This is a genomic window from Bacillus sp. GW821-FHT11D08, assembly GCF_058808515.1.
The window spans coordinates 170,562-226,526 of the sequence record NZ_JBXARS010000002.1 but is presented as its reverse complement, the minus strand read 5'-3'; the positions used below and the strand labels follow the sequence as shown (position 1 = coordinate 226,526).

The 55,965-nt window shown below is 46.7% G+C and carries 61 protein-coding genes, 1 riboswitch and 1 other annotated feature (1 of these 63 cut by a window edge); of the genes, 15 read left to right on the top strand and 46 right to left on the bottom strand.

From position 1 onward, the window contains the following. Positions 1-150 precede the first annotated feature (150 nt). Complete coding sequence (locus AC1RRX_RS04740) at positions 151-507, bottom strand: DUF1360 domain-containing protein (protein ID WP_047936403.1); 357 nt, start codon at positions 505-507, stop codon at positions 151-153. A 170-nt stretch (positions 508-677) separates the two neighbouring features. Here AC1RRX_RS04740 and AC1RRX_RS04735 point away from each other — a divergent pair, with 170 nt between their 5' ends. The 5 genes from AC1RRX_RS04735 (at position 678) to cotZ (ending at position 3,234) form a co-directional block, all read left to right on the top strand. After that, entirely contained in the window at positions 678-1,064 is a 387-nt protein-coding gene (locus tag AC1RRX_RS04735) for a spore coat protein (protein WP_003154992.1), read from the top strand. Positions 1,065-1,101: 37 nt separating this feature from the next. Continuing rightward, positions 1,102-1,416 carry a hypothetical protein gene (locus AC1RRX_RS04730; protein WP_015239584.1) on the top strand — a complete coding sequence of 105 codons (315 nt, stop codon included), beginning with the start codon at positions 1,102-1,104 and terminating at the stop codon, positions 1,414-1,416. Between the two features lie 92 nt (positions 1,417-1,508). Beyond that, complete coding sequence (locus tag AC1RRX_RS04725; protein WP_017417463.1) at positions 1,509-2,009, top strand: spore coat protein; 501 nt, start codon at positions 1,509-1,511, stop codon at positions 2,007-2,009. Between the two features lie 150 nt (positions 2,010-2,159). Then, positions 2,160-2,642, top strand: a complete 483-nt coding sequence (gene cotY, locus AC1RRX_RS04720; protein ID WP_007409090.1) for a spore coat protein CotY — start codon at positions 2,160-2,162, stop codon at positions 2,640-2,642. 148 nt (positions 2,643-2,790) lie between these two features. Then, positions 2,791-3,234 (top strand): spore coat protein CotZ, encoded by a 444-nt coding sequence (gene cotZ, locus AC1RRX_RS04715; RefSeq protein ID WP_015417224.1) that lies wholly within the window; start codon positions 2,791-2,793, stop codon positions 3,232-3,234. Between the two features lie 58 nt (positions 3,235-3,292). Here cotZ and AC1RRX_RS04710 read toward each other — a convergent pair whose 3' ends face one another. The 10 genes from AC1RRX_RS04710 to AC1RRX_RS04665 form a co-directional block, all read right to left on the bottom strand. Beyond that, entirely contained in the window at positions 3,293-3,880 is a 588-nt protein-coding gene (locus AC1RRX_RS04710; protein WP_094032349.1) for a CotO family spore coat protein, read from the bottom strand. A gap of 97 nt (positions 3,881-3,977) precedes the next feature. Further along, entirely contained in the window at positions 3,978-4,754 is a 777-nt protein-coding gene (fabI, locus tag AC1RRX_RS04705; RefSeq protein WP_003155001.1) for an enoyl-ACP reductase FabI, read from the bottom strand. A gap of 130 nt (positions 4,755-4,884) precedes the next feature. Then, the gene (thiD, locus tag AC1RRX_RS04700) at positions 4,885-5,697 is read right to left on the bottom strand and encodes a bifunctional hydroxymethylpyrimidine kinase/phosphomethylpyrimidine kinase (RefSeq protein WP_015417222.1); all 813 of its coding nucleotides are present in this window, start codon (positions 5,695-5,697) and stop codon (positions 4,885-4,887) included. A gap of 22 nt (positions 5,698-5,719) precedes the next feature. Next, positions 5,720-6,730 carry a thiazole biosynthesis adenylyltransferase ThiF gene (gene thiF, locus AC1RRX_RS04695; protein WP_039251967.1) on the bottom strand — a complete coding sequence of 337 codons (1,011 nt, stop codon included), beginning with the start codon at positions 6,728-6,730 and terminating at the stop codon, positions 5,720-5,722. Then, positions 6,727-7,497, bottom strand: a complete 771-nt coding sequence (gene thiG, locus AC1RRX_RS04690) for a thiazole synthase (protein WP_007610655.1) — start codon at positions 7,495-7,497, stop codon at positions 6,727-6,729. Before thiG ends, thiF begins: the two co-directional genes overlap by 4 nt. Further along, positions 7,494-7,697 carry a sulfur carrier protein ThiS gene (gene thiS / locus AC1RRX_RS04685; RefSeq protein WP_039251972.1) on the bottom strand — a complete coding sequence of 68 codons (204 nt, stop codon included), beginning with the start codon at positions 7,695-7,697 and terminating at the stop codon, positions 7,494-7,496. The genes thiG and thiS overlap by 4 nt, the downstream gene beginning before the upstream one ends. After that, positions 7,694-8,803, bottom strand: coding sequence for a glycine oxidase ThiO (thiO, locus tag AC1RRX_RS04680; protein ID WP_061862072.1), 1,110 nt, complete (start codon positions 8,801-8,803; stop codon positions 7,694-7,696). The genes thiS and thiO overlap by 4 nt, the downstream gene beginning before the upstream one ends. Beyond that, positions 8,787-9,404 (bottom strand): thiazole tautomerase TenI, encoded by a 618-nt coding sequence (tenI, locus tag AC1RRX_RS04675; RefSeq protein WP_122503865.1) that lies wholly within the window; start codon positions 9,402-9,404, stop codon positions 8,787-8,789. The genes thiO and tenI overlap by 17 nt, the downstream gene beginning before the upstream one ends. Beyond that, complete coding sequence (tenA, locus tag AC1RRX_RS04670; protein WP_015417218.1) at positions 9,382-10,089, bottom strand: thiaminase II; 708 nt, start codon at positions 10,087-10,089, stop codon at positions 9,382-9,384. The genes tenI and tenA overlap by 23 nt, the downstream gene beginning before the upstream one ends. A gap of 88 nt (positions 10,090-10,177) precedes the next feature. Then, a riboswitch (TPP riboswitch) is annotated at positions 10,178-10,286 on the bottom strand. Between the two features lie 53 nt (positions 10,287-10,339). Continuing rightward, complete coding sequence (locus tag AC1RRX_RS04665; protein ID WP_025284561.1) at positions 10,340-12,184, bottom strand: monovalent cation:proton antiporter family protein; 1,845 nt, start codon at positions 12,182-12,184, stop codon at positions 10,340-10,342. Between the two features lie 228 nt (positions 12,185-12,412). Between AC1RRX_RS04665 and prpE the strand changes: the two genes are divergently transcribed. Beyond that, complete coding sequence (gene prpE / locus AC1RRX_RS04660) at positions 12,413-13,162, top strand: bis(5'-nucleosyl)-tetraphosphatase PrpE (protein WP_064115911.1); 750 nt, start codon at positions 12,413-12,415, stop codon at positions 13,160-13,162. A gap of 33 nt (positions 13,163-13,195) precedes the next feature. Here the strand turns inward: prpE and AC1RRX_RS04655 are convergent, their stop codons facing one another. Genes AC1RRX_RS04655 through AC1RRX_RS04640 form a run of 4 tightly spaced genes read right to left on the bottom strand, consistent with a single transcriptional unit; the run spans position 13,196 to position 15,950 of the window. After that, complete coding sequence (locus AC1RRX_RS04655; protein ID WP_094032346.1) at positions 13,196-14,089, bottom strand: RluA family pseudouridine synthase; 894 nt, start codon at positions 14,087-14,089, stop codon at positions 13,196-13,198. A gap of 14 nt (positions 14,090-14,103) precedes the next feature. Further along, on the bottom strand, positions 14,104-14,904 hold the full coding sequence (locus AC1RRX_RS04650) for an NAD kinase (protein ID WP_003155018.1): 801 nt from the start codon (positions 14,902-14,904) through the stop codon (positions 14,104-14,106). A gap of 17 nt (positions 14,905-14,921) precedes the next feature. Then, entirely contained in the window at positions 14,922-15,557 is a 636-nt protein-coding gene (yjbM, locus tag AC1RRX_RS04645) for a GTP diphosphokinase (RefSeq protein WP_003155019.1), read from the bottom strand. Positions 15,558-15,584: 27 nt separating this feature from the next. Continuing rightward, positions 15,585-15,950 (bottom strand): UPF0738 family protein, encoded by a 366-nt coding sequence (locus AC1RRX_RS04640; protein ID WP_003155020.1) that lies wholly within the window; start codon positions 15,948-15,950, stop codon positions 15,585-15,587. Between the two features lie 124 nt (positions 15,951-16,074). On the opposite strand from AC1RRX_RS04640, the gene AC1RRX_RS04635 reads away from it, so the two are divergent. The 5 genes from AC1RRX_RS04635 (at position 16,075) to AC1RRX_RS04615 (ending at position 19,324) form a co-directional block, all read left to right on the top strand. Beyond that, positions 16,075-16,647, top strand: a complete 573-nt coding sequence (locus AC1RRX_RS04635; protein WP_007409104.1) for a CYTH domain-containing protein — start codon at positions 16,075-16,077, stop codon at positions 16,645-16,647. Between the two features lie 4 nt (positions 16,648-16,651). Continuing rightward, the gene (locus AC1RRX_RS04630) at positions 16,652-17,344 is read left to right on the top strand and encodes a lytic transglycosylase domain-containing protein (RefSeq protein ID WP_039251987.1); all 693 of its coding nucleotides are present in this window, start codon (positions 16,652-16,654) and stop codon (positions 17,342-17,344) included. A 228-nt stretch (positions 17,345-17,572) separates the two neighbouring features. After that, on the top strand, positions 17,573-17,971 hold the full coding sequence (locus AC1RRX_RS04625) for a globin domain-containing protein (protein WP_003155023.1): 399 nt from the start codon (positions 17,573-17,575) through the stop codon (positions 17,969-17,971). Continuing rightward, positions 17,968-18,870, top strand: a complete 903-nt coding sequence (spxH, locus tag AC1RRX_RS04620) for a protease adaptor protein SpxH (protein ID WP_039251990.1) — start codon at positions 17,968-17,970, stop codon at positions 18,868-18,870. The genes AC1RRX_RS04625 and spxH overlap by 4 nt, the downstream gene beginning before the upstream one ends. Positions 18,871-19,156: 286 nt before the next feature. Beyond that, positions 19,157-19,324, top strand: a complete 168-nt coding sequence (locus AC1RRX_RS04615; RefSeq protein ID WP_003155026.1) for a hypothetical protein — start codon at positions 19,157-19,159, stop codon at positions 19,322-19,324. Positions 19,325-19,361: 37 nt separating this feature from the next. On the opposite strand, the gene pepF is transcribed toward AC1RRX_RS04615, so the two are convergent. The 3 genes from pepF to mecA all read right to left on the bottom strand — a co-directional run bounded on the left by pepF (position 19,362) and on the right by mecA (position 23,386). Next, positions 19,362-21,191, bottom strand: a complete 1,830-nt coding sequence (gene pepF, locus AC1RRX_RS04610; protein WP_007409107.1) for an oligoendopeptidase F — start codon at positions 21,189-21,191, stop codon at positions 19,362-19,364. 227 nt (positions 21,192-21,418) lie between these two features. Continuing rightward, on the bottom strand, positions 21,419-22,579 hold the full coding sequence (locus tag AC1RRX_RS04605; protein WP_144464041.1) for a competence protein CoiA family protein: 1,161 nt from the start codon (positions 22,577-22,579) through the stop codon (positions 21,419-21,421). Positions 22,580-22,729: 150 nt separating this feature from the next. Continuing rightward, a complete protein-coding gene (gene mecA / locus AC1RRX_RS04600; protein WP_003155032.1) occupies positions 22,730-23,386 on the bottom strand; it encodes an adaptor protein MecA in 657 nt (218 codons plus the stop codon). A gap of 275 nt (positions 23,387-23,661) precedes the next feature. Here mecA and AC1RRX_RS04595 point away from each other — a divergent pair, with 275 nt between their 5' ends. Further along, a complete protein-coding gene (locus tag AC1RRX_RS04595) occupies positions 23,662-24,318 on the top strand; it encodes a TerC family protein (protein WP_007409109.1) in 657 nt (218 codons plus the stop codon). Between the two features lie 57 nt (positions 24,319-24,375). On the opposite strand, the gene spx is transcribed toward AC1RRX_RS04595, so the two are convergent. The 8 genes from spx to AC1RRX_RS04555 all read right to left on the bottom strand — a co-directional run bounded on the left by spx (position 24,376) and on the right by AC1RRX_RS04555 (position 32,535). Continuing rightward, positions 24,376-24,771 (bottom strand): transcriptional regulator Spx, encoded by a 396-nt coding sequence (gene spx / locus AC1RRX_RS04590; protein WP_003155034.1) that lies wholly within the window; start codon positions 24,769-24,771, stop codon positions 24,376-24,378. A 177-nt stretch (positions 24,772-24,948) separates the two neighbouring features. After that, positions 24,949-25,527 (bottom strand): GNAT family N-acetyltransferase, encoded by a 579-nt coding sequence (locus AC1RRX_RS04585; RefSeq protein ID WP_007409110.1) that lies wholly within the window; start codon positions 25,525-25,527, stop codon positions 24,949-24,951. A 117-nt stretch (positions 25,528-25,644) separates the two neighbouring features. Next, entirely contained in the window at positions 25,645-26,832 is a 1,188-nt protein-coding gene (locus AC1RRX_RS04580; protein ID WP_015239569.1) for a putative glycoside hydrolase, read from the bottom strand. Between the two features lie 106 nt (positions 26,833-26,938). Beyond that, on the bottom strand, positions 26,939-27,856 hold the full coding sequence (oppF, locus tag AC1RRX_RS04575) for an oligopeptide ABC transporter ATP-binding protein OppF (protein ID WP_020955632.1): 918 nt from the start codon (positions 27,854-27,856) through the stop codon (positions 26,939-26,941). Further along, the gene (locus AC1RRX_RS04570; RefSeq protein ID WP_003155039.1) at positions 27,849-28,925 is read right to left on the bottom strand and encodes an ABC transporter ATP-binding protein; all 1,077 of its coding nucleotides are present in this window, start codon (positions 28,923-28,925) and stop codon (positions 27,849-27,851) included. Before AC1RRX_RS04570 ends, oppF begins: the two co-directional genes overlap by 8 nt. A 12-nt stretch (positions 28,926-28,937) precedes the next feature. Continuing rightward, positions 28,938-29,855, bottom strand: a complete 918-nt coding sequence (gene oppC, locus AC1RRX_RS04565) for an oligopeptide ABC transporter permease OppC (RefSeq protein WP_007409113.1) — start codon at positions 29,853-29,855, stop codon at positions 28,938-28,940. Positions 29,856-29,858: 3 nt separating this feature from the next. Next, on the bottom strand, positions 29,859-30,794 hold the full coding sequence (locus AC1RRX_RS04560) for an ABC transporter permease (protein WP_003155043.1): 936 nt from the start codon (positions 30,792-30,794) through the stop codon (positions 29,859-29,861). A 106-nt stretch (positions 30,795-30,900) separates the two neighbouring features. Further along, positions 30,901-32,535 carry a peptide ABC transporter substrate-binding protein gene (locus AC1RRX_RS04555; protein ID WP_012117282.1) on the bottom strand — a complete coding sequence of 545 codons (1,635 nt, stop codon included), beginning with the start codon at positions 32,533-32,535 and terminating at the stop codon, positions 30,901-30,903. A 476-nt stretch (positions 32,536-33,011) separates the two neighbouring features. Beyond that, positions 33,012-33,223: a binding site (T-box leader), on the top strand. Positions 33,224-33,278: 55 nt separating this feature from the next. Here AC1RRX_RS04555 and trpS point away from each other — a divergent pair. Beyond that, positions 33,279-34,271, top strand: a complete 993-nt coding sequence (gene trpS, locus AC1RRX_RS04550) for a tryptophan--tRNA ligase (RefSeq protein WP_014304785.1) — start codon at positions 33,279-33,281, stop codon at positions 34,269-34,271. A gap of 32 nt (positions 34,272-34,303) precedes the next feature. Here the strand turns inward: trpS and AC1RRX_RS04545 are convergent, their stop codons facing one another. From AC1RRX_RS04545 to AC1RRX_RS04505, 9 genes are all read right to left on the bottom strand, one after another. Then, the gene (locus AC1RRX_RS04545; RefSeq protein WP_014304784.1) at positions 34,304-35,056 is read right to left on the bottom strand and encodes a YjbA family protein; all 753 of its coding nucleotides are present in this window, start codon (positions 35,054-35,056) and stop codon (positions 34,304-34,306) included. 147 nt (positions 35,057-35,203) lie between these two features. Then, positions 35,204-36,118: an oligopeptide ABC transporter permease gene (gene opp4C, locus AC1RRX_RS04540; protein WP_007409117.1), complete on the bottom strand. Its 915-nt coding sequence runs from the start codon at positions 36,116-36,118 to the stop codon at positions 35,204-35,206. A gap of 21 nt (positions 36,119-36,139) precedes the next feature. Continuing rightward, complete coding sequence (locus AC1RRX_RS04535; RefSeq protein ID WP_003155051.1) at positions 36,140-37,090, bottom strand: ABC transporter permease; 951 nt, start codon at positions 37,088-37,090, stop codon at positions 36,140-36,142. Positions 37,091-37,156: 66 nt separating this feature from the next. After that, positions 37,157-38,785 carry a peptide-binding protein gene (locus AC1RRX_RS04530; RefSeq protein ID WP_015417208.1) on the bottom strand — a complete coding sequence of 543 codons (1,629 nt, stop codon included), beginning with the start codon at positions 38,783-38,785 and terminating at the stop codon, positions 37,157-37,159. A gap of 77 nt (positions 38,786-38,862) precedes the next feature. Then, positions 38,863-39,852 (bottom strand): ABC transporter ATP-binding protein, encoded by a 990-nt coding sequence (locus AC1RRX_RS04525; protein WP_060675046.1) that lies wholly within the window; start codon positions 39,850-39,852, stop codon positions 38,863-38,865. Continuing rightward, positions 39,849-40,835, bottom strand: a complete 987-nt coding sequence (locus tag AC1RRX_RS04520) for an ABC transporter ATP-binding protein (protein WP_025284553.1) — start codon at positions 40,833-40,835, stop codon at positions 39,849-39,851. The genes AC1RRX_RS04525 and AC1RRX_RS04520 overlap by 4 nt, the downstream gene beginning before the upstream one ends. Before the next feature lie 173 nt (positions 40,836-41,008). Then, complete coding sequence (locus AC1RRX_RS04515) at positions 41,009-41,794, bottom strand: DUF2268 domain-containing putative Zn-dependent protease (protein WP_061046904.1); 786 nt, start codon at positions 41,792-41,794, stop codon at positions 41,009-41,011. Positions 41,795-41,876: 82 nt separating this feature from the next. Next, positions 41,877-43,115, bottom strand: coding sequence for a beta-ketoacyl-ACP synthase II (fabF, locus tag AC1RRX_RS04510; protein ID WP_015417206.1), 1,239 nt, complete (start codon positions 43,113-43,115; stop codon positions 41,877-41,879). 22 nt (positions 43,116-43,137) lie between these two features. Beyond that, positions 43,138-44,076: a beta-ketoacyl-ACP synthase III gene (locus AC1RRX_RS04505; protein WP_007409122.1), complete on the bottom strand. Its 939-nt coding sequence runs from the start codon at positions 44,074-44,076 to the stop codon at positions 43,138-43,140. 167 nt (positions 44,077-44,243) lie between these two features. On the opposite strand from AC1RRX_RS04505, the gene AC1RRX_RS04500 reads away from it, so the two are divergent. After that, entirely contained in the window at positions 44,244-44,462 is a 219-nt protein-coding gene (locus AC1RRX_RS04500; RefSeq protein WP_007409123.1) for a hypothetical protein, read from the top strand. Positions 44,463-44,490: 28 nt separating this feature from the next. Here the strand turns inward: AC1RRX_RS04500 and AC1RRX_RS04495 are convergent, their stop codons facing one another. From AC1RRX_RS04495 to AC1RRX_RS04480, 4 genes are all read right to left on the bottom strand, one after another. Continuing rightward, positions 44,491-44,682: a ComZ family protein gene (locus tag AC1RRX_RS04495; RefSeq protein ID WP_003155061.1), complete on the bottom strand. Its 192-nt coding sequence runs from the start codon at positions 44,680-44,682 to the stop codon at positions 44,491-44,493. Positions 44,683-44,694: 12 nt separating this feature from the next. Further along, on the bottom strand, positions 44,695-45,648 hold the full coding sequence (locus tag AC1RRX_RS04490; protein WP_007409125.1) for a BMP family ABC transporter substrate-binding protein: 954 nt from the start codon (positions 45,646-45,648) through the stop codon (positions 44,695-44,697). An 89-nt stretch (positions 45,649-45,737) separates the two neighbouring features. Next, complete coding sequence (locus AC1RRX_RS04485) at positions 45,738-46,304, bottom strand: Rossmann-fold NAD(P)-binding domain-containing protein (RefSeq protein WP_017417444.1); 567 nt, start codon at positions 46,302-46,304, stop codon at positions 45,738-45,740. Positions 46,305-46,386: 82 nt separating this feature from the next. Then, on the bottom strand, positions 46,387-47,121 hold the full coding sequence (locus AC1RRX_RS04480) for a hypothetical protein (RefSeq protein ID WP_007409127.1): 735 nt from the start codon (positions 47,119-47,121) through the stop codon (positions 46,387-46,389). 260 nt (positions 47,122-47,381) lie between these two features. On the opposite strand from AC1RRX_RS04480, the gene AC1RRX_RS04475 reads away from it, so the two are divergent. Next, the gene (locus AC1RRX_RS04475; RefSeq protein WP_007409129.1) at positions 47,382-47,567 is read left to right on the top strand and encodes a YjzD family protein; all 186 of its coding nucleotides are present in this window, start codon (positions 47,382-47,384) and stop codon (positions 47,565-47,567) included. Positions 47,568-47,603: 36 nt separating this feature from the next. Here AC1RRX_RS04475 and AC1RRX_RS04470 read toward each other — a convergent pair whose 3' ends face one another. The 7 genes from AC1RRX_RS04470 to argJ all read right to left on the bottom strand — a co-directional run. Continuing rightward, complete coding sequence (locus tag AC1RRX_RS04470; protein WP_003155070.1) at positions 47,604-47,783, bottom strand: YjzC family protein; 180 nt, start codon at positions 47,781-47,783, stop codon at positions 47,604-47,606. 75 nt (positions 47,784-47,858) lie between these two features. After that, entirely contained in the window at positions 47,859-48,830 is a 972-nt protein-coding gene (gene argF, locus AC1RRX_RS04465) for an ornithine carbamoyltransferase (protein WP_007409130.1), read from the bottom strand. Further along, positions 48,818-51,913 (bottom strand): carbamoyl-phosphate synthase (glutamine-hydrolyzing) large subunit, encoded by a 3,096-nt coding sequence (gene carB, locus AC1RRX_RS04460; RefSeq protein WP_144464042.1) that lies wholly within the window; start codon positions 51,911-51,913, stop codon positions 48,818-48,820. Before carB ends, argF begins: the two co-directional genes overlap by 13 nt. Next, on the bottom strand, positions 51,906-52,964 hold the full coding sequence (locus tag AC1RRX_RS04455) for a carbamoyl phosphate synthase small subunit (protein WP_144464044.1): 1,059 nt from the start codon (positions 52,962-52,964) through the stop codon (positions 51,906-51,908). The genes carB and AC1RRX_RS04455 overlap by 8 nt, the downstream gene beginning before the upstream one ends. A gap of 69 nt (positions 52,965-53,033) precedes the next feature. Beyond that, entirely contained in the window at positions 53,034-54,191 is a 1,158-nt protein-coding gene (gene argD, locus AC1RRX_RS04450) for an acetylornithine transaminase (protein ID WP_007409133.1), read from the bottom strand. Next, a complete protein-coding gene (gene argB, locus AC1RRX_RS04445) occupies positions 54,188-54,964 on the bottom strand; it encodes an acetylglutamate kinase (RefSeq protein WP_007409134.1) in 777 nt (258 codons plus the stop codon). The genes argD and argB overlap by 4 nt, the downstream gene beginning before the upstream one ends. Before the next feature lie 14 nt (positions 54,965-54,978). Beyond that, positions 54,979-55,965: the 3' portion of a bifunctional ornithine acetyltransferase/N-acetylglutamate synthase gene (gene argJ, locus AC1RRX_RS04440; RefSeq protein WP_053104213.1), read on the bottom strand. 231 nt of this gene lie beyond the right edge of the window; 987 of the gene's 1,218 nt are visible here — the last part of the coding sequence; the start codon falls outside the window, past its right edge; the stop codon is at positions 54,979-54,981.

Here is a 55,965-nt window from a genome sequence, read left to right as displayed (position 1 = left end):
AATTTTTTTTTCGTAAGGCTGATGCACAGTTGATTTGTATGGAGAATGTTGGGAAGGTTTGCTTGATTGATTCATGGTGATCCTTCCTTTCCTTATGTCATATATGCCAGTTTATGCCGAAAGTGACGGTAAGTTGCTGGTGGAACCGCCTTATTCCTGCAGAAGACGGGAAACCGCAGCTTCAATGATTCCGGCCGCGCCGGCTATGGCTAACAGCAAAATCAGCCATTGTGCGGCCCCGGGTATCACAATCTGCGCCGCAATTAGAAAGGCGGCACACCACACGCCCGTACACCAGTAGCAGCTGAGAAGTTCACCGATAAATGCCCTGATGCCTTTCCCTTTTATGACAATGTAGGTTTCTGTCGTGCCGTCGGGTGCGGTTTCTGTTTTTTCCTCGTGAAAAAGGCTCCGAAGCGGCGCCATAATGGTGTCAAATACGAAAAGCCTGGCCAGCCGGAAAACGGCAAACGATAACAGAATAAATGAAAGCCAATTGATAACCACCTGTTCACTCCTTTTCAAAACTTGACCTCTTTATACATATGCGAAAACCCTGATCTTCATGAATCGCACCTTGTCCGGTAAAAAAATAGGTGCGGTTTAGTTGTTTTTCTTATTCCGCTCGGCGTTTCATTTGCATTATATAAAGTATGAATGAGAAAGGAGTGAAGGTTATGTCGTTTGAAGAAAAAGTCGAAACACTGCAACCGCAAATATACGAACAATTATCCAACGAATTCGAGCAGACGATCGAAGTGATTGATTGCGAAAATGTCACAATAGATACAACACATATAACGGCCGCTCTTTCTATACAAGCCTCAGTTACTACGGCGATTATCCTTGCGACACAGCTCGCGATCGCAGATGAAGACACAGCCGACCAAATAGCAACCGAACTGCTGATCCTGGATGATTGCCAAATAAAAAAGAGGACCGTCATTCAAGTCCTGAACAGCCGCAATATTAAAATCACACTGACTGCAGACGATATTATGGCCTTTGTACAAATTTTGTTTCAATTATTAAATATACTTTTTGCTGAACTAGACATCCTTTAACCTTTCTTTTCAAATATTTAAATAGAGGTGAGAACAAATGGCAGATAACGAAAAATTAAAAAAAGAACTCGAAAATCTACCAGAAGTGGATCCGCTTTTAAAGGTGCTTGTCAGCAATGTCTTCAAAAAACACGGCGTGACAAAAGATAAAATGCGGGAAATACCTGATGAAGAAAAAGAAATGCTGATCGCATTAGTCAAAGACATGCAGGCAAAAACAGAAGCTTTTCTTGAAAGCCAGAAACAGAAAAAAGAGCAGGAAAAAGCGCAAGATCAGCAGACCAATCCGCAAACCCGCAGAGAACAATTAATCGAACAGCTCCGGCAAAGACGCCAAAATCCCGGTCAATAACTAAAAAATAGTGATTTTTATCAGGATAGATGCCTGAGTCAAAGTAAGGGGCCGGCTCATTTAATATTAGTAAAAGAAAAGGAGGAATAGATATGGAAAGCAGACCATACTCTTGGGTTGCACTTGATCCTGAATGCGAACATCCGCGAGAAGAAAAAGAAGAAAAAGAAGGCAGAAGATGCAGTGTTTGCTGTAACGGAAACGGATTCGGCGAAGATAATGCCTTCCTTGACCAAGACCTTGCTCAAGCGAATATCAACAAACAAGTTTCTGAAGAAGCGATTATTATCAGAGACTCTTGTGATATCAACGTAACGTCAACAGACGTTCAAGCAGTCGCTTCAGTCATGACAGCGATTAATGCAGCAGTCGTAACGGCCACTCTCACTTCAATCGCTGACGGAGTCATCGCTGAATTGGTCGCACAAGACTTATTGCAGCTAACAGCTAACAAACAAATCAACCGTCAAAAACTGCTCATCGAAAACTCCCGCGGCGTAAACGTGACAACAGTAGATGCCGATATCGCAGTATTGATCTCAACAGCGACAAATTTACTGATTGCTGTCTTAGTCATCACCCTTGTCCTCTAAAAAGAAAAAGCAGAGCTAAAAATGCTCTGCTTTTTCTTATTTTCTCCGCATATGATGAATATATAGACGTTCACCCACACCAAGTGAGGCTCGCGTACATATGTTGTTAAAGACAAAAGTCAAATACCCTAAAAGAAGGAGCTGAAATCCATGAGCTGCGGAAAACACCATGGCCGAGATGAAAGTTGTGTATGCGATGCAGTCGAGAAGATTTTAGCAGAACAAGAGGCTGTTGAAGAACAATGCCCGACTGGATGCTATACGAATCTTTTGAGCCCGACGATTGCAGGTAAAGACACCATTCCGTTTCTCGTATTTGATAAAAAAGGCGGATTGTTCTCCACATTCGGGAACGTCGGAGGATTTGCGGATGACAGCCAGTGCTTTGAGTCCATTTTCTTTCGTGTAGAAAGACTATGCGATTGCTGCGCAACGCTTTCAGTATTGCGCCCCGTAGATGTGCACGGCGACACCCTCAGCGTCTGCCATCCTTGTGATCCTGATTTCTTCGGTTTAGAAAAAACAGAATTTTGCATTGAAGTTGATCTGAGCTGCTTCAGCGCCATTCAGTGCCTTTCACCCGAGCTTGTTAACCGGCCTGCGCCGCACAAAGAGAAAAAGCATCACGGATAGTCATTGATTCGCATCTTTCCTAAAGAAGAATCCCCTTCCAACCTTCTATTACAGATGCAATCATCAGCCCGCCCGGACTTCCGGGCGGCTGACTCTCCGCTATCGTTTAAACCGGTACCATTTAAAACGTGAAGTCAGGAGGGATATTATGAGCAAGCATACAACATACTGTGTGCGTGAAGCGGTAGAAAATATTGAAGACCTGCAAAATGCGGTTGAAGAAGATTGCCCGACAGGCTGTTATTCTAAACTTTTATCTCCGGCTTATACATTAGGCGATACAGTGCCGTTCGCCATCTTCACCTCAAAATCGAAACCGTTCACCGCATTCGGAAACGTCGGCGAGCTGGATAACGGTCCGTGCTTTAATACCGTTTTTTTCAGAGTTGAAAGGGTCTGTGACGGCTGTGCCACATTAAGCCTGCTTATTGCTTTTGACGAGCATAAGCACATTCTTGATTTTACAGATAAAGACTCTCTCTGCGATGTATTCCGTTTAGAAAAAACGAACTATTGCGTTGAAGTCGATCTCCATAGCTTCTGCGCCATCAATTGCCTGAACCCGAGACTGATCAACCGCACACATTCTTAAATCAAAAAGCATAAAAATAAGCTGCCGGATGAAAGAATTCAGGCAGCTTTTTGTATGGTTAAAATCCAAGCGGATGCAGCGAGGTAATATCGTCTATTGCGAGTTCTGCCGGCGCTCCGTTGCTTGTCGTCCGCAGGAAGATCGCATTATTTTTTCTGCCGACGATTACGCCTCTGTAGGTTTTCCCGTTGGCTTCTATCAGACAAAGGGTCCGCGGCATATTATGCGGCAGCTTCGTTAAGAAATCAATTTTTTCAAGAATGGACATTCTGCTCATCGGCTTTTTCACGCGCTTTGGCGGAACCTTTTCCTCTGGGGCGGCATTGTGAACCGCTTCAGGCTCTTTTTTAGCGGCGTCGGGCTTGGCAGTGTCCTGCTCCGCTTGCGCCGGAACTTCTTGAACGGCTTCTTCTGCGCGGCTGTGCTGTTCAGGTACTTGCTTTTCTGGTTCGACAGCCACTGCTCCTTCAGGCTGAGTTTGACATTCTTCCTCCCGCTTTCCATGCATCGGCTCTTCTTCCGGCAGCTGAGGCGCTTTCCTTTTTTTGATTAATATGTCCTGCATTGATGATTGCGTGTCTGAATAATCCGCCTGAACAATATACATGAGCGGTTTTTTTTCCGCGTTTCTGTTTTGTTTTGACATCTTCATCCCTCCGATTCTGTCATGTTTTATTTATATGACGGAATGATTAAAATCAGAAGAAAGAAAAAAGCAATCCCTGAAAGGGACTGCTTGTTATTTAACGTGCGGTAATATGGAATCCTGAATCAACGTGAAGATTTTCGCCCGTGATGCCTCTTGACAGGTCACTGAACAAGAATGCAGCCGTGTCGCCCACTTCTTCAGGTGTTGTCGTGCGGCGCAGCGGCGCGCGCTCTTCAATTTCTTTCAGGATAGAGTTGAAATCACTGATTCCTTTTGCAGACAGCGTACGGATCGGTCCTGCTGAAATGCTGTTGACGCGGATGTTTTCTTTTCCTAAGTCAGCGGCTAAATATCTGACGCTCGCATCAAGAGACGCTTTTGCCACACCCATTACGTTATAGTTTGAAACGACGCGCTCTCCGCCGAGGTAAGTGAGTGTAACGATGCTTCCGCCTTCAGTCATAATCGGACGCGCCGCTTTTGCGACCGCTGTCAGAGAGTAAGAACTGATGTTATGCGCAAGCAGGAATCCTTCGCGGTTCGTATTTAAATATTCGCCGACAAGCTCTTCTTTGTTTGCGAACGCGATGCAGTGCGCGATGCCGTGAATCACGCCGACCTGCTCTTTAATGCTCGCAAAGCAAGTTTCGATCTCAGCGTCATTTGTCACATCACACGGAAGGATGATGGAATCATTTCTTTCTAATGTAGCCGCAAGGTCATGAACTGATTTTTCCAAGCGCTCTCCCGCGTAAGTGAAAATGAGGCGCGCTCCGGCTTCATGCAGCGAACGGGCGATTCCCCATGCGATACTGCGTTTATTGGCAACGCCCATCACAACGATGTTGCGGCCTTCAAGTGAGAAATTCATATGTATAAAGCCTCCTGTAATCGTCTTAAAGACATAGTTTTAGTACCTGATCTTAATTTTTATCATATCATAACCTTGTCCAGATTGAAAGCATGGGAAAAAGACCGCGGATGTTGAAGCGGTCTCTTTTTTATCTCGTCTGCAGACTGTTCCTTTTAAAGGCAAAATGATTGGTCGGGCCGTGTCCCTCTCCAATGCCAAGCGTATGTTCCACGGCTTCCCGCACAAAATTGACGGCTGTCTCAAACGCGGTCTGAATGTTTTTCCCCTTTGCCGTTTCCGCCGTCAGCGCGGCTGCGAACGTGCAGCCTGTTCCGTGGGTGTGTTTGGTGTCAATATAAGCGTGGCTGATTTGGGTAAAAGACGAACCGTCAAATAATAAATCAACGATCCTCCCCTGTTCAGGCTGGTGTCCGCCTTTTATGATGACATGCTTTGCACCAAGCTTGCAAAGGCGTTCGGCCGCTTTTTTCCGGTCCTCAAACGTGCGGATTTCCATTCCCGTCAATACCTCAGCTTCCGGAACATTCGGCGTCACCGCATAGCTGCGCGGAATTAACAGCTCTTTTAACGCGGCCTGAGATTCCTCACGCAGCAGGGAAGCACCTCCTTTGGCAATCATGACGGGGTCGGTGATGACATGATCAAGCCCGTACTGATCCGTTTTTTCCGCAATTTCCGCAATCATTTCCGCGCTCCACAGCATTCCCGTTTTTACAGCGTCAGGCCGCAAATCTTCCGCCACCGCGTCAATCTGGCTGCCCAGCGCTTCCCGGGTGAGCGGATAAATGCCGTGAACACCCAAAGTGTTCTGGGCGGTTACCGCTGTAATGGCTGACATCCCGAAAACGCCGAGCTCCTGAAAGGTTTTGAGATCCGCCTGTATACCGGCGCCGCCTCCTGAATCTGATCCGGCAATCGTCAATGCTTTGCATATGCTCATGATGTTTTTCTCTCCTTTCGCATTATCCGATCCATTTATGATAAAAGGATTTCGCTCTGCTGATATCACTTGTGCCGTGTATTAATGCTCTGCCGTCACGAAACAGTACCATCTTGAAATTGTCTGTGCAAAACGAAATTAAATACGGGTTGGCTGAAACATCAAGCCCTGTCCGTCTGAGCTGTCCCGCAAGTTTTTGCAGATCAACCTGCTCGGAGATCCCCGTTCTGATCTGCACCGTGTTCCGCCCGCACAGAACCGCCGCTTTTGTCTGATTTTCATAGGATAAAAACGGAAAATCGTTTGTGCCGCAGCTTGGGCAATCAGCCGACTTAAGACGGGCGACGTTTATTTCTGACCGTTCATTTTTCCATAAATCAAAGGAACGGAGAACATGCTCGATAGATCCGCCCGTTAACAGCTTCAGCGCATCTGCTGCCTGAAAAACGGCCGTCTGCAATACAGCCGGGCTGATGATTCCCGCCGTATCGCATGTCATACCGCCTAAAGGCAATGTTTCAAGCAGACAGTGAAGGCACGGCGTGACACCGGGAATGACGGTAAAAGAGAGCCCGTAGCTGCCGACACAGGCGCCGTACAGAAAGGGAATCCCTTTCTGTACAGCCGCATCATTCACAATCAGCCTCGTTTCAAAGTTGTCGGCGGCATCCACGATGAGGGAGGCATCACGAATCAATCCGGGTGCGTTTTCCGCAGTGACATCCATGACAAATCCCTCGACCTCTACATCACTATTTATAGATCGAAGCCGTTTTTCAGCCGCCGCGGCTTTCGGCATTTCCTGTCTGACATCGTCTTCGGTATAAAGCTGCTGGCGCTGGAGATTACTCCACTCCACATAATCTCTGTCAGCGATCGTTATCTTCCCGACCCCTGCTCTGACAAGCATCTCCGCACTTGCCGTCCCAAGCGCACCCGCGCCGATAATCACGGCATGAGACGACCGGAGCTTCTCTTGGCCGGAGGGACCGATCGGCTGAAACAGCTCCTGTCTGGAATATCTCTCCGTCATACCGGAAGACCGTCTCGCGGACTGCTTGCAGTTCCGTAATCTTTCACCGGAATTCTCCCGGCTTCATAAGAAAGGCGGCCCGCTTCTACGGCAAGCTTCATCGCCCGGGCCATCTTGACCGGATCATCAGCGCCTGACACAGCGGTATTTAACAGCACGCCGTCTGCCCCGAGCTCCATCGCGTAGGCGGCGTCTTTTGAAGATCCGACGCCGGCATCGACAATGACCGGCACCTTCGCCTGTTCAATGATAAAGGAAAGATTCAGCGGATTTAAAATTCCCTGACCGGAACCGATCGGCGAAGCGCCCGGCATAATGGCATGCACCCCGAGCTCCTCAAGACGTCTTGCGAGCACGACATCATCTGACGTATACGGAAGCACGATAAATCCCTCTTCGAGCAGCTGTTCTGATGCTTTCAGCGTTTCAACCGGATCAGGCAAAAGTGACCGGCTGCATCCGATGACTTCTACTTTTATCATGTCACAAAGCCCTGAAGCTTTGGCAAGCCTTGCGATTCGGACCGCCTCTTCAGCCGTTGCGGCGCCGGCCGTATTCGGCAGAAGCGTGTATTTAGACAAATCAAGCTGTTCGAGAAAGTTAGGCTGAGACTCTTCAAAGATGTTCATCCTCCGCACCGCAAAGGTTAAAATATCTGATTCCGAGACGGCCACCGCCTCTTTCTGAATCTCAAAACTCGGATATTTTCCCGTTCCTAACAGCAATCTTGACTGAAACTGTTTTCCGCCTATTGTTAACATCCTCATCCGCCTCCTACAAAATGGACAATTTCTATGACATCGCGGTCACACAAACTCGTCTTTTCATAATTCTTTTTTTCAATGATTTCTTTATTTCTCTCCACAACTACGATTCTTTGATCAAGCTGGTACGATTCAAGCAAATCCTGAACCGTCCCCTCATTTTGATTCCAATCAATTTGTTTTCCGTTCAGCTGAAGGATCATATATGAACAGCCTCCTTGCGATCAATTCGAAACGCTTCTTCCCATTCCTGTTTAATCTGTCTTTCCAGGATCATATCCCGCACCATTTCAGCAGTTGCCGGCGCCAACAGGATGCCGTTCCGAAAATGGCCGGCGGCGAATATGATCCCGCTGTCTTCAGGATGCCGCCCGATAAACGGCTTTCCATCTCTTGTTCCCGGCCTGAGTCCCGCCCAAAACCGGTCTATTTTCATATGTTCGATGGCGGGAAGCATGGTTTTCGCTTTTGCAATGACGGCCTCAATTCCTCCGATGTCAGGCGTATCGCTCCAGTCGCCCTGTTTCATCGTGGCGCCGATGACAAGCCGGCCGCTTTTTCTCGGGACGACATAACAATGATCATGGTAAAGGGTTTTGGTCAGCGGGGTATCGTCATTCCACACGGAAAGGCATTCTCCTTTTACAGGAAAAAAAGGCTGTCCCAAGCCGAGCTGGCTGAAAAACCGGCCGCTCCATACACCGCTTGCAACTGCGACTTTGTCAGCATAGACATCCCCGCCGGACGTTGTGATGCAATATTCTCCGTTCACTCGTTTTACGGAGGTGACTTGTGTATGCTCATATATGTCAGCGCCATAGCGCCGCGCCCCTTTTGCATACGCTTTGCAAACATAGTACGGTTCGACATGGACATCGTCTTTTATAAAACTTGCGCCTAGAATGTCTTTTGAAGCGTAAGGCTCTTTTTCAAGGGCATCTTCCGCTGAAAGCCAGGTGACGGAAGGTAGATCATCCATCTTCCGCAGACGGGCGATATCTTCTTCGGTATACGCCAGTTTAAGCATTCCGCCGTTATGGCGCCTGATGTCAATGCCGCAAGCTTCCTCAAGCTCTTGCCCCGCCGCTTCATACAGCCTTTGACTGTGCATGGCAAAATCAAAAAACGCATCCCGGTTTTCACATTCCGCATGAGCGCCCAGCATTCCCGCGGCAGCGCTTGTCGTTTTTCGGCCGACTTCTCCGGCTTCAAACAAGACAACGTTTTGCTGCGTCTTCGCCAGCTCATAAGAAATGGCGCACCCGATAATTCCGCCGCCGATCACCGCCGTATCATAGTGCTTCTTCATAATCGGCCTCCCTTACCGCGCGTGCATACCGTTTTGCCGCCTCCTCAGGATTTTCAGCTGAGAAAATGCCTGACATGACGGCAATTCCGTCCGGCTTCGCCTGCTTTGTGTGTCCGATCGTCTGCAGTGTCATTCCGCCGATTGCGATAACGGGGATGGAAAGCGTGCGTTTGATCTCTGAAAGCAGGCTGATGCCTCTTGCTTCAAGTCCTTGTTTACATTCGGTTTCAAATACATGGCCGAACACCACATAATCCGCATCTTCCTTTTCAGCTTGGATGGCTTCTTTCAGCGAATGAACCGAACGTCCGATATGAAGATGGGGAAATCTGCTTCGCACCTGCTTTACGGAAAAGCTGCGGGACGGAAGCTGAACACGGTGTATGTTGGCAAATAGCGCGATATCCGCCCTGTCATTGATGATCAATTTGTCCTTATCCGCACCGCCCTTTTTCAAAAGGGACAAAAGCTGCATGATTTCTCCCGCTGTTTTATCCCGCTCACGGATATGGATAAAGCTTACTTCGCGCTGAATCGAAAGAATATCCTCGGCCAGCTCGGCAACGGATTTGCGATTATCAGTTACCGCGTGCAGCTCCAAAAGATTCCACCTCTTTTCCGCCCTTCTCGGACCAGCCTTCTTTTTGATAGGCCATTCCCCAAAATTGATATTCATAATAGCTTGAAATCACAAAATTCTCTTTCATTTTCGCGCGGATGTCCTCTGTGCTGTTTTCAGCAATCTCGTCAAAACGGCTGATCTGTTCTTCGACTTGCTGTCTGAACCAGTCTCCGCCGTATGTACCGATCCATTTTTCATAAATCGGATGCTCCGGTTTGCACTCCTTTAAGTGTTCGCCGACTTCATAATATAGCCAATAACAGGGCAGAAGCGCAGCTAATATTTCTCCAAAATTGCCGCTCATCACCGATCTGTACATATGAGACGTATAAGAATAGGCGGTCGGTGCCGGTTTAAATGCCGCACGCTCTTCTTCCGTAATCCCTAAAAGCTCCGTAAACTCGCGGTGCAGCGCCATTTCCGCTTCATATGTCCCTTGAGCGTGGCCCGCCATCCTGCCCGTCGTAAACAAGTCTTCGGCATATGCGGCGCCGAACGCCTGAACTTTTGCAAAATGCGTCAAATAGTAGGAATCTTGCAGCACGTAATAGCTGAAACGGTCTATCGGCAGGCTTCCGTCACCGATTCCCGTTACAAACGGATGAACAAAACTTCCGTCCCACCATTCGGCAGCCGCCTGTCTGCATTCTTCAGAAAATGTCATTATGTCTTCCCCCCTGATAAAATAAAAAAAACCACCTTCCCGCATCGGAAAAGTGGTTTGGAATTTAAATGGATAAAAGGAACCCCCAAAAAATACCGCTCCACTTCCCTACGCAGGTCTGAACCTGTTCAAGTTATGAGGGTCTAAAAGTCTCACTTTTATCTCAGCCCTTATGAAGGACACCCCTAGTGGTCATACGATTATTGATTTATTTGTTATGCCTTCTATATTATCACGAATTGCAATTTGGTCAAGCTTCAAGGATTTTTCTCAGTTCCGACACGTAGTTGCGCGAGCCCGTGACGATGAGACGGTCTCCTGTTTTCAGCCGCGTGTCTCCGTGCGGAACGATGCTGTCCACACCTCTGAAAATCCGGACGAAAATCACATCGCCCATCAGCGGAAATTCTCGCAGAATGATGCCGTTATACGCCGGGTTTTCCAGATTGATCTGATATAACGAAGACTCCTCATTCGTCAGGAGGCTCATCACGCCCGGCGCCTCAATTAATGCGCGCAAGAGCGTCTTTGTAGACAGAAGGATAGAAAAAATACTGATGCCCTCTTCTTTCAGTTTTGTTTCATGCTCAACCGAGCCGACGCTTGCGATGATACGCTCAGTCCCTTTCTCTTTCGCTATTAAGGCGATTTCAGCGTTCACATCTTCATTTCCCGTCGCCACGACAAGAATATCCGTTTTGAAAATACCGTGCGACTCAAGCGTTCCGGGCTCGTAATCAGAAATCGTGTCAACCGAAAAAACGGATTCCGCAAGCGTTTCCCCGGCATTTTCCTGATACACATGGACGACCCGTACTTCATATTCCTCATCGGGCAATTCCAGCGTAACCGGAAGCGTCATCTGGTTGGCGCCGATAAATGTAATGCGCTTTTTTTCCTGCGGCGCACTTTGCCGTTTGTATAATTTCTTAAAGCCGATCGGCGTGATGATGCTGGCAATAACCGCAACTAAAGTCAGCGCGCCGGACATATTGGCGCTGATAATGTGGAGCCTTTCTCCGATCGTAGCCGCCGCGATAACAAGCGACAGCGTGGACGTCAGCAAAAAGCCCGAAGCAAACACGGTTCTTTTGTCATACCATTTCTTTAAATAAAACACCGGGAACATTTTGCTGATAAACAGCGCAAGCAGAAGCAGCGGAATCATCGTTAATGTTTTCGGATCTTGGAAAAGCGTCCAAATGTCCAATTTCACCCCGACCATGACGAAAAAGATCGGAATTAAAAACCCGTAGCCGAAGGAATCAAGCTGTTCCACCATTTCTTTATTCGGAGACAGAAGCGATACCAGAACGCCTGCCAAAAACGCGCCGAGAATATTTTCCGCCCCGAGAGATTCCGATAAAGCGACAAGCACGATAATCAGTGTGAAAATGGCTCTCGTGCCGATCTGCACGGTGCCTTTAGACATCGACTGCACAAATGAACGGTGTTTAAAGATCCTGCCGAAGAAATACAGCACGACCCCCGCGGCAAAGAGAATCAACAGAAGCCACATATTTCCGCTGTCTTCTCCGTAAAGAGAAGAGAAGAAAGCGAGCAGAATCATCGTAGCCAAGTCCGCGATAACGGCGACAAGCAGGATGATCTGGCCGATATTGGAGTTCATAATCCGTTCTTCCTTTAAAGTCGGGACCACCACACCGAGTGATATCGTCGAAATAATAAGCGTCATTAAAAATGCGTTTTGAATAAAACCGGCTAATACAAAGGCATAGGACAGCAGCAATGATAAAATAAAGATGCCGAAAAAGATAATCAGTGCGGCAGAAAACGTGTTGGGCGCTTCCTTGCCGTTCGGAAGGAATTGTTTTTTCTTCCCTTTCTCAAATGAAGAAAAATCAATTTCCAAGCCGCTTAAAAACATTAAAAAGATAAAGCCGAGAACAGACAGCGTCTCCAGCCACGTGTCTCCCTGAACGACAAGATTCAGGCCGCTTTTTCCGATAATAAGCCCCATGATGATCTCCGCGACGACGACGGGGATGCTGAGCTTAAACCGATGTAAAAGGAGCGGCGTCAAAAAAGCGACGATCAGAACGACGACTAAAGATGCGACTGATGTGTGTTCCATTCGTAAATACCTCCTTAAAACAAGGGTTATAAAAGCCCGCTTTAAGCGGGCGAAACCTTACTTTTTTTTAAAAACATAACGCATATTCTAACAAGGCTGAACGCGAAAAAAAAGTGATAAGGCTTTATTTCTTCAATTCTTTTTTTAATTTGTGCAAAAACAGCGTAATTAGGTATAGGAATTAGCCCCATAATAAATAAAAAACCGTTAATAAGGAGGCTGACACGAATGGCTTACGACATCATCAGCGATATACACGGATGTTATGACGAAATGATCGCGTTAATGCAAAAGCTCGGATATGAAGTGAAAGACGGAACGCCCGTTCACTCTGAAGGCAGGACGCTTGTCTTTGCAGGGGATTTAACGGACAGAGGCCCAAAATCCGTAGAAGTGATGCGTTTTGTGGCAAAAGCATATGAAAAAGGAGCCGTCCGTTATGTCCCGGGAAATCATTGCAACAAACTGTACCGTTACTTAAAAGGAAACCCCGTAAAAGTGATGCACGGACTGGAAACGACGGCAGCCGAACTGAAAGAGCTGTCTCCCGCCGACAGAACGGAAGTCTCCAGACAATTTATCCGCTTATATGAGTCAGCGCCGCTTTATGACATTTTACATAATGGCGATCTCGTTGTCGCCCACGCCGGCATAAAAGCTGACGATATCGGTAAATACTCGCGTAAGGTAAAAGAATTTGTTCTGTACGGCGATATCACGGGTGAAACGCATCCCGACGGCAGACCCGTCAGAAGAGACTGGGCCGCCGCTTATGAAGGCAAGGCATGGATTGTTTACGGCCATACCCCGGTAAAACGCCCACGGATCGTCAACCGTACAATCAACATTGATACAGGATGCGTCTTCGGCAATCAACTGACAGGCTTTCGCTTTCCGGAGCATGAAACCGTCTCTGTGGAAAGCTCAATGCCCTATGATGCCTCACGATTTCGCGAGGATCACGGAAGGCAGGCATGAAAAAAAGCCCGAAACCGGCAAACGGTTCGGGCTTTACATGTGTTCAATTAATGTTTTCATATCGTCAGGCACCGGAGCGTGAAAAACGAGCGTTTTTCCGGTCATGGGGTGTACGAATGAAAGCCGCTCACTGTGAAGAGCCTGCCGGGCAATTCCCTCATTTTTTCCGCCGTACAGTGTATCACCGACTAACGGGTGGCCGAGGTAGCTCATATGCACCCGGATTTGATGCGTCCGCCCCGTTTCCAGCCGCAGGGCTGCAAGCGTAAACGCATGTCCCGCTTTTTCCGTTTGAAAATGCGTCACCGCTCGTTGTCCCTCCGGCGTTACCATCCGCTCAATAATACTGTCGTGTTTTCTTCCGATGGGCGCGTCCACCGTTCCTTCCTTCTGCAGCATGATCCCGTGTACGACAGCGAGATACCGCCTGCTGACAAGCCCCTTTTTCTGCGCTGCCGACAAAAGAGAATGGGAAAGCCGATGTTTGGCGATCAGCATCGCCCCCGATGTATCCCTGTCAAGGCGGGTGACAAGATGAACCGTTGATTGTACGCCGCTTTTTCGGTAGTGGCTGATCACTCCGTTAGCGATGCTTTCCGACGGGTGTTCTCTTGATGGAATTGAGGAGACATACGGCTGTTTATTGACCACAAGCACATGGTCATCTTCATAAAGAATATCAATAGGAACCGGCTCAGGCAAAAGCGTTTCACTCACATGCTCCTTCGGAAATTCAATCTTAAGCACGTCTCCTTCCGCTAACACGGCGCGGACGGTTACATGCTCTCCGTTCACAAGCAGGTCTCCCCCGCCGAATTTAATGTCAGCGAGAAGCCGCTTTGAAATGCCGAGCTGCGCCGTATATTCTTTTACCGTCATGCCGGCTTCCCGGGCAGTCATGTTCTTTTGGATAAAAAAGTTGTCCAATCCGTTTCCTCTTTCTATTCGCCTTTTCCGATAAAGGAGTCCTGCACCCTTTTCCAAAACGGAAAAGGACGGAATCTTGCAAATCTGACTTTTTCATTTGCCACACGGCATAGAATGGACTTGACATCCTTATGCAGCAAGGTTAAATGATCAATTGTGACTTGAAAGTCGACGTCGTTTCTCGGTTTGATGACACAGTTATGATGATCGGGAAGCAAAAGCGGCGAGCCGACAGTCCTGAACACTCTGTTGTTGATGGATGCCATTTCCGCAAGCTGAATCGCTCTGATGGAAGGGTGGATGATCGCGCCGCCTAACGCCTTATTATAAGCCGTGCTTCCGGAAGGCGTGGACAGACATAAACCGTCTCCCCTGAACGTTTCAAACAGCTGGCCTTTAATTTCCACGTCAGCGACGAGACTGCCTTCTATGCTTTTGATCGTACATTCGTTCAAAGCCAGATACCGCTCCTCACGCTCTTCATCATGATAAGTGACAATCACCTCAAGAAGGGGATACTCCACGGTATGATACGGCGTTTTGGCGATGGCCAGAACGAGCTTTTCTATCTCCTGCGGAACCCAATCGGCATAAAAACCCAAATGCCCCGTGTGAACTCCGACAAACGCCGTTTTATCGAGACGGTCGCTGTACCTGTGAAATGCGTAAAGAAGCGTTCCGTCACCGCCGACGGAAATCACGATTTCCGGCTCTTTTTCATCCAAGGTCATATCAAAATCGAGTAAATACGCCTGTATTTTGCTTTTCAATGTATCTGAAACCTCGTCTCCTTTTGAAGAAACGGCAAATTTCATGCCATTCCCCTCCTTTCCTACTGGCGGTCTCCCGCTTTTTTCTTTCGCGAGAACGCGGCTTGGGCTTCCTGGATTTCTCCGCGGATTTCTGACATTTCTTCATCGAGCCGGGATGCGGCTTCTGAGGCCCGCTGCAGCCTCAGCTTTACTTTTTCGGGAATGTTCCCGCTGTATTTGTAATTCAGTGAATGCTCAATGGTTGCCCAAAAGTTCATGGCAAGCGTCCGAATCTGTATTTCCACAAGAACGTGCTTTTCACCGGACGTTGTTTGTAAAGGATATAAAACGACAAGGTGGTAAGACCGATATCCGCTTTCCTTATGCTCTGCTATGTAATCCCGCTTATCGACAACGGTAAAATCTTTTCTGGCAAACAGCATATTTTTGACGATCTGGATATCATCGACAAATTGGCACATAATACGCAGCCCCGCGATATCCTGCATCGTTTCAATCTGATGAAGCGGTATGCTTTTTCGTCTCGCTTTTTCAAGTATGCTCGCCACCGGCTTCACGCGGCCTGTCACAAACTCAATCGGTGAGTGGTCATCTTCATACTCATAAAGGGTTCTGACGCCTTTCAGCTTCACCTTTAATTCTTCAACAGCCTGGCGGTATGGCGCTAGAAATTGCTCCCATTGTTTGTCATCCATCGTACATCCCCCAATTCCGAACCTGTTCTAAAGAAATACGCTTTTCACTTTTTCTTCCATATCTCCGTAGTTTGCATTATCTTTAATATTTTCAAGAAGATAATCGAGTTCTTCATGCAGCCCTGAAAGTTCAACCGTTTTTCCGCCGGCCTCAAGGACCGCCGGTTTTCTTTGGTCTAAGGCTTCTTTCAGATCCGGCCAGATATGTTCTTTTATAATGACATATTCAAAAGAGTCAGCTGATTCAAGTATGTATACAAAAGCAAAGTGATCGGAATCAACAAGCATTTGACCTGAGGCTTTGCGTTCCGCTCCGCTTAAGTCCTCTCCGCACTTCAAGCGGAGCGCGTCTTCTGTTAATGATGCATTTTGGATTTCAATTCTCTTTTGCATAATGTTCTCCTTTTTTAACAAAGTACAGCATTTATTTTATCATATCAAGATCGATATTGATAAACGTAACCTCTAAAGAGATAATGGGAATTATACAATTTTTCGTCCTGAAAGGAAGACTGTCATGACCCAAGAAATAGAAATTGAATTCAAAAACCTGCTGACAAAATCAGAATTTCTGAAGCTGAGTGAAGCACTCTGCATGAAAGAACATGATTTTAAACAGCAGGTCAATCATTATTTCGACACGAAAGATTTTTCCCTGAAACAAAAAAAATCAGCACTCCGCATCCGAGAAAAAGACGGCGCGTTCGTTCTGACGTTAAAAGAGCCTGCCGCGGTCGGTCTGCTGGAAACCCACCAAGAGCTTGCGGCATTTGATCTTGACGTCTTCAAGATTCCGGATGGCCCCGTCAAACGTCAGCTGGAAGGTCTCGGAATCAACTCAGAACACATTTGCTATTTCGGGACGCTGTCGACCGCACGCGCGGAAAAAGAATCAGAAAAAGGCTTAATCATTTTAGATCACAGCCGATATTTAGAGAAAGAAGACTTTGAATTGGAATTCGAGGCTGCTGACTGGGATGAAGGAAAACGGGCGTTTGAACAATTGCTCAAGCAATTCGGCATCCCAGAGCGAATCACGAAAAATAAAATCCAGCGTTTTTATGAACAGAAACAAAAAAAGGTGGAATGACACAGTGAATATAACGAATTGGGCGGCCCTTCTCCAGCTGCAATCAATGGCGCTGCAATCAATCTCTCATACAAGCACGGCTTCAGGCGGACAATCTTCAGAAAGCCCGCTTGCAAATTTCAGCGCGCTGCTCAGCCAGTATACGGACACAGCCGTCCGGCAGCAGCCGGAATCGGGAATTTTAAACGGTGTGCGGACCGCTCACGCTTCATATTCACCGAGAATTCCCGTTTCATCCGGCTCCGCGGCTGCTTCACAGACCGCTTCCGCTTCCCCGGGCATCAAGTCTCCGGATGCGGCTTCTGATATCAGCACCGGAAACTTTTCAATAGACAGCGCCATTCAGAAAGCAGCTGAAAAATACGGAGTGGACGAAAAGCTGATCCGCGCGGTTATTAAACAGGAATCAGGCTTTAATCCGAAAGCGGTCAGCGGTGCGGGGGCAATGGGACTGATGCAGCTCATGCCTTCCACGGCAGAATCACTCGGGGTGTCAAACCCGCTTGATCCCGTCCAGAACGCTGAGGGCGGCACAAAGTACTTAAAGCAGATGCTCACGAAATACGACGGAAATGTATCTCTGGCGTTAGCCGCCTACAACGCAGGCCCCGGCAACGTAGATCGGTACGGAGGCATTCCGCCGTTTAAGGAAACACAGCAATATGTCAAAAACATAACCAAACAGTATTACGCGTAAACCAGAGAGGCTTCCTTCGCCCTCTGGTTTTTTTGCGGAGTGAAATCTTACACATGAATGAAGGCGATGTGATATGATATGAAATACAAGCGCCTGACAGAAAGGCACTTTGTTTGTAGAAATAAAATGTTATTGCTAAAATATACAGTAACTGAAGATAGTAAAACTGAAAGATAAATTCGCAATGGGAATTATGATTCCTATTAGCCATATAAAGGAGTAGTCAACATGGGACAATCGTTTAACGCACCATATGAAGCGATTGGAGAGGAACTTCTATCGCAACTTGTTGATACTTTTTATGAGCGTGTCTCGTCTCATCCCTTGCTGAAGCCGATATTTCCAAGTGATTTGACTGAAACGGCCAGAAAACAAAAGCAATTTTTAACCCAGTATTTGGGCGGACCTCCTCTTTATACTGAAGAGCACGGACACCCCATGCTCAGGGCAAGGCATCTCCCCTTTCCGATTACGGACGAGAGGGCTGATGCGTGGCTAAGCTGTATGAGCAAAGCGATGGATCAGGTCGGGCTGGAGGGCGATATTCGTGAATTTCTGTACGGGCGTCTGGAACTGACGGCCAGGCATATGGTAAACCAGTCAGAAGCGGAGGATCGATCATATTGACGAATTATCAGCATGAGCAATACTTCGCCCATTGCCACGGACATCCAAAAAAACCGCTCGAAATTTACATGTTTGTCGACCCTTTATGTCCTGAATGCTGGTCGCTGGAGCCCGCCATAAAAAAATTAAAAATCAAATACGGTCGTTTTTTTACGCTGCGGATCATTGTTTCCGCGAGCATTACATCGCTGAATAAGCAAAAGCGGAAAAAACACCTTCTTGCCGAAGCTTGGGAAAAAATTGCGAACCGTTCCGGGATGCCCTGTGACGGAAGCCTTTGGCTTGAGCAGGATCAGCCTCTTTCATCGCCCTACCTTGCCGCACTCGCTTTAAAAGCGGCCGAACTGCAGGGAAGAAAAGCGGGCATTCTGTTTCTCCGCAGCATGCAGGAAAGCCTGTTTGTTTCCAAGCAGAATATTACGGATGAAGACGTTCTTTTAGAAATTGCCGAAAAGACGAAATTGGATGTTGAAGAATTCAAGCGCGACCTCCATTCGCAAAGCGCGGTAAAAGCGCTTCAGTGCGATATGAAAATCGCGGCGGAAATGGACGTCACCGTCAACCCGACATTGACGTTCTTTAACAGCCTGCATGATGATGAAGGGCTGAAGGTTCCCGGCAACTATTCTTATGACGTATACGAAGAGATCTTATTCGAAATGCTCGGGGATGAACCGAAGCCTTCTGAAACGCCGCCTTTGGAATGTTTCATTGAATATTTCCGGTTTGTCGCATCGAAAGAAATCGCACTCGTTTATGATTTGAGTCTAGAAGAAGTTGAAAAAGAAATGAAAAAACTGGCATTCGCCAAAAAGGTCGCCAGAGTGGAAGCAAAGCACGGTCTGTTTTGGAAGTCTCTGACCGGCACCCAGGAGGATGTCACCTGTTGTGATCATTAAAAAAAGCTGATTCCTTACGGAGCCGGCTTTTTTTTGTGCAAATAAAGAAACCGCGCCGGGATAAGCGCGGTTTCATATGTCTTAACGACAACAAAGGGGATGGGAGAAATTTTTCACGGTCAAACAAAGGGGTAATGTTTGTTTGTGATCAATTTCACATCCTTATCATATCAAATCTTGTCGAGTTTTGACAAGCCATAAGATTAATGTTCATATTTTTGTCACAAAACATAACTGACTGCTTGTTTTCATAGAATATATCAATCATAAACAAGGAGGGAAATCAATGCTCCGCACCGTATTGATCATCGGAATGATTGTGTTTTTCTTCTTTTTAAACCTGCTGGCCATGATGCACATGCTGCCGATTTACATTACATCTCCCCTGCTGTTTCTGTCCATATTATTTGCCCTGTATCGGCTGAATCACAGAAAAACGTTTAAAGGGTTTTAAAAAAAGCCTGCGCATCTTATGCACAGGCTTTTTTGAACTACGAAGGGTTCACTTTCGAAAGAAGCTCTTCCATCTCGTTCAGTTTCTCTTCAAACATTTTGCAGGCCGCCTCGATCGGTTCAGGCGATGTCATATCGACTCCCGCTTTTTTCAGTATGTCGATCGGATATTCCGAGCTTCCCGCTTTTAAGAATTCGGTATAGCGCTCCACCGCAGGCTTGCCTTCTTTTAAGATCTGGCTGCTCAGCGCTTGGGCCGCACTGTAGCCTGTCGCATATTGATACACATAATAATTGTAATAGAAATGCGGAATTCTTGACCATTCCAGACTGATTTCTTTATCAATCACCATGTTGTCACCGAAATACTTTTTATTCAGATCATAATAAAGTTCGTTCAGCAGTTCAGGCGTTAGCGGCTCGCCTTCCTGTGCTTTCGTATGAATCAGATGCTCAAATTCAGCGAACATCGTCTGTCTGAACACTGTGCCTCTGAATCCTTCAAGCATATGGTTGAGCAGGTACAGACGCTGTTTTTCATCCTTTAAGCTGTTCAGCATATATTCACCGAGCAGCGCTTCATTAGTCGTTGAAGCAACTTCAGCGACAAAAATGCTGTAGTTACCGTACGGATACGGCTGATATTTTCTCGTATAGTAACTGTGCACGGAATGGCCGAACTCGTGAACGAGCGTAAACAGATTATTGACATTGTCATGCCAGTTCATCAAGATGTACGGATTCGTGCCGTATGTACCGGACGAATAAGCACCGCTGCGTTTTCCTTTATTTTCGTATATATCGACCCAGCGGTTTTCAAGTCCTTCTTTTAAAATAGACGCGTATTCCTCGCCCAGCGGAGCAAGTCCTTTGAGCATATAATCTTTCGCTTCCTCATATGTGACCTTCATTCCCGAATCTTTTACGAGCGGTGTGTAAAGGTCATAAATATGGACTTCATCAAGGCCGAGAACCTTTTTCCGCAGGTCAATGTAACGGTGTAATAACGGAAGATGTTTATTGATCGTTTTAATAAGGTTATCGTAAACTTCTTCAGGGATGCTGTTATTGGATAAAGCCGCTTCCCGTGCTGATTTATATTTTTTCACACGGGCGTAAAAATTATCTTTTTTCACAGTGCCGCTGAGTGTAGTCGCCATCGTGTTTTTATACTGTCCGTATGTTTTATATACGGCTTCAAATGCGTTTTTGCGGACTTCACGATTGCTGCTTTCCAGGAAATTAATAAAGTTGCCGTGTGTGATTTGAGTTTCCTTGCCGTTTTCATCTTTAATTGACGGAAACGTAATATCGGCGTTATTTAAAACACTGAATGTATTGGAAGGCGACGACAGCGCTTCTGAGGCTTCCGCAAGCAGGGCCTCTTCTTGTTCGCTCAGCACGTGCGGACGCTGTTTTGTAATTTCTTCAATTGCATGGGAGTAAAGTTTAAGCTCCTCTTTTTCCAGAATAAACTGGTGCAGCTTGTCCTCCTGAATCGCCAGAATTTCCGGTTCAATGTAAGCAGTCGCGCTGGCAGCCTGGGAATACAGGCTTGCGGCTTTGTCGTTCAGCCCTTGGTAGAAAGAATTTCCCGTATCCTGGTCTGAGCGCATATGCGCGTATGCATAAAGTTTCCCAAGGCGGTTCGTCACTTCATCCTGTGCCGTAAGCGCCGCGTATAAATTATCAGCCGAATGAGCAAGCGTGCCTTTAAAAGAAGATAAATTCGGGATTAATTCTTTAACTGCTTGAAATTCTTTATTCCAGGCCTCATCACTAGGAAAAATATCCTCTAGTCTCCATGTATGCTCTGCCTTTACTTCACTTCTGTCAGGCAGCTGTGCTGCTTTATTTTCCTCAGTCATGGTGATCCCCCTCGTTTTCTTTACTTCAAGCCAATTGAAAAAACGATTGTTTCTCCAAAAACTTGTGTTGTGATTATCTTCCGGCTTTTCACTGCCTTTTGTCAAATTATATGCGGCATATAAGACCGAGCATACCAATAATACAGTGAAAAAACGAAAACAAAATGCTTGTATGCCCCTCACATTCGCCACCACCTTGACGTTAGGGTGAACGAAATGAAGCATTCTCATTCCCCAAAAAAGAGGAGATCCCTCCGGCGCAGCTCTTCTGCCGTTTGAGGGAGCTTCCGTTGAGATGAGGGCATATATACTTCATTCTCAATTTCCCTTAAAAAATCCTGCAAGCATAAGAAATCAGCATATTGTTTTACCGCCATTCTGATAAGGCTATCTTGTGAACCATACCGCATCCGAATCTCCTTACGCCTGATTTTTTGCCGCAAATCATGAACCATGCCGGATAATCGGATCGGCGCGCCTTTTTTAGAAAGTTCCGCAAGCCGCAAGTATAAATGGCTCTGCCACACAAAAACGGGACTGGCAAACACAAAGCCCGCTGAAACGGGAATAAACACTTCAGATGGGAGAAATGGAAATGCAACCTGATGTCTTTCGTAAAAAAGACGCCGGATAAGACCGGCATCTTCAGATAAAAACCGCCCGCTTTTGCTGCGGAAGCCGGCTACGGCACGTCCCCACGAGGGAAGTCTGACGCTGTGCCGCCCTTCCGGATGACAAATGTCTTTCAGGTTTGCTTTGTGAAGAGGGATTGTGGTTAAGCCGGCATAAGAATAGCCGGTGTAAAACGGAGTGATGGAATGCAGCCTGTAAAAGGAGCGGGCGTCGGGGCAGTAAAACAGTAAGGAGGAAAATGAATGGACTTCAAAGAACTGCCAGTGAAAAGCAGAAAGCCGGAAAAATTGCGCGGCCATCCGTTTTAACCGTTTTGCCCCGATGATCCAGATCGGCCGGTACCCGGCGTTTTTCAGGCCTGCCGTCCGGCTCTTTAAAGAGTCCGCCGAAAGATTCGCACATTGAAATTCAAAAGCCAGCCTCTCTTCTCCGCTTTCTGCCGTCAAGTCAGGCCGCTGTCCAGCGGAAGTCAGATACGGTTCCAGGCTGACGCTGCACCCTTGTGTCTTCAGCCAGAGAAAAAGCTGTCTTTTTCCCTCCAGATGGTATTCGCTTTCAGGTTCGGATTCCCCGGGACACAGCCTGCTTTTTTTATGAGCGAAGTGCGGCAGTTTCTCCCGCCCCAGTTTGATATCAAGCTCACTTTTGCAAACGGGGCAGAACCAGCGTTTCTTTCTCAGCTCCGCCGCTTTTTCCTTTGAATAGCTTCCGGCCAGCTGAATGAGCCGTCCGTCGGCATTCACAGCACTGAACATGTTGCATCTTCTCCTTTCCTGAATCTTGTTGTATTCAGCAGGAAGAAGGCATACTCCTGTTTACGGATGAGAGCCGTTATACGGTTTTCATCCGTTCATCATGTCATTCAGAATAAAAAAAACCGATTTCTGCTGAGAGAAATCGGTTTGTTATGATGCAAAGTGTTTTTTTATTGTATATAACGCATGATCAGCGATCACCAATTTGCCGTATTCTTCAAGACGGTGAATGCTGACTGATGATTCGTGCGCGTACTCCAACAGGATGCTTAGCTGATTTTCAACCTCTTCATCAGTTTGCTCATAAAAATCTGCATATAAATAATATCGGTCTTCAAACGAATACAGGGTCGTTTTGATTCCGTTAAGATTCAATTTTGATAGCGAGATGAGATCCTCAAAATCATCGAACCGCAAAGTGAACTGAAGCTTTTGCTCCTTATCTTCCCGGCTCTCGGCCTGCTCTTCTTTCTGGAAATCATCAAGTAAAGCATCGAGATTTTCATCTGCCGGCTCTTGTTTTTTATCTTCCGGGATCGGCAGTTCGAGTTTTTGTCCGTCCTTGGAAAGCTGGGCTTTTGTTACGATTATTTCCAGTCCTTTGTCCAATGCCTGAACCTGAATCCAAAGAGGACCCTCGACAGCGAATTCCTCTTCATCATGCACTTCATCCATGACTTCCCAGAACAGTTCTTCACTGCGCTCGCGATTGTACCAGATTTCTTCTCTGTCAAAACCGCGATCTTCAATATCACCATAAGACATATAAAATTTTACAGTATGCTCATTAATTCTTTCTATTTCCATTTTGCCAACCTTCCCTTCTTTATAAGATGTTGAAGGGACATCTAAGCTCCCGATGAATAGTACTTTACTACACTTTACCCATTCCGTCCACATCTTAACCTTATAGAAGACAGCGCAAATTCTTTATATTTCTATTTTATGATAAAACAGTTATAAAAGAAATAAAAAAGCATTTTCACACCGAAAAACAGGCTTTCTCCCGGTTCCCATCATAAATAGCGCACTGCTTCATATATTAGCTGTACAAGCAATCGATCTATAAGCGAGGTGTTACCATGCCGCACGATTACCTGCTGTCCCTTCTGCTTATTATCGGGATTGACCTTATTCTCGGCGGTGACAATGCCGTCGTTATCGCGATGGCCAGCCGGAATCTGGCTCATAAACAAAGACAGCAAGCGATCATCTTCGGAACGTTTATCGCAGTCGTCTTGAGAATCGTTCTGACGAGCGCTGCGGTCTATTTATTGAATGTTCCTTTTTTACAATGCGCAGGCGGGGTATTTTTATTGTATCTCGGCTATCAGCTTCTGATTGAGAAGAAAGATGCGCAGCATGTGAAAAGCAGTTCTTCTCTTTGGAAAGCCATCCGCACAATCGTTATGGCTGATATCTTTATGTCGCTTGATAATGTCATCGCAGTAGCCGGCGCTTCTCACGGTGAGCTGACACTTGTAGTCATCGGCCTCTTCATCTCGGTGCCGATTATCATTTGGGGCAGCAAGCTCGTTCATGCCGCCATGGACAAAATGCCTTTATTGATGTACGCCGGGAGCGGTCTTCTCGCATTTACCGGCGGTGAAATGATTGCCGGAGACAGCAAGCTGTCATTTTTCATGGCAGAACACGGCATTATACAAATGACGCTGCCGATTTTGACCGTCGTATTTGTTATCCTCGCCAGTATGATTTACCAGCAGACTGAAAAATAACAAAAAGCCCAAACCGCGATGGTTTTGGGCTTTTTCCATGCTTATCGTAAGCTTATATCAGTTGGCAAGACGCTGTGCTTCTCTTAATTGGAAAGAACGCACTTTTCTTGGCAGGAATCGTCTGATTTCATCTTCGTTATAGCCGACTTGCAGACGTTTTTCATCAATGATAATCGGACGGCGGAGCAGTCCCGGATGCTCATTGATCAAAGTATATAAGTCTTGAAGCGGCATAGATTCAACATTTACGTTCAGTTTCTGGAATACTTTAGAACGGGTAGAGATAATTTCATCCGTACCGTCTTCAGTCATACGCAGAATCTGCTTGATCTCATCAATTGATAACGGCTCGGAGAAAATGTTTCTCTCTACAAACGGAATCTCGTGCTCTTCAAGCCAAGCTCTTGCTTTTCTGCATGACGTACAGCTAGGTGATGTGTATAATGTAACCATTAATCTTCACTCCTCTAATTAGTAGGATGAACATGTTGTATTCTCAAATTGAAATAACTTTAAAAAAGGAATCTTTATAGGTATTATACTATAAAAAAGTAAGTGTGAACAGTCTCCTGAGAAAAAAATGTGTCAATCCGGCAAATTTACGGCTGGCGGATGTTTCCCCATTCTCAATTAGCTCAGCTGATCGAAAATGTTTTTTCGTTTTTTCTCATCAATGACTTTGAGAACTTCATCCGTTTTTTCGTATGATTCTCCGTACCATTTTTCATCTTTATAAGTGTGAATGTTTTCATATGTCTGTTTCATTGCTTCAAACATTTCTTCTTCTGATTCCGTCTTAGGTGACCAGTACAGAATCTCCATTTTGTTCACTTCATTCGTAGCCAATGACCGGCGCCGATACCCGATTGACTGCGCGTGCTTGAAATGCTCTCTTTGGTAAAAACGCAAGCGTTTCTGTGTATCCGTGTCATCCTCGTCAACAGGCTCCACCTCAAGCAGAATCGGCTTGTTTTTCTTTTTCAGCCTGCCGATCAGCTTGCTTCCGAGGCCTTGTCCTCTGGATTTCTTTGACACAAACAGGTAATCAATAAAGATGAAAGAGTCAAATTCCGCATACATCAGCACGTGGTACTGCCCCTCTTCTTTATGATAAACATCGCTTTGCTCCTTTAACAGAGCTTCCATATGCGCTTTTGATTTCATTTCTTCAATCGGAAAATATTCACTCAGCTTTTCGTACCAGTTCATTCATTTGCTCCTTATGGGTTCGTTGTCTTCACACTTTTAGATATACCCCATTTCCGATTGTTTAAACAATCTTACATCTATTAAGACGTGTGATCCTTTAACATGGTTTCAATTTTTTTAAAATGGTGTGTAATCGACGTTTTTGGTATAGCGGTTTGCCGCGTCCCACAATAAAAATTCGTCAATTCCTTCATCATGCAGCGCTTTAACCTGGTCTTCCACCTGGCGTTTTCCGTACTTTTGATAATTTCCGCTGCCGAGATATGATGCCGTGAAGTCCTGAAGCCACGGACGCGATACAGGCGGGTGTTTCAGCTTAGACAGTTTTTTATGTTCCACCTTCGCGTATTCTTTGACGACTTTGTAAGGCTCAAGATCCGGTTTATCAATGCCGAAATAGCTTGTCCAATGGCTCGGATAAATCATGGATGAAATGACATCGACCTGTTCTGAAATTTTGCTGAAATTCTGGCCGATCCCAGGCGCTTCCGGCAGCGTGGCTGAATAGCCGAAAATATCAACCGACACATCCGCGCCGTACGGCTTGAGTTTTTTCTTCGCATAACCGACAAAATCGGTGACGGCGTGAACGCGTTTTTGCACATTGCTGTCTGCTGTTTTTCCGTAATCGCCGTGTCCGTATGTCAGTTCGTCATCACGTTTTTCAAATCCTTCAGGAAAACGGACATAATCAAACTGAATTTCTTGAAAACCCATCTTTACGGCTTGTTTTGCAATCTTTACATTGTAATCCCATACTTCTTTCATAAACGGATTGACGAACGATTCGCCGCGGCCGTTTTTCCAGACACTTCCGTTTTTTTCTTTAAAAGACCACTCCGGCTTTTTGTTCGCGAGTTCGCTGTCTTTAAATACGACAATACGCGCGATCGGATAGATCTTTTTTTCCTCCAGCTTTTTCATCATCTTTTTTGGGTCTTTGATGTACGGCTTGGCGATTTTGGCATACTCAGAATGGCCGTCCGGCTTAAAGGTGAGGTTTCCGTTGTCATCCTTGACATCAATCACCATTGTATTGAGCTCCGTTTTGTCCACAAAGTCTGTCAGCTCCCCGAATTTGCTTCCTCCCGCTGAATGCCCTGTGACGTAAATGCCCCGCACCTTATCAGGATGTGAAAAATGCAGCCCTGACGGATAAGCGAACCGTGCATTTGATTTCGGCAGTTCTTTTTCGGCCAGCGCTATTTTTACAAGCGGCTGCTCCTCTTTCGCAGCGGCGTGGGCCGGATAAGCGGCTGCACTGATAAACAGTCCCGCACAAATGGCGCACAAAATGGTTTTCATACTGATCTCCCCCTTTTTTTCCATTATAGAAAAACGGGAGCAGGCTTAATAAACTTGAATGTGCGCAAAAAAATCCTCCAAGACTGAGTCTTGGAGGATGATACGTTTATAGATAGGTTTTAAATTCAGCTTCTGTGCACATGACAAAATGTCCCGGTTTCACTTCTCTGAATTCCATTTTTTCTCCGTCTTGCAGCTGATGAACTGCCGGATCGTATTTCTTTCGCGTGCGATTTCTTTCATAGTCCGGATCAGGGAGCGGGATAGCGGACAGCAATGATTTCGTGTATGGGTGAAGCGGGTTTTCGTAAAGCTCATCCGCCGGCGCAAGCTCCACCAATTTTCCGAAATACATGACGCCGATGCGGTCGCTGATGTATTTGACCATTGATAAATCATGGGCGATAAACAGGTAAGTGAGCCCTTTTTCTTTCTGCAATTCTTTCATTAAATTGACGACTTGCGCCTGAATGGAGACGTCAAGCGCCGAAATCGGTTCGTCCGCGATGATAAACTCCGGATCAACCGCCAGCGCTCTGGCGATTCCGATACGCTGTCTCTGTCCGCCCGAAAATTCATGCGGGTAGCGGTTGGCGTGCTCTTTATTTAAACCGACCGTTTCCAGCAGTTCGTGAACCCGCTGCATCCGCTCTTTTTTCGTTTTTGCCAGGCGGTGAATATCTATTCCCTCGGCAATAATGTCGGCGACTGTCATTCTCGGATTTAAAGATGCGTACGGATCCTGGAAAATCATCTGCATTTTCCGGTTAAACTCCAGCAGCTTCTTGCGGGATTTTTTCCCGTGGACATTTTCCCCGTTAAAGAGAACTTCCCCGCCGGTTGCCTCATACAGCCGGATAATACTGCGGCCCGTCGTTGATTTACCGCAGCCCGATTCTCCGACAAGGCCGAGCGTTTCGCCTTTATAAATATCAAATGACAAATCATCTACGGCTTTTACCGTTCCTTTCTGCGTGAAAAAATGCTGTTTTAAGTGTTTGATTTCGAGAAGTTTCTCAGTCATTTTTTTCACCTTCCTTCATTAAAACAGGATGCTGATACGTATTCGGAAGCTGACGGATTTTAGCCTTCACCGCTTCAGGGGGCTCGACCTTAGGCGCATCAGGATGCAGAAGCCACGATTTCACGAAATGCGTATCAGACACTTTATACATCGGCGGTTCCTGTTCAAAGTCAATTTTCATCGCATATGAGCTGCGGAGCGCAAATGCATCCCCTTTCGGAGGATTCGTCAGATCAGGCGGCGTGCCCGGGATGGCCGTCAGTTTTTCCTGATCGGTGCTGTCCAGGCTAGGCATTGAGGCAAGCAGTCCCCACGTATATGGATGGCGCGGATCATAAAAGATTTCATCCACCGTGCCCGATTCGACGACCTGACCCGCGTACATGACAGCGACCCGGTCGGCGACATTGGCGACAACGCCGAGATCATGCGTGATAAAAATGATAGACGTATCAATTTTCTTTTGCAGATCTTTCATCAGCTCAAGGATCTGTGCCTGAATCGTCACATCAAGAGCTGTTGTCGGTTCATCGGCAATTAACAGTTTCGGATTTGCCGCAAGCGCCATCGCGATGACGACACGCTGTCTCATCCCGCCTGAAAATTCATGGGGGAATTGGCCGATCCGTTTTTCGGGCATCGGAATTCCGACGAGATCAAGCAGCTCTATGGCGCGCTTTTTCGCCGCTTCACTTGAGATTTTTTCATGTTTGAAAAGCACTTCCGTAATTTGTTTGCCGACTCTCATCGTCGGGTTCAGAGAGGTCATCGGATCTTGGAAAATCATTCCGATATCCTTTCCTCTGATGGCCTGCATTTCTTTTTCAGACATCGGCACGATATCGCGTCCGTCAAAAAGAATCTGTCCTCTTTTAAAGTAGCCCGGCGGCATCGGGATCAGCTTCATAATCGCTTGGGAGGTCACACTTTTTCCGGAACCCGACTCCCCCACGATCGCCAGCGTCTCTCCTTTATTCAAATGGAAATTCACGCCGCGGATTGCCTGTACCTCTCCGCCGTATGTTTTAAATGAAATGGCTAAGTCTTTTACTTCTAGCAAACGTGTCACTCATATCACTCCTTATTTGCGTAACTTAGGATCCAGCGCGTCTCTTAACCCGTCGCCGACAACGTTAAAGCCGAACATCGCCAGGCAGATAAAGCCGGCAGGGAAGAACAGACGCCAAGGGTAATAGGTTAATGCAGGCAATCCGTCTGAGGCCATCGTTCCCCAGCTCGCAAGCGGCGCAGGTACGCCGAGGCCCAAATAACTTAAAAACGCTTCTGTAAAAATCGCCGTCGGAACCGTCAGTGTCATCGTTACGAGGATAGAGCCCATCGCGTTCGGGACGATATGCTTAAACAAAAGCCGGCCGGTTTTGGCGCCGAGTGTCTGTGAAGCAAGAACATACTCCTGATTCTTTAATTGCAGCACCTGTCCGCGGACGATTCTCGCCATATTGATCCAGCCCGTTATTGTCATGGCGACGATAATGGTGAGCAATCCTTTCGGCAGAACAACCATCAGCAAAATAACCATTAATAATGAAGGAACAGCCCACAGAATGTCGGCGATGCGCATCATCACTTCATCTGTGCGTCCGCCGCGGAAACCGGAAATGCTGCCCCAGATTACGCCGATTAATAAATCAAGCACGGCAGCTGCGACACCGATAAAGATAGAAATCCGCGCGCCCACCCATGTCCGGACGAATATATCCCTTCCAAGGTCGTCCGTGCCGAACCAATGATCTTTCGACGGCGCTTTATCCGCATTTAATAGATTGGTAGTGGCATAATCATACCTTGAAAAGACAGGCGCAAAAATCGCCATCAGAATAATAAGAACGATCAGTACGAACCCGACCATCGCAAGCTTATTGCTGCGGAAGCGGAGCATGGCGTCTTTCCAGAGGGAAAGGCTTTTTTTATTTATTTTTTCGGCATCGCCGGCATTAGCTGAAGCTGGTTCAAACATATTTTTAGGAATGTTCTGCATGGTCTAGGCTCCTTTCTTTGCTTTGGAAAGCTTGATTCTCGGATCGATTAATCCGTACAGCACGTCTACAATTAATACGCATAAAAGCAGGAGCACGCTGAAGAACACGGTAACTCCCATAATGACCGTATAATCACGGTTTGTAATGCTGTTTACAAAATGCGCGCCTAAACCGGGAATTCCGAAAATGGATTCAATGATGAAACTTCCCGTTAAAATGGATGCCGCCATCGGCCCCATATATGTCACGACCGGCAAAAGCGCGTTTCGAAGCGCATGGCGCACGGTGACTGACGGACGGGAAAGTCCTTTAGCTTTTGCAGTCCGTATGTAATCGCTGTTTAACACTTCAATCATGCTTGAACGGGAGAGTCTGGCAATGAACGCCATCGGCATGGAAGCGAGCGCAATAGAGGGCAGAAAGGTGTATGCCCAGGATTCCCACCCTGCGACCGGGAACAGTTCTAATTTAATTGAGAAAATATATTGCAAAATCGTCGCCAATATAAAGCTCGGAACTGAGATCCCAAAGATCGTTAAAATCGCAATGGTATAATCCTGCCATTTATTATGGTACAGGGCAGCAAGCACCCCGAAAAGCACACCGAACGCTAAAGCGAGGAGAATAGCTTCTGCACCGAGAGTGAATGAGACGGGGAAGCCTGAATTGATTAAATCATTAACACTTTGGCCTTTATATTTAAAAGAAGGTCCGAAGTCCCACATCGCCACAGATTTTAAGTAGCTGACATATTGAACGAAAAGAGGCTTGTCCAGGCCATAGTGTTCGTTTAAGTTTGCCTCAATTTCAGGCGGCAGCTTTCTTTCGCCGGAAAATGGTCCGCCCGGCGCTGCCTGCATTAAGAAGAATGTGGCGGTCACAATCACAAACAGCGTGATGATCATGTAAATGAATCGTTTACCGATATATTTCAGCAAGGTGAACACCTCCATGTTTTTTACAATTTTATACTTAATCAGTAAGAAAGGTATATGGGGACATCCTCCCCATATACCTTGGGTCTTTTGTTTTCAGAACCGTCTTTTATTCAAAAGAAGCATTTCTGAAGTAAACTTCGCCTGTTCCTGTCAAGATCACATTTTTGAGGTTTTTATCCTGCACCCAAGGATCCGTATAGAAATAAACTGGCGCGACCGGCATTGCGTCAATAAAGATCTTTTCTGCTTTTTTCAGCTCTTCGATACGTTTATCCGGATCCGTTTCAAGCTGAGATTGGTTCAGCAGCTTTTTAAACTCAGGATCTTCCCATCCGGTATCATTGTTTCCGCCTTCTTTATCACGGAACAATTCTAGGAAGTTGATCGGATCGTTGAAATCGCCGAGCCAGCCCATACGCCCGATTTGGTAGTTCTGGCTGTGCAGCTTGTCGATGTAAACATTCCATTCGGAGTTATCAAGCTCAACTTTGACGCCCAAGTTCTTTTTCCACATTTCCTGTACGGCCTGCGCAATTTTTGCATGCGCGTCATCCGTATTGTAGGACAGTTTGATCGCCGGAAGGTCAGAGGCATTCTTGACGCCTAATTCCTTCAGTCCTTTATTTAAGAACTCTTTAGCTGATTTGACGTCATTGTCTTTGAAATAACCTTTTGTGTTATCCTTGAATCCCTTCATTGACGGCGGCACCGCAGCCATGGCCGGGATCTGTTCGCCCTGCGTTACATTTTTTACGATGGACGAGCGGTCGATCGCATAAGCAAGGGCTTTACGGATGTTAACATTGTTCAGCGGTTTCGCTTCTGTGTTGAATTTGTACCAATACACGCCTGCGATCGGTTCAACGTGAAGAGATCCGTCTTTTTTCAATGTCGGCAGAGATTCAGTCGGAAGCTGTCCGAGCGGCATTCCTGCCCAGTCAAGCTCACCGGCCTGGAATTTTTTCAGTTCGGTGTTGTTATTGTTAATCATCACCATGTTGATTTTCTTCAATTTCACAGCGTCTTTATCCCAATATTGATCGTTCTTTTCGAGCGTGATGGAACCGCTGTGTTTCCAGGCCGTCATTTTGAACGGGCCGTTTGACACATAATTTTCGCCCGCGTTTGTGTTCCAGTTTTTATGTTTTTCCGCGATTTTCTTGTTGATCGGCATATACGTATAGAATGAAGTTAATTGCGTGAAATAAGGTGTCGGGTTATTCAGTTCAACCTTTAATGTTTTGTCATTTACGGCTTTTACGCCTACATCATCAATCTTGCCTTTTCCTGTATTGGCAGCTTCAGCGCCTTTAATGTAGTAGAGCTGATAAGCATATTGTGATTCGTTGTTCGGGTCAAGCGCCCATTTCCACGCATATTCAAAATCCTGCGCCGTCACAGGGTCCCCGTTAGACCATTTCGCACCGTCACGAATCGTAAATGTATAGGTCTTTCCGTCTTTGCTTGTTTCAATTTTAGATGCCATTCCTTCTTCAGGCTCACCTTTGGAGTTTACGCGTGTCAATCCTTCAAAAGTCTGGCGGATTACGCCTCCTGAAACGGAATCATTCGCTAAACCCGGATGCAGTGAGAACGGCTCGGTTTTAATATTGATATTAAGTGAAGTCTGTCCTTTGGTGTCTTTTTTACCGCCGCCTGATCCGCCGCTGAATCCGCCGCACGCACTTAATACAAGCGAGAAGATAAGCATCAAACCTACAATAGACCAACGCTTTTTCATGCACTAACCCCCTAATCAAATTTTTCAGCCTTTACTACTAAATACTCAGAAATATCAGACAAAATAACTTAATATTTTTCTAAACTTTAATTGTGTTCCGTCTTTTCTGATTATTTTATGTAAAGAAGCTGTAACAATAGAGTGAACAAGTTCATTATAATGAAATGAATAATTTATTGCAATACTATTTTCTCAATTTAAAATATTTAAATTTGGTCAGTTTTTCTGTCAAAAAGGTGATACACTTCTATAGTTTAAAGCATGACCTAACTAAATTTTTTTATTGTAATTTCCAGTTCATATTGCTTTTTACATATAATATTCGTTATACGAAATGTTGATATGCGTTATCATTTAAGCATTTTCAGTTCTTTTTGAGGATTTCCAGCCCTTAAGCAAACTGGAAATAAGCTTGTATTCCTCTGATGACATTTGGCTATAATTGATTTATAATAGATCAATCAAATACATTTGTTGTGATTGCGATGATGAAGAGTAGTACACATTTTCATCCGTTTGAAGAGAGTCTGCGGTGCTGGGAGCAGGTAACGGGCGATGTGGAATGGACTTCTGAGCAGCTGACCGAACGTTAGTAGGCCCAGCCGGAGCAGCCTCCGTTACCAACGTCTCGAGCGATTCCATTGTAATGGAATAATCAGGGTGGCACCACGGTTCATTCGTCCCTTTTTTCTACGGGAAGAATGGGCTTTTTTTATTATGTTTTAAGAAATGAGGTAAGAACTATGAAGAAAACGATTTTTTCTGGCATTCAGCCGAGCGGTTCCGTTACCCTCGGCAACTACATCGGCGCAATGAAGCAATTTGTTGATTTGCAGCATGACTACAACGGCTACTTCTGTATTGTCGATCAGCATGCGATTACGGTTCCGCAGGATCGGCTTGAGCTGCGGAAGAACATCCGCAATCTCGCGGCTCTTTACCTGGCCGTCGGACTTGATCCCGAGAAAGCGACCCTCTTTATCCAGTCGGAGGTTCCCGCTCATGCCCAGGCGGGGTGGATGCTCCAATGCGTCGCATATATCGGCGAGCTTGAGCGGATGACGCAATTTAAGGATAAGTCAAAGGGCAAAGAAGCCGTCGTGTCCGGACTGTTAACCTATCCGCCGCTGATGGCCGGCGATATTTTACTGTACGGAACGGACCTTGTTCCGGTCGGGGAAGACCAAAAACAGCATCTTGAACTGACCCGCAACCTGGCGGAACGCTTTAATAAAAAATACAATGACATCTTCACGATTCCTGAGGTGAAAATTCCTGAATCAGGCGCGCGCATCATGTCACTGGCTGATCCGCTCAAAAAAATGAGCAAATCAGATCCGAACCAAAAGGCATTCATCACGCTGCTTGATGAACCGAAGCAGCTCGAGAAGAAAATCAAGAGCGCCGTGACTGATTCTGAAGGCATTGTAAAGTATGATAAAGAAAACAAACCGGGCGTTTCTAATCTTTTGACGATCTATTCTATTTTAGGAAACACATCAATTGAAGAATTAGAAGCTAAATATGAAGGCAAAGGGTACGGTGAATTCAAAAGCGATTTAGCCGAAGTCGTTATCGGCGCATTGACACCGATCCAAGAGCGCTACCGTGAATTAATTGAGAGCGACGAACTTGACCGCATTCTCGACGAAGGAGCGGCGCGCGCAAACAAAACGGCCGGCAAAATGGTGAAGAAAATGGAAAACGCCATGGGTCTCGGACGGAAAAGAAGATAAAGAAAAGAGGCGGGAGAATCTCCGCCTCTTTTTTAGTTCACTTTTGATTCCTGCTCCATTTCCCAAAGCTTTTCGAAAAACGGCTGCCCTTTAATCAAATTTTCACAGAACGCAAGATGTTTATCTGACCAGCCTTCAATTGTTTCATTGTAAAGCATGTCCCAAATCTCTTCAAAGCTCATCCGTTTGATCTGCTCATACATATGCGGATTCCATTCCGTGTACCAATACACAATTTCCGCACGGTTTTTCAGCCCTTTCAGCTGGTCGAGCGCCATAAACATCAGCTGCTTGATCTGCCGCTCTTTTCTCGTCAGCCCTCTGACGTGCTCCGGCGCCAATGACAAAATGTGATATTCCTTTGAAGACTCCAATTGCGACGGCTCAAATTGAAACGATTCCGGTTCTACATCCTTTACCATTTCATAAACAAGCTGCTCCTGTCTCGGAATCAGGCGGCTCTTTCTGACCGGAATCGTATACCCGATCGTATCCACGGCAATGATGCCGATCCCGTCTGTCACGACAAAACAATACTCCAGCTTTGTCCGCTCATGATTTTTTCGAACGTATGACTTTTGGTGGACTTGGTCAAGCAGCTCTTTCGGAAGCTCTGATAAGTCGTTTTCTATGTAATGAAATAATACCGACGGCACTCTGAGCAGCGGCGTCTGATCCAAAAGCTCAACCGTGTCTTCCTTCCGCCATTCGTGAAAATGGCATACATTGTAGCCGTTTTCTTCCCCTTCAAACCAATTGACCCATACATCATGAAGAAATAACATATTCGACCCCTCACTTTATAAAAACTGTTGTCCACAGTATAGGCAAGGGATAGATAAATTATTCCATTTCGATATGAGATTTCCGCAATACGGAGCTGGATTTCCGACTGCATCGCAACAAAAAAATCTCCCGTTCCGTCCGGGAGATCATTTCACATTTTTCGGATCAAGCGCATCACGCAGCCCGTCTCCGACAAAGTTAAAGCACAATACGGTAAGAAGAATCAACAACCCTGGGAATAACGGGTACCACCAAGCCTGAATCATAAGCGTAAAGTTCTGTGCATCCTGAAGCATATTGCCCCAGCTTGCGATCGGCGGCTGAATCCCGAAACCGAGATAACTTAATGTAGATTCCGCCAAAATAACCGTTCCTACCTTTAATGTGGCTGAAACAATAATCGGTCCGAGCGCATTCGGCAATATATGAGAAAAGATGATGTGATGATTTTTTGTACCGATCGTCTTTGCAGCTAATACAAACTCTCTGGAACGAAGCGATAAAAACTCCCCTCGGACAAGACGTGCCGTTGTTGTCCAGCCTGTAAGGGAGAAAATTAAAATTAATTTATCCATTCCGGGCTGGAAAATCGTAACAAGTGTAATAAGCAAAAATATATCAGGTATGGATAATACGATATCAACGGTTCTCATGAGAACGGCATCGACAATCCCTTTAAAATATCCGGCAACGGCTCCGACAACTGTCCCGATTGTAATCGCGCCGATCACAGAAGCGAATCCGACAAGCAAGGAGACGCGCGCCCCGTACAGAACCCTCGTAAAGATGTCTCTTCCGAATTTATCAGTTCCCATTAGATGTTTTAAGCTCGGCGGCTTCAAACGATTGATAAGAGATTGACTCTCCGGAGAGTAAGGAGCGATTACCGAAGCGAATAAGGCTGACAAGATGATGATGGTTAATATAACGGCTCCGATTACAGCTAGTTTATTTTGAAAGAACTTTTCGAAAAAAATCTTCGTCATTGTTTCCGGTTTGGATTGAATATTTTCCTTTAATTTTACTTCGCTGGGGGGTGTGCCGGTATTTGGCTGTAACATTTGACCTCTCACCTCTCTTTGTTAATATTCAATGCGGGGATCAACCAGCGCATATAAGATGTCCGCAATTAAATTCCCCACCACAACCAAAACAGCTGAAATGACCGTCATGGCCATGATAACCGGATAATCCCGCGAAAAGGCTGAATCAATAAACAATTTGCCGAGACCCGGCCAAGTAAAAATCTGTTCTACCACTACCGCTCCCCCGATAAATGACGGTATCATCAGACCAAAAATAGTGATGACAGGAAGAAGTCCGTTTCTCAAACCGTGTTTAAAAATCACTTTATTATCTCGGAATCCTTTCGCACGCGCCGTTCGTATATAATCCTGTTTTAACACATCAAGCATACTGGATCTTGTGTATCTCGTTATCCCTGCCATGTCTGCCGTGGCGAGCACAAAAGCAGGCAGAATCAAGTGATGCAATCGGTCAAATATGTTAAAGTCAGCATTCAAAGTGCTTACTCCGCCAGTGGGAAACCACCCCAGATTTACAGATAAAACCATGATTAAAATCAAACCGAACCAAAAATTCGGAATGGCAAGCCCTAAAAATGAAGTAACAGTTATCCCGTAATCCAATTTTGAATAAGGACGCTTCGCTGACAGAACACCAAATGGAATAGAAATAAGAAGAGCGACAAGGGTTGAGAAAAGCATAAGCACAATCGTATTCGGTAAGCGGGATAAGATAAGTTCAGAAACTGGAGTGCCTTTCTTGACGATAGAAGTCCCGAAATCCCCTTGCAGCATATTCCCCAGCCATTTCACATATTGAACAGGTTCCGGATCATTCAGCCCGTATTTTTCAATGAATTTTGCCCTGTCCGCTTGACTGATTGTAGGGTCCATCATAAGTGACATCGGGTCTCCCGGCGCTGCTTTCATGATGGCAAACGACAAAATTGTAATGCCTAAGAGAATCGGCAAGGACATTAATGTTCGCCGTAAAATATATGTAACCATGTTCTTGTCCCCTTTTTAAATAGGATAAGAGAGGAAAGGAACCTCCTTCCCTCTCCAGGGCTTTTGCTATTTTTGATCCAGCCACCATTTTTCAATATTGTACAAGTCATTTTTAGGGTGGAATACATAGCCTTGTAAATTATTCGGCATCGCTCTGTGGTAATTGTAATAGAATAAGAAGCTGTACGGCTGATCTTCAGCAATCAATTTGTATATCTCTTCATACTTCTTTTGGTATTCTTTTCTGTCTGTAATTGTCTTCGCTTCTTCAAGCAGCTTGTCGACTTTCGGGTTTTTATACCAGATATTATTCAGCCCGTTTTTCGATTGGCTTGAATGGAAGATAGAGAACTGATCCGGGAACGTTGCAAGACTCCATCCGAGAAGAAGAGCGTCATAATCCCAATTAGGGGCACTTGTCTGTTCGATTAACGCACTGAATTCAACAATTCGCGGTTTAGCCTCGATTCCCACTTCTTTTAATTGCTGCTGAACGACAACAGCTAAATCTTCACGAATTTTATTGCCTTGATTCGTTTTAATTTCAAATGAGAATTTTTTTCCGTCTTTATCAAGGTAGCCGTCACCGTCATGGTCTTCCCATCCGGCTTCTTTTAGCAGCTGCTTTGCTTTTTTCGGATTATAATCAAATGTCGGCACTTTAGACTTCGGATAATTCCATGACAGCGGACTCTCAGGAACATCCGCTACCTTACCGTCTCCGTTCAGCACTTGATCCACCATTGCCTGCCTGTCAAGAGCGTAAGTCAATGCCTGACGCACTTTTTTGTCCTTAAAGATCTCTTTTTTCTCATTCCAGCCGATATAGCTGTAGTTTAAGCCAAGGTCAGATTTGACCTTCACATTTCCAAACGTTTTAACCGTATCAAAATCTGTGCCCGGCACAACGAAGAAATCAATATCTCCCGCTTTTAACTGAGCCACGGCAGCGTTAGAATCAGGTATTGTTTTTACTGTCACTGTATCAAGGTAAGGTCTGCCGCCAAAGTAATCATCATTTGCTTCCAGTTTGACATACTCGCCCTTTTTCCACTCAACAAACTTAAACGGACCGGAGCCGATTGGATTTTTACGGTTAAATTCATTCTCTCCCAGATCAGCAACCGGGACCTTACCCAATATATGTTTAGGCAAAATGCCGTAACTGTCGAGAACGACATTATAGAAATAGGCATCTTTTTTCTTCATTTTAAACTGAATTTCATATTTTCCTTTTTTCGTTACGGATTTAAGGGACTCAAAACCCGAGCCACGCTCACCGTTGTAATCTTTGTTAAGAGGGATGCTGTAGGTGAAAACAACATCATCGGCCGTCAGCTCTTTTCCATCATGGAATTTAACGCCTTTTTTCAGTTTTACATCATACGTTAATCCCCCGTCAGCTTCTGTTACTTTTTCAGCCAGCGACGGCTTGACGTTTAATTTCTCATCAGTTTCCAATAATGTGCTGTAAAGCATTCCTTCAATATCAGAACTTGCAACATCGGTAGAATAAAGTGGATTAAAAAGTGTGGGTTCCCCGGTTGACCCGACAACCAAATCTCCGCCTTTTTGCGGTTTTCCTGCCGGTTTGGATTCGGTGCTTGTGGATTTTGAGCCGGAGCAGGCTGACAGGAAGATGGCGAGCGCCATAAAAACACTTAGCATCATCAGTGCGCTTTTACGTAATTTCATATCAATTCCCCCTTTGTGATATATATGCAGCAAACTGGTTATGTAATCCGGCATACCCCCTCTCGATGCTTGTCATTTCAGGCATATAAATGGCAGGCAACGTAATGGCCAGGAGCGGCTTCTTCAAATGCCGGGATTTGTTCCTTGCAGATCGGTTTGGCCATCGGGCACCGCGTGTGGAACACGCAGCCTTTCGGCGGGTTTGCCGGGCTTGGCAGTTCTCCTTTCAGGATGATTCGGTCCCGCTTGACGGCGTCTTTTTTTCTCGTGACGGGCACTGAAGACAAAAGCGCTTGCGTATAAGGGTGAAGCGGATTGCCGTACAGCTCGTGTTTATCGGTCAGCTCCATCATTTTTCCCAGATACATGACGCCGACTCTGTCGCTGATATGGCGGACAACACTCAAATCATGAGAAATAAACAAATAGGTCAGGTTGAATTCATCCTGCAGTTCTTCCATCAGATTGATGACTTGGGCCTGAATGGAGACATCGAGTGCGGAAACGGGTTCATCCGCAATAATCAGCTCGGGATTCAACGTCAGAGCCCGCGCAATCCCGATCCGCTGGCGCTGTCCCCCGGAAAATTCGTGCGGATAGCGGTTTGCAAAGCTCGGATGAAGGCCGACTTTCGCCAGCAGCTCCTCCACTCGCTCGTTCCGCTCGCTCATGCTGTACATATGGTGAGTCTGGAACGGTTCTTTAATAATGGAACGCAGCGTTTTCCTCGGGTTAAGGGATGCGAAGGGGTCTTGGAAGACCATCTGGATGTTTTTGCGGACGCTTTTTCTCAGCTTTTCTTCAGATAAGCCGGAGATATCCTGACCCTTAAATAGAATCCGGCCGTCTGTCGGCTTGTATAAACGGATCATCGTCCTTCCCGCCGTGGATTTGCCGCATCCTGATTCACCGACGATGCCGAGCGTCTCCCCGCGCTTCAGTGAAAAAGAAACACCGTCAACAGCCTTTATATCACCGACTTTCCTTTGAAAAAAACCGGAGCGGATCGGGAAATATTTTTTTACGTCTTTCAGCTCTAAAATCGTTTCTTGGCCTGCAGCTGTCATTTTGATTGGGCACCCTCTTCCTCATATAAAAAACATCTTACAGAACGGCCGCTTTCATGCGTTATCAGCTCCGGCTGCCCTGTTTTGCATTTGTCCATCGCTTTTGAACACCTCGGGGCAAATCGGCAGCCTTCCGGAAGATTATCCGGTGTCGGGACACTGCCTTTGATCGCTTTTAATGTATCAATCTCTCCATCTATCACCGGTATGGAGTTTAACAGCCCTTCGGTATACGGATGAAGAGGGTTTAAAAATAAGTCCTCCACACTCGCGCTCTCTACGACTTGTCCGCAGTACATCACGATCACCCTGTCGGCGGCTTCGGAAACCACACCTAAATCGTGAGTGATCAGCAGAATGGAAGTATCGAATTTTTTGCAGAGGTCTTTCATCAGCTCCAATACTTGGGCTTGTATCGTCACATCAAGCGCCGTCGTCGGCTCATCAGCGATCAGAAGCTTCGGATTGCAGCTGAGCGCAATGGCGATCATCACCCTCTGTCTCATCCCTCCGGAAAGACGGTGCGGATATTCTTTCATTACTTGTTCCGCTCTGGAGAATCCGACGAGTTCCAGAAGCTCAACGGCTTTTTTGGACGCTTCTCTTTTATTCATTTTTTTATGGTATTCAAGCACTTCGGTAATTTGTTCGCCGATGGTCAGCACCGGATTCAGGGAAGTCATGGGCTCCTGAAAGATCATAGAGACGTCATTTCCGCGGATTTTGCAATATTCGTTTTCGGTGAAGGAGGCCAGGTCCCTGCCTTCAAGCTTAATCGAGCCGTCCATAATTTTTCCGCCCGAGCCTTGGACAAGTCCCATAATAGAAAGCGAGGTGATGCTTTTGCCCGAGCCGGATTCTCCTACAAGAGCGACGGTTTCGCCTTTGTTAATGTGAAAATCAACCCCGTCGACTGCGGGGATCGGCTGTTTCTTTCTGAAAAAATAGGTCTTTAAATTATTCACTTCTAATAGTGTGCTCATGATACGCCCCTTTCTCATTCCGCTGAAGCAGAGGGAAACATACGTTTCGCTATCACAAAATATAGAATAGTCGAAAAATTTTATAGTTGTATATTATTACATCATTATTACAAAAGCAAGAATTTTTTAGGATAAATGTAATATCCTTAAATAATTTCCATTCTTTTAATCTATTAAAGCGTTGCCTCCAGAAAGGTTTTTGAAGGGATGGCCAATGCTTCTTTTACTGTTTTTTGATGGCCGGTTAAATATTTTTTTACTATATTGAATCCGACGGCATAGCCGAGCATTGAGGGGAAGTACCCTTTTCCGTATAACAGCTGGGAAAACATTCTGCTGTCTCTCGTTAAGCGGAGGTTCGGCTTGACTCTTTTTTCAAACAGAAAATCAAGCTGCTCGGGCGTATAGTAGGACGTCCATTCCGCCGTAAGACTTGAGCCGAACCGCTCATATACAGCATATTCTGCCAGCCCCTCCATCATGATTGTATCAAGAAATGTCTCGTCTTTTTCGTCCTTTGTCACATGTTCTAACCGGCAGACGTGATTATATTCATGTGTCATAAGGGCGGATACAGCTGAATTGGAACTATCCGACGATAGAAAGAGGAACATTTTGTCCCGAAAGGCCAGACCGGATTTTGATCCGAATTCCTGACGGATTTTCCGGTTTCGTTCATCGACGGGCAAAACTACGATCGGCACGTCCGGCCCGTTCCACTTCTCCTTTAAATAGGCTTCCTCCTTTTGAATATGGCTGTAGCATCCTTTTTCTTTCAGCCGTTTACTGGTCCTAACGCCGTCCTTCAAATGGCGGAACATGCCGTGGTTTTGCAGCATCCCGAGTATCGGCTTCCACTCTTTCTTATCGGCCCCTGAAAAAAGCGGCAAAAGATGCGGAGCCAGATCATTTACGGATGCCGCCTTTTCCATCCATTGATATGTCTGCTTGACGCTCATACGGTTCGCCTCCTCTTGTTGTTATCATATGCACACACAAAAAAACCGGCCACCTTTTTCAGGCAGCCGGTCAAAAACTGTATTATTGATATTTTTTAAAGATCAAAGTGGCATTATGTCCGCCGAAGCCGAGCGAGTTGCTGAGAACGATGTTGACATCCTGCTCGCGCGCTTTGTCCGGTACATAATCTAAATCACACTCTTCATCAGGTGTTTCGATGTTAATCGTCGGCGGGATAATGCCGTCTTTAATGGCCATGACGGAGAAGATTGCTTCAATTCCTCCGGCAGCGCCTAACAAATGACCCGTCATTGATTTTGTCGAACTGACGGCAAGCTTGTACGCATGATCACCGAAAACGGTCTTAATGGCTTTTGTCTCGTATTTATCATTGTAGTACGTGCTTGTGCCGTGAGCGTTGATGTAATCAATTTCTTCAGGCTTGATGCCCGCATCTTTGATTGCTTCCTGCATCGCTCTTGCACCGCCTTCCCCGTCTTGGGCAGGTGCGGTAATGTGGTAGGCATCACCCGTTGAGCCGTAGCCGACAATTTCCCCGTAGATTTTCGCACCGCGGGCAAGGGCATGCTCAAGCTCTTCAAGCACGATGATCCCCGCGCCTTCTCCCATGACAAAGCCGTCACGGTTTTTATCAAACGGGCGGCTTGCCGTTTTCGGATCAGGATTTGTAGAAAGGGCTTTATTTGCGCTGAAGCCCGCAAATGACATTCTTGTCAGCGGTGCTTCCGTTCCGCCCGTAATCATCGCATCGGCATCGCCGCGCTGAATGACTTTAAACGCGTCACCGATAGAGTTCGTTCCCGTCGCACATGCCGTCACCGTACAGGAGTTGACTCCTTTTGCTCCGAGAGCGATTGAGATTTGGCCTGTCGCCATATCCGGAATCATCATCGGAACAAAGAACGGGCTGACCCTTCTCGGCCCTTTAGTCAGGAAGATTTCGAATTGGGATTCAAGCGTTTCAAGACCGCCGATTCCGGACCCGACCCAAACGCCGACTCTCGGCGCGATCTCGTCTGTGATATTCAGACCGGCATCTTGAACGGCCATTTTCGCGGCTACGACAGCATATTGCGTGAAGCGGTCCATTTTTCGCGCTTCTTTTTTATCCATGTGATTTTCAATATTGAAATCTTTCAGTTCAGCAGCTACTTTCGCCGGATACTCGTCCGATTCCACACGTGTGATCGGTCCGATTCCGGATACGCCGCCGATTGCATTTTTCCAGCTTGTTTCGGCGTCGTTTCCAAGCGGAGACAGGGCTCCAAGCCCTGTAACGACTACTCTTTTTTTACTCATCTTGTGTGCACCTCACCTTTTTTTATCGTCCCCAGCGTATTGCTATGGCGCCCCATGTCAATCCTCCGCCGAAACCGACCATGACGATGACGTCGCCGTCTTTAATTTTGCCTGCTTCCAGTTCCTCTACTAATGAAATCGGAATGGATGCTGCGGATGTGTTTCCATATTTATGGACTGTTTTAGACATCTTTTCAACCGGAAGCTCCAAACGTTCCCGTGCCGCTTCCATGATGCGGATGTTTGCCTGATGCGGAATCAAAAAGTCTACGTCCTCTTTGGAGAGGCCGGCTTTTTCAATGACATTTACACTCGATTCACCCATTTGCCGGACGGCGAATTTGAATACTTCTCTTCCATGCATGATTGTATGCCCTTTTTCATCTAAGTACAAGTGCTGACCGCCTGTACCGTCTGCTCCGAGCTCAAATGACAGTATGCCTCTGTCGTCGCTGACCGGTCCGATGACCGCCGCTCCGGCTCCGTCTCCGAACAGCACAGCCGTATTGCGGTCGTCCCAGTCGGTAATGCTTGAGAGCTTTTCCACGCCGACCACGAGGACATGTTTGTATGTTTGCGATTCAATGAATTGTTTGGCGGTTACGATACCGTACATAAAACCCGCACATGCGGCGCTGATATCCATCGCGCACGCTTTTTTGGCCCCGAGCTTCTCTTGTATCATACAGGAAACGGTGGGGAAAGACTGGTCAGGAGTAACCGTCGCCACTAGGATCATATCAAGCTCCTCAGCGGAAATGCCGGCCTGATCAAGCGCTTTTTGCGCAGCCTCAGCGGCCATGCCGGATGAATACATATCTTCCGCGGCGATTCTTCTTTCTTCTATACCTGTTCTCGTACGAATCCACTCGTCCGATGTATCTACCATTTGTTCAAGATCATGATTTGTCAGCACTTTTTCCGGGATGTAACGGCCGACGCCAAGAATTCCAGCTTTCATTGGAAAAGACTCCTTTTTTATAATGAATTTAAAACTAATTAGTTATGATCAATTATTAGTATCAGGTACTAATTCTACCCTATTTTTTTTCTGTTGGCAATATATTCGTCTAAACTATCGGACGCTGCTCCTCATAGAATAAAAGGAAGACGAAAGGAGGCTTCACTATGGATATTTTCTCCAAAATGATGTTCGGCGATTCCAGAGACCGGGATAAAGAACCGGAAGAAAACCCGGAGCAGCCTCAGGCTGAAAACGAAGAAGAGATCGATTACAACCACGTGATGAATCAGCTGGGGTCCATCATGAACTCTCTGGATCAATTAAAGCCCGTATTTAAAGACTTCGCGCCGATGGTGTCCGCTATAAAGAAAAAAATCATGTGAAAAGCCACTTCATGAAAAGTGGCTCTCTTTATTTATTCAGCTCCCCGGCATCAGATCTGCCAAGCTCATACGCTTCTGCCATGACCGATGTAAACAGGTCCATAAACGGCTGAATCATTTCCATAGACAGATCTATGCCGGATTTCTCAAGCTCCGCCTTTGCTTCCGGCAGGTATTTCATCGCGATCTGCATAAATTCAAGAGACTTTTCATGCTGCATGTGTATCCACCTCTATTCATTTGACGGCAGTTCATTTGTTCGGTTATACGTTTTTACAAGGTCTGAGATTTTGTCTTGAAATGCTTTGTCCACCAGAGGGCTGAACGTCCCCATTTCAACGACTCCTTCCCTGAAATCAAAGTTGTGATCTCCGCTCTTGAGCGTACCTTTATTATATTGCTCGGCAATTAATGTATAGGCTTTATCTACGTTTTGCACCGTGCTTGTCAGCACCGTGTTTTTGCCGAGATTCGATTGTTCGGCGACATAGCCGATGGCGTAAAGCCCGTCTTTTTTGATTTGCTGAATGACAGGAACATTATACCCGTCTCCGGCCGGATATACAACATCCGTGCCTTCCGCTTTTAACTTCTCGTAAAGATGCAGCGCTTCATTGCCGTTATCCCAGTGGTCCGTAAATTCAGTATTGACGGTGATATCGGGTTTTTCATATTTCGCCCCTTTGATAAAGCCGTCTACTTCAGGCTGCCACAAAAAGGAGGCGATGACGCCGACCTCATTGGTTTTTGACATATGGGCGGCTGTCATTCCCCCGAAAAAACCCATTGCTTCTCCCATAAGATGAACGCTTGTGACATTATCGCTTTTCGCCGTTCCGTTTGCGACGACGAATTCCATGTCGGGATAATCCTTGCTGATCATATTGAAGATTTCCTCGTATTCATTTCCGTGCCCGTATAAAAGATTGACTCCTTTTTTATGAAAATCATCTATCGCTTTTAAAATATCTTCATCGGATCTGATATTTTCTTTATAATAAACGTCAACGTTAAATTCAGATTGTATCGCTAATAAACCTTTGTAACCTTTTGTGCCCCATACCAAGTCACTGATGGTATCGGGAAAAAGCATTCCGACCTTCTCAATTTTTCCTTTAAACGGAGTTTGTGCGCATCCGCTCAATAAAAGGAGGACAGAAAAGATCATGACAAGCCTGGTGATCAAGCCATGTTCAACCCCTTTTCAAACTCATAACATGTATAATTGATATACGTTTATTGTAGCGGTAATGCACATAACATGGAAGGTATTTCTTAAAAAATGTCGAATATTGATGAAAATTGTCTTTTCCATTCTTTAATTTTTTCTTCCGCTTCCGTTTTTTGCGTTTTTTCTTTTATTTCCAGGGTAATAATCTGATTTTCGTCTTCTGTGCCGTCAGCTTCAAGCTGATTCATCAGCCCGCAGACCGCGTCTTCTAAAAAGATCCTGCTTTCGCCATCTTCTTTTGCTTCTGTCCACGGACCGTAAAGGGGAGGAAGGATAATCGCTTTTGCCGTATCCCGCTGACCGTTTTTTTCCCAGTCTCCGTGATCCTCACTGTAAACAATCCAATATAAAGGCTCAGCCCTTTCTTCAGGCAGACACCCGCTCCCGTATTGAACGCAGATACGATCGTATTCCTTTTCACCGATTTCATCTATTATTTGAAAAAGCCCGTTTCTCGCGAGCCACATTAAACGTTCTTCTAAATACAGCTGCCTCGTTTTGTCCTCCGGTTCTGCCAAAATGACATCAACATGCACACCCTCATCCATCAACCGTTCGCACAATGAAAGGCCGAGAAATTCATCTGCTCCAATGATCAGCGCTGTCTTCATCACATCTGCCGCCTTTCCGGTTTTTCATTCGCACACAAGCCAAACAGCCCTCTGAAAAGAGATGGCTGTTGTATTCTATTCATTACAGGTCTTTTTCATGACTGCGGAAAAACCGGCAGATGGCTCTGTACATACGCGCAGGGTTCTCAAGCAGGTGATACGTGATATCAGTCTTGCTTCCGGTCTTTTCCCGGGCTTCTTTATACGCATTCGCATGCAGGGTGTACGGGTACGGCGCTCCGGTCGTTCTTTGCCATATATGTACCGGCACGCGGGTGCGGCAGCCGGTAATGGTCTGATAGCTCAGTGAGCTTGCCTCTTTTTCAGAAACACCGAAGCTCTGTGCCGTTTCCCTCAGAAACTGCTTATAAAAAAACTTATTTTCTTTCTCTGATTCAAAATGGGCTTGAAGGTCAAGACAAGGATCTAACATTGCGGCTGAACGGATATGCTCCGCTGAAGACTGCAGCAATTGATCGGCGATAAGGGCGCCCATGCCTTCTGCGAGCAAGTGTATTTTCGGATTGAGGATTTCTTGTTTCAGCACATAATGAATCAGCTGTCTGGCGTAAAGGACGGCTTTTTCCGAACCCCAATGCCGTCCGTATAAATTGCTGTTAAAAATGGTGTATCCTCTGTCAAGCATCGTATTTAACAGCTGGTTTCTCCCTTCATGTTCGAGCCAAAAGCTTGAGTCCCGGCTGACAAAGTGGGTTCTGTCCCCCAGAATAAAGATACAGAAGCCATTCGGCCGATACGGCAGATGGATGACGTTCAGCTCAGATCCGAATTGGAAAAATCTTTCCGTAATCCCCATGCCTGCCCGCCTCCTTTTACTCCTAATCTCTCTATTGGCTATCATATGTAAGAAGAATGAAAACGGATCGGATAAACTCCTATTTGCTGCTATGTTTTGGCTATTATCCCGAGCACAGGAACCGAATTTTCCATCAGACGGCCGGACAGGCGGGCAAATGTCAGTTTCAGGCGCGCTTTTTGATGAGAAAATGACCTTCCGCCCGCGCTTTATGTATGGTATGATACAACGTAGAATAAAATGAAGGACGAGGTGGAAACGTGCGGTTTATTATCGGTTTTATTTGGACGTTCCTTTTAACACATATGGCCTGTTATTTGGTCGCCTCCATGAACAGCGCGGCGTACAATTTCAAGCAATCATCCGTTATTGCCGTGGTTATTGCGGTGCTAGTCTTTGTTCTTGCGGAGATCATGCCTGTCAAACAGGATGCAAGCCAGCATTAAATAAAAAAACCTGCTATTCAGCAGGTTTTTTTGTGTTCACGGTTTTCGTTGATACGTCCACAATCTGTTGTGGTTTGAAGTTTCAGGGAACATTTCCCCCACCGTAAGCTTGATTTTTTGCGGGTTTTTGACCATGCTTCCCGTTTCGCCGATTTCAACGTACACACCGTTATTCGGCGCTTTTTGTCCCGGGCGGAATTGATGCTGCTGTCCCACGTCATTTCCTCCTTTTTCTTTTTTATGTAGTATGCGCTTGTATGCGGAGAAATATCAAAAACCGCTGAATGAGATTCAGCGGTTTTTTTGTTCATCCTGTTTGTAAAGAAGAGCTTTCAGGAGCGCTTTTTGCGCGTGAAGCCGGTTTTCCGCCTGCTGAAATACCGCAGAGTTCGGACCGTCGATAATCTCGGACGTGACCTCTTCTTCCCGATGCGCGGGCAGGCAATGCAAAAATGTATAGTCGGGTTTTGCGAGACTGACGAGTGAGGCGTTGACTTGATATGGGGCAAACACATTCAGCCGCTGCTGCGTCTCTTCCTCCTGCCCCATGCTCGTGAAGACGTCGGAGTAAATCACATCTGCATCCCGCACCGCTTCCTGCGGATTTTCGGTAAGGGTGATTTTCGCTCCGGAAACAGCCGCCGCTTCTTTCGCGGCATTCACCGCCTCTTCCTCTACTTCATAGCCTTTCGGCGAAGCAATCGCAATGTCACAGCCCATTTTTGCGCAGCCGATCATAAGTGAATGCGCCACATTATTTCCGTCACCGATATAGGCGGCTTTTACTCCTTTCAGTTTTCCTTTTATTTCTTGTATCGTTAACAGATCCGCGAGTGCCTGACACGGGTGATACCGGTCGGTCAGCCCGTTTATGACGGGAATGTCTGCATGCTCGGCAAGCTCTTCGACTTTTTCATGCTCAAAGGTGCGGATCATAATGGCATCAACGAAGCCGGACAGCACCTTCGCCGTATCCGCGACCGTCTCCCCCCGCCCAAGCTGCAGGTCGCTGCTTGAAAGAAATAGTCCCGTTCCCCCGAGCTGGGCCATTCCCGCTTCAAAAGACACACGTGTGCGGGTTGAAGATTTTTCAAAAATCATCGCCAATGTTTTCCCTTGGAAAATCGGCTGTATCGGATGTTGTTTTAATAATGAAGCTTCTGTCAGAAGCGCTTTGATGTCTGACGGGCTGACATCTTTTAAGGAAAGAAAATCTTTGCCGTACAAATGGGTTAATGTGTGTTCCGCTTTTATTGTGTGCATGATGCCACTTCCTTTTGATAAAGATCTTTGAGCGATACAGGCTCAGGTTTGCCGGAGCCGCTTGCTAAAAATGCCTTTACGGTTTCCGGTTCAGTAAAGACCGTCACACCGTGCGTCATGGCTTCAATCCGTTGTTTACGCGCTTCTTCAGAGTGATTGAAATTGATATGGACCGCTTTATCCTTTCGCTCTGCCCATGCCGGGAACGCATCTTTGCATACGGTAAATCCCGCCTCTTGAGCCTGACGTTCCAATTCCGCATCACAGCCTTCCAGATAGATGCTGCCTTTTTTCTCCCAGACGTGCGCGTAGATTTTTTTCAGGGCGCTTTCTGCGTCAAACGCGACACACATGCCTTCTCCGGTCGACTTCATTTCCGGCCCGGGCTTTACGTCCACATCCTGAATGGCGTACGAAGAAAAAACCGGGAATTTCACTGCCGTTCCGTGCTGATTTTGAACCTCGGGCTTGATGTCTTTAAGGGAAGCGCCGGCCAGCAATCTGGCGGCAAGCGGGATCATCGGCACCCCCATCACCTTAGACACGACAGGAACCGTGCGGCTTGCCCGCGGATTCACTTCAAGAACGAGAATATCCCCTTTGTCATCAATGACAAACTGAATGTTCATGATGCCTTTAAAAGCCAGTTTTACCGCGATTTTTTCGGCGGCCTCTTTTATATTCCGCTGCATATCAGGTGTGACAGACGGACCCGGAAGAATCGCAAAACTGTCGCCCGAATGGACGCCGGCGCGTTCAATGTGCTCTGTGTAAGTCGGCACGAATACTTCATGTCCGTCGGAAATCAGATCGATCTCCAATTCTTTTCCTGTAATGTACTGATCGATCAAAATCGGATACGGCATGCCCGCTTCATTTGCCAGCAGCTCTGACATTTGCGCTTCTGAATCAACGATGATCATGCCCATCCCACCGATGACATAAGACGGACGGATCAGCACGGGGTAGCCGATTCGGCTTGCTTTTTCCGTTGCTTCTTCTTTTGAATAAGCAGTTTCGCCTTTGGCATGTTTCAGGTCAAGGTCATCAAGCAGCTGATAAAACAGATCCCGATCCTCCAGCGCATCAAGGGTTTCAAAGGATGTTCCGAGCAGCGGAATGCCCGCTTTTTCCAGCGGTTCAGCGGCATTGATCGCGGTCTGCCCCCCAAACTGGACGATGGCAAAATCAATGTTTTCATGTTCCGCCACGTTCAAAATATGTTCTGTCGTCAGCGGTTCAAAATAAAGCCGGTCAGCGATTTCATAATCCGTGCTTACTGTTTCCGGATTGTTATTGATCATAATCGTTTCATACCCCAGCTTTTGCAGGGTCAGAACGCCGTGGACGGCACTGTAATCAAATTCCACTCCCTGACCGATGCGGATCGGGCCTGAGCCGATGATGAGGGCGCGTTTTTTCTCTTTTCGGCTGATATCTCCGTCGCTTTCCCCGAGGTAGGTGGAGTAGAAATAATTCGTCTTGGCATCAAATTCAGCGGCGCATGTATCTACGATTTTAAACGACGGGACGATGCCTGATTTCTTTCTGAGAGCACGGATGTCTTCTTCCGTTTTTCCCGTGAGAGATGCGATCATGACATCCGTGAAGCCTTTTACCTTCGCCTGCTTTAAAAGCGGCATTGACAGATGATCCCCTTCTTCCATCAGCTTGTTTTCCAATGTGATGATATTTCGGAATACATGGAGAAAAAACGGGTCAATTTTCGTTTTGGCATGGATGTCTTCTATCGTTTCACCGCGGCTTAACAGTTCCATGACGACGAAAAATCTCCGGTCATCCGGCGTTACCGCTAATTCCCACAGCTGATTGATCGTACAGCCGCCGAGTTCAGGCAGGCGGGTGCCGATCGTTTTCAGCTCAAGGGAGGCTGCCGCTTTTTGAATGGCCGCTTCCATATTTCTTTCAATCGCCATGACCTCTCCCGTCGCTTTCATCTTCGTTCCGAGCGTGCGGTCGGCATGTTTAAATTTATCAAACGGCCAGCGCGGGAATTTGACGATGACATAATCAAGCGCCGGTTCAAAGCTTGCATAAGTAGAGCCCGTCAGCGGATTTTTCAGTTCGTCAAGCGTATAGCCGACGGCAAGTTTCGCCGCCATTTTGGCAATCGGATAGCCGGTCGCTTTTGACGCGAGAGCTGAAGAGCGGCTGACACGCGGGTTCACTTCAATGACATAGTACTGTTTGCTGAACGGATCCAGCGCAAATTGAATGTTGCAGCCGCCGACCACATCCAGCGCCGAAATAATCGCCAGGCTTGCTGAACGCAGCATCTGATATTCTTCATCCGTTAACGTCTGGGACGGTGCGACGACGATGGAGTCTCCTGTATGCACGCCGACGGGATCGATGTTTTCCATGTTGCAGACGGTGATGCATGTATGATTGCTGTCACGCATGACCTCATATTCGATTTCTTTAAATCCGGCGATGCTTTTTTCGACGAGGCATTGGCTGATCGGGCTTGCTAACAGCGCCTGTTTAATAAGCGTCTGAAACGCTTCTTTCGTTTTCGCGATTCCGCCTCCCTTTCCGCCTAACGTATACGCCGGTCTCAGAATAACCGGAAATCCGATAGACTCGGCGAAACGGAGGGCATCTTCTTCGTTGTCGACAATTTCGCTTTCAGGAACGGGCTGATCGAGCTCTTTCATCAGGGCGCGGAACTGCTCCCGGTCTTCGCCTTTTTGAATGGTTTCCACCGATGTTCCCAAAAGCTTGACGTGATGCTTCTTCAGCACGCCTGCTTCTTCAAGCTTAACGGCTAAATTCAATGCCGTCTGGCCGCCCAAATTGGCAAGCAGACCGTCTGGTTTTTCTTTTTTAATAATGGCCTCGATGCTGTCGGTTGTGAGCGGTTCAAAATATATTTCATCGGCAAACGCCTCATCCGTCATAATCGTTGCCGGGTTGTTGTTGACTAGAATAACGCGGTATCCTTCTTCTTTCAGAGCCATGCAGCCCTGCGTTCCTGAATAATCAAATTCTGCCGCCTGGCCGATGATGATCGGGCCGGAGCCGATGACTAATATGCTGGAAATGGTTGTATCTTTAGGCATGAGCGATTTCTCTCCTTGCTGGTATCACTTTCTCTAGAAATTCATCAAATATCCACTCGCTCTCAGCCGGTCCGGGATGAGCTTCAGGGTGGAACTGGACGCTTAATACGGGAAGGCGCTTATGAATGAGCCCTTCCACTGATGTGTCATTGACATGATGAAATCTGATGGACAGCACGTTTTCGTCAATTGATGCTTCATCAACGACATAGCTGTGGTTCTGGCTTGTCATAAACACCCGTTTCGTTTTCCGGTCAATGACGGGATGGTTGACACCCCTGTGGCCGAACGGCAGCTTATACGTATTTCCTCCGAAAGCCAGGGCAATCAGCTGATGCCCGAGGCAAATACCGAGTGCGGGGAAATCACTGAGTAATGATGTAATCCGGTTCATGTACGGCGCAATCGCTTTCGGGTCGCCCGGGCCGTTTGAGAGCACGATTCCGTCAGGCTGAATGTCGTAAACAGCGTTCATCTGCTGATACGGAATGACCGTTACTTTACAGCCGCGCTTTACAAGTGACGAGGCGATTGATTTTTTATAACCGAAATCAATCAGCGCAATATGCCGGTCTCCATTCCCCATTGACGTGATGTCTTCAGACTGCGCCAGCTCCGCCGGGTTTTCTGTTCCGGATGCTGCCGGAATTTCTCCTGTTGTTGACACGGCAGCGTTCATCGTGCCGCCGGAGCGGATGGTTTTGACGACGGCCCGTGTGTCCACTTCGGTTAAGAGCGGGATGTTCCATTTATTTAAATACTCTCTCAAGCTTGAGACTGCTTCATGGTGAGAAAAATGTTCACACGCTTCATAGACGGCAACAGCCTTGACTTGAGGAATCTTACTTTCAAGGTCTTTTTCATTAATTCCGTAGTTTCCGATCAGCGGATACGTAAAGACGACGATCTGACCCTTATATGACGGGTCTGTAAGCACTTCCTGATAACCCGTCATTCCGGTGAAAAAAACCGCTTCGCCAACACAGCGGGCTTCTTTTTCAAGTTCACCGCCGAATGATGTTCCGTCTTCCAATACTAAATAGCCTTTCATCTAAAGCCCACCTCTTGATGAATAATTAATTAAAAATATGAATTTTTATACTTTTATATCGAAAAAAAATTACCGTTTCACTGCCGAATGCGCTTCGATCGCTGCTTTCAGCATACTGACGGCCGACAGCATTTCTTCTTCAGAAACCGTAAGCGGCGGGAGCAGCCTGATGACATTCGGTCCGGCCGGAAGCACGAGAAGCCCGCGTTCCTGCAGATCTCCGATGATGCCGGACACGGGACCTGCGCATTCAATGCCGATTAATAACCCTTTTCCGCGGATTTCTTTTACAAAAGGCCCTGTCAGTTCACGGTTCAGCTGCGCTTTTAAAAATGATCCTTTGTCTGCCGCCGCCTGGAGAAAGTCCGGCTGAAACACAATGTCCAAGGTTGCTTTCACAGCTGCCATGGCAAGCTTATTGCCGCCGAAAGTCGTACCATGCGTACCCGGCGTAAAGGCGTCGCCAAGCTTCTTTTTGCCGATCACGGCTCCGACGGGAAAACCGTTTCCAAGCCCTTTCGCAGCAGTGATGATGTCCGGCGAGATGCCGAAATGCTCATAGCCGAATGCCTTGCCCGTCCGGCCGATTCCGGTTTGAATCTCGTCTGCGATAAGCAGCGCCTGTTTGTCTTTGCAAAATGTCTGTAAGGCTTCGATGAATTCCGGATCGGCGGGATTGACTCCCCCTTCTCCCTGCACCGTCTCAAGCATGACGGCGGCGATATCATCCTCTTTTGAAAGCGTGCTGAATGCCGACGGATCATTGAACGGAAGATAGTGAAAGCCTTGAAGCATCGGTCCGAAACCGGTCTTGATTTTGTCTTGTCCGGTGGCGGCCATCCCCGCATAGGTCCGCCCGTGAAAGGATTGATGAAATGTTACAATTTTTGTCTTTCCCGTTGCTTTACGGGCAAGCTTAATGGCGCCTTCATTCGCTTCGGCCCCGCTGTTGCAGAAGAAAACGAGATCCCCCGCGCTATGTTCGGCAAGCTTTGCCGCGGCTTTTTCCTGAAGATCATTTTCAAACAGATTGGAAACGTGCCATACGCTGTCAAGCTGTTCTTTCACCGCTTCTGTGACCTCATCATGACAATGGCCGAGATTGGAAACGGCGATGCCCTGAATAAAATCGAGATACGTTTTTCCGTTTTCATCCTCTGCAATTGTCCCTTTCGCTTTTTTGATATCGATGGGCCAGCGACTGTAGGTTTGAAATAGACTGCTCATGACACGCTCTCCTTTTCTTTGACAATTTTTGTTCCTTGGAAGGCTTGATCGGTGAAAAACGCTCCTTTTCCGTTTACGATCATCACTTCCTCGACATCTTCACTCAGTGCCGATAATGCCGAGTTTACCTTCGGAATCATCCCTCCTGAAATCACGCCGTCATCTATGAGGGCCTGAATCTCTTGCGGCGTCAAAGTATCCAGCCTGCTCTCTCCGTCCATAATTCCTTCGACATCCGTGACAAATAAAAGTTTGTCGGCGTGTAAGGCTGAAGCGACGGCCGATGCCGCGGCGTCTGCGTTGACGTTCAGCGTTTCGAAATCACTTGTCATGGAAAGCGGAGCGATAACGGGAATGATGCCTTCTTTCATTAATGCGTGAATGATTGACGGATCGGTTTTTTGTATTTCGCCGACTTCTCCGTATTTGTCTTGATTAAGATAGGATGCTTGAAGGAGACCGCCGTCCTTTCCTGATATTCCCGCGGCTTTCAGCCCGTTTTTCGCGAGTTCGGTTACGAAAAATTTATTGATCGTCCCTGACAAGACCATTTCCGCTGTTTCCAGCACCGGTTTGGTCGTTTTCCGCTGTCCATCGACAAATTCCGTTTCAATCTGCAATGTTTTCAGCATTTTTGAAATGTCCGGGCCGCCTCCATGGACGACGGCAATGTTCCAGCCCGATTGCATAAGCTCTTTTACATTTTGAAAAAAATCGGCGGATAACTCGCGGATTACGCTGCCGCCGCACTTAAAAACGATCGTTTTCTTCATGCCGCTCCCCTTTGTTATGTGCGATAGCTCGCATTGATTTTGATATAATCATAGGTTAAGTCACAGCCCCATGCCCGGCCGCTGCCGGAGCCTTCCTGCAGGCGGACTGCAATCGTAATCTCATCACCTGATAAGTACTCCTTGGCATCAGTTTCCGAAAACGGCTGAGGTTCGTTGTGTTTAAACAGACACTGGCCGCCGAGGAAAACTTCCACTTGTTCGGCCGTTACGCTTGCCGCACTGTGCCCGATTGCGCCGATGATGCGCCCCCAGTTGGCGTCTGTGCCGTAAACGGCGGTCTTCACAAGGCTTGAGCCGACGATTTTTTTGGCAATAATATTCGCCTCAAGGTTATTTTTCGCGCCTTCGACTCTGGCTTCAATTAATTTCGTCGCTCCTTCACCGTCTCTGGCTATATCTTTGGCAAGGTCTTCGCATACAAGCTTTAATCCCTTTTTAAAAGCCGGCCAGTCAGGGTGCTGCTCCGTCAGGCAATCATTCCCCGCGCAGCCGTTTGCCATCACAAGCACCATGTCATTCGTCGATGTTTCTCCGTCAACGGTGATTTGGTTAAATGAAACATCCGTAATCTCTCTGAGCGCGTTTTTGAGCGCCTGTTCTTCCACGGCCGCGTCCGTTGTGACAAAGCCGAGCATTGTCGCCATGTTGGGGTGGATCATGCCGGAGCCTTTCGCCGCTCCGCCGATCGTGATGATGTCTCCGCCGATCACCAGTTCATAACACGTCTGTTTCGTCACTGTATCCGTCGTCAAAATGGCTTCTTCAAATGCTCCGGACATGGATGGCGCTTGACCGAGCTGTTCAATGCCCGCTTGAATTTTTTTCATGTCTAAAAGCTCGCCGATCACCCCGGTTGACGAAACCGCAACAAGCTCCGGCTCAATGCCGAGCTGGCTCGCGAAGCCGTCCCGCATTTCATAGGCGTCCTTTAATCCTTGGTCTCCCGTACAGGCGTTGGCAATCGCGCTGTTGACGATAAC

Excerpts from the sequence above, each read along its gene's own strand:
- cotY (WP_007409090.1), top strand. The coding sequence starts at position 2,160 with ATGAGCTGCGGAAAACACCATGGCCGAGATGAAAGTTGTGTATGCGAT.
- AC1RRX_RS04585 (WP_007409110.1), bottom strand. The coding sequence starts at position 25,527 with ATGAACTGGTACGAAAAGCTGAGTGAATATTTTCCGATTGAAGAAATG.
- AC1RRX_RS04480 (WP_007409127.1), bottom strand. The coding sequence starts at position 47,121 with ATGGGGATTACGGAAAGATTTTTCCAATTCGGATCTGAGCTGAACGTC.
- AC1RRX_RS04500 (WP_007409123.1), top strand. The coding sequence starts at position 44,244 with ATGGATATTTTCTCCAAAATGATGTTCGGCGATTCCAGAGACCGGGAT.
- AC1RRX_RS04615 (WP_003155026.1), top strand. The coding sequence starts at position 19,157 with ATGCTCCGCACCGTATTGATCATCGGAATGATTGTGTTTTTCTTCTTT.
- AC1RRX_RS04665 (WP_025284561.1), bottom strand. The coding sequence starts at position 12,184 with ATGGAACACACATCAGTCGCATCTTTAGTCGTCGTTCTGATCGTCGCT.
- fabF (WP_015417206.1), bottom strand. The coding sequence starts at position 43,115 with ATGAGTAAAAAAAGAGTAGTCGTTACAGGGCTTGGAGCCCTGTCTCCG.
- thiD (WP_015417222.1), bottom strand. The coding sequence starts at position 5,697 with ATGAGCATATGCAAAGCATTGACGATTGCCGGATCAGATTCAGGAGGC.
- AC1RRX_RS04710 (WP_094032349.1), bottom strand. The coding sequence starts at position 3,880 with ATGTCAAAACAAAACAGAAACGCGGAAAAAAAACCGCTCATGTATATT.
- AC1RRX_RS04605 (WP_144464041.1), bottom strand. The coding sequence starts at position 22,579 with ATGTTCAGTGCTGTGAATGCCGACGGACGGCTCATTCAGCTGGCCGGA.
- argB (WP_007409134.1), bottom strand. The coding sequence starts at position 54,964 with ATGAAGAAAACGATCGTTTTTAAGTGCGGCGGCAGCGTAATCCGCGAG.
- AC1RRX_RS04495 (WP_003155061.1), bottom strand. The coding sequence starts at position 44,682 with ATGCAGCATGAAAAGTCTCTTGAATTTATGCAGATCGCGATGAAATAC.
- thiF (WP_039251967.1), bottom strand. The coding sequence starts at position 6,730 with ATGACGGAGAGATATTCCAGACAGGAGCTGTTTCAGCCGATCGGTCCC.
- prpE (WP_064115911.1), top strand. The coding sequence starts at position 12,413 with ATGGCTTACGACATCATCAGCGATATACACGGATGTTATGACGAAATG.
- carB (WP_144464042.1), bottom strand. The coding sequence starts at position 51,913 with ATGCCTAAAGATACAACCATTTCCAGCATATTAGTCATCGGCTCCGGC.
- AC1RRX_RS04455 (WP_144464044.1), bottom strand. The coding sequence starts at position 52,964 with ATGAAAGGCTATTTAGTATTGGAAGACGGAACATCATTCGGCGGTGAA.
- oppC (WP_007409113.1), bottom strand. The coding sequence starts at position 29,855 with ATGCAGAACATTCCTAAAAATATGTTTGAACCAGCTTCAGCTAATGCC.
- yjbM (WP_003155019.1), bottom strand. The coding sequence starts at position 15,557 with ATGGATGACAAACAATGGGAGCAATTTCTAGCGCCATACCGCCAGGCT.
- argD (WP_007409133.1), bottom strand. The coding sequence starts at position 54,191 with ATGAGCAGTCTATTTCAAACCTACAGTCGCTGGCCCATCGATATCAAA.
- AC1RRX_RS04735 (WP_003154992.1), top strand. The coding sequence starts at position 678 with ATGTCGTTTGAAGAAAAAGTCGAAACACTGCAACCGCAAATATACGAA.
- oppF (WP_020955632.1), bottom strand. The coding sequence starts at position 27,856 with ATGACTGAGAAACTTCTCGAAATCAAACACTTAAAACAGCATTTTTTC.
- AC1RRX_RS04625 (WP_003155023.1), top strand. The coding sequence starts at position 17,573 with ATGGGACAATCGTTTAACGCACCATATGAAGCGATTGGAGAGGAACTT.
- AC1RRX_RS04555 (WP_012117282.1), bottom strand. The coding sequence starts at position 32,535 with ATGAAAAAGCGTTGGTCTATTGTAGGTTTGATGCTTATCTTCTCGCTT.
- cotZ (WP_015417224.1), top strand. The coding sequence starts at position 2,791 with ATGAGCAAGCATACAACATACTGTGTGCGTGAAGCGGTAGAAAATATT.
- opp4C (WP_007409117.1), bottom strand. The coding sequence starts at position 36,118 with ATGTTACAGCCAAATACCGGCACACCCCCCAGCGAAGTAAAATTAAAG.
- thiS (WP_039251972.1), bottom strand. The coding sequence starts at position 7,697 with ATGATCCTTCAGCTGAACGGAAAACAAATTGATTGGAATCAAAATGAG.
- AC1RRX_RS04580 (WP_015239569.1), bottom strand. The coding sequence starts at position 26,832 with ATGAAAACCATTTTGTGCGCCATTTGTGCGGGACTGTTTATCAGTGCA.
- spx (WP_003155034.1), bottom strand. The coding sequence starts at position 24,771 with ATGGTTACATTATACACATCACCTAGCTGTACGTCATGCAGAAAAGCA.
- AC1RRX_RS04635 (WP_007409104.1), top strand. The coding sequence starts at position 16,075 with ATGACCCAAGAAATAGAAATTGAATTCAAAAACCTGCTGACAAAATCA.
- AC1RRX_RS04650 (WP_003155018.1), bottom strand. The coding sequence starts at position 14,904 with ATGAAATTTGCCGTTTCTTCAAAAGGAGACGAGGTTTCAGATACATTG.
- AC1RRX_RS04520 (WP_025284553.1), bottom strand. The coding sequence starts at position 40,835 with ATGAGCACACTATTAGAAGTGAATAATTTAAAGACCTATTTTTTCAGA.
- pepF (WP_007409107.1), bottom strand. The coding sequence starts at position 21,191 with ATGACTGAGGAAAATAAAGCAGCACAGCTGCCTGACAGAAGTGAAGTA.
- trpS (WP_014304785.1), top strand. The coding sequence starts at position 33,279 with ATGAAGAAAACGATTTTTTCTGGCATTCAGCCGAGCGGTTCCGTTACC.
- fabI (WP_003155001.1), bottom strand. The coding sequence starts at position 4,754 with ATGAATTTCTCACTTGAAGGCCGCAACATCGTTGTGATGGGCGTTGCC.
- AC1RRX_RS04725 (WP_017417463.1), top strand. The coding sequence starts at position 1,509 with ATGGAAAGCAGACCATACTCTTGGGTTGCACTTGATCCTGAATGCGAA.
- AC1RRX_RS04485 (WP_017417444.1), bottom strand. The coding sequence starts at position 46,304 with ATGAAGACAGCGCTGATCATTGGAGCAGATGAATTTCTCGGCCTTTCA.
- AC1RRX_RS04505 (WP_007409122.1), bottom strand. The coding sequence starts at position 44,076 with ATGAAAGCTGGAATTCTTGGCGTCGGCCGTTACATCCCGGAAAAAGTG.
- tenA (WP_015417218.1), bottom strand. The coding sequence starts at position 10,089 with ATGACATTTTCTGAAGAATGCAGACAGGCGGCTGCCGAATGGTGGGAC.
- AC1RRX_RS04730 (WP_015239584.1), top strand. The coding sequence starts at position 1,102 with ATGGCAGATAACGAAAAATTAAAAAAAGAACTCGAAAATCTACCAGAA.
- AC1RRX_RS04525 (WP_060675046.1), bottom strand. The coding sequence starts at position 39,852 with ATGACAGCTGCAGGCCAAGAAACGATTTTAGAGCTGAAAGACGTAAAA.
- thiO (WP_061862072.1), bottom strand. The coding sequence starts at position 8,803 with ATGAAGAAGCACTATGATACGGCGGTGATCGGCGGCGGAATTATCGGG.
- AC1RRX_RS04515 (WP_061046904.1), bottom strand. The coding sequence starts at position 41,794 with ATGAGCGTCAAGCAGACATATCAATGGATGGAAAAGGCGGCATCCGTA.
- AC1RRX_RS04535 (WP_003155051.1), bottom strand. The coding sequence starts at position 37,090 with ATGGTTACATATATTTTACGGCGAACATTAATGTCCTTGCCGATTCTC.
- thiG (WP_007610655.1), bottom strand. The coding sequence starts at position 7,497 with ATGAGGATGTTAACAATAGGCGGAAAACAGTTTCAGTCAAGATTGCTG.
- AC1RRX_RS04640 (WP_003155020.1), bottom strand. The coding sequence starts at position 15,950 with ATGCAAAAGAGAATTGAAATCCAAAATGCATCATTAACAGAAGACGCG.
- AC1RRX_RS04545 (WP_014304784.1), bottom strand. The coding sequence starts at position 35,056 with ATGTTATTTCTTCATGATGTATGGGTCAATTGGTTTGAAGGGGAAGAA.
- mecA (WP_003155032.1), bottom strand. The coding sequence starts at position 23,386 with ATGGAAATAGAAAGAATTAATGAGCATACTGTAAAATTTTATATGTCT.
- AC1RRX_RS04595 (WP_007409109.1), top strand. The coding sequence starts at position 23,662 with ATGCCGCACGATTACCTGCTGTCCCTTCTGCTTATTATCGGGATTGAC.
- AC1RRX_RS04530 (WP_015417208.1), bottom strand. The coding sequence starts at position 38,785 with ATGAAATTACGTAAAAGCGCACTGATGATGCTAAGTGTTTTTATGGCG.
- argF (WP_007409130.1), bottom strand. The coding sequence starts at position 48,830 with ATGCACACAATAAAAGCGGAACACACATTAACCCATTTGTACGGCAAA.